This is a genomic window from Tenacibaculum sp. MAR_2010_89 (assembly GCF_900105985.1).
GTDB classification, from domain to species: Bacteria; Bacteroidota; Bacteroidia; order Flavobacteriales; family Flavobacteriaceae; genus Polaribacter; species Polaribacter halocynthiae.
The window spans coordinates 3,114,261-3,171,931 of sequence record NZ_FNUB01000005.1; the positions used below are offsets into that span (position 1 = coordinate 3,114,261).

General features: G+C 28.4%; 56 protein-coding genes and 3 tRNA genes (2 of these 59 cut by a window edge). 29 read left to right on the plus strand and 30 right to left on the minus strand.

The genetic code is table 11. The annotated features are described in order from the left end of the window. Both BLV71_RS17035 and BLV71_RS17040 read right to left on the minus strand, forming a co-directional pair. Nucleotides 1-508 carry the 5' portion of a hypothetical protein gene (locus BLV71_RS17035; RefSeq protein ID WP_093871707.1) on the minus strand. Its footprint begins 53 nt before the window's first position, so 508 of the gene's 561 nt are visible here — the first part of the coding sequence; the start codon lies at nt 506-508; the stop codon falls past the left edge of the window. 48 nt (nt 509-556) lie between these two features. Then, nucleotides 557-2,074 carry a helicase HerA-like domain-containing protein gene (locus BLV71_RS17040; protein ID WP_093871708.1) on the minus strand — a complete coding sequence of 506 codons (1,518 nt, stop codon included), beginning with the start codon at nt 2,072-2,074 and terminating at the stop codon, nt 557-559. 86 nt (nt 2,075-2,160) lie between these two features. On the opposite strand from BLV71_RS17040, the gene BLV71_RS17045 reads away from it, so the two are divergent. The 5 genes from BLV71_RS17045 to BLV71_RS18760 all read left to right on the plus strand — a co-directional run bounded on the left by BLV71_RS17045 (nt 2,161) and on the right by BLV71_RS18760 (nt 7,785). Further along, nucleotides 2,161-2,793, plus strand: a complete 633-nt coding sequence (locus BLV71_RS17045; protein ID WP_093871709.1) for a 7-carboxy-7-deazaguanine synthase QueE — start codon at nt 2,161-2,163, stop codon at nt 2,791-2,793. 185 nt (nt 2,794-2,978) lie between these two features. Continuing rightward, entirely contained in the window at nt 2,979-3,659 is a 681-nt protein-coding gene (locus BLV71_RS17050) for a carboxypeptidase-like regulatory domain-containing protein (RefSeq protein WP_093871710.1), read from the plus strand. A 12-nt stretch (nt 3,660-3,671) separates the two neighbouring features. Next, nucleotides 3,672-4,676 carry a transglutaminase domain-containing protein gene (locus BLV71_RS17055; RefSeq protein WP_093871711.1) on the plus strand — a complete coding sequence of 335 codons (1,005 nt, stop codon included), beginning with the start codon at nt 3,672-3,674 and terminating at the stop codon, nt 4,674-4,676. Between the two features lie 50 nt (nt 4,677-4,726). Then, entirely contained in the window at nt 4,727-6,526 is a 1,800-nt protein-coding gene (locus tag BLV71_RS17060) for a DUF885 domain-containing protein (RefSeq protein WP_093871712.1), read from the plus strand. An 86-nt stretch (nt 6,527-6,612) separates the two neighbouring features. Further along, nucleotides 6,613-7,785 carry a nuclear transport factor 2 family protein gene (locus BLV71_RS18760; protein ID WP_218131778.1) on the plus strand — a complete coding sequence of 391 codons (1,173 nt, stop codon included), beginning with the start codon at nt 6,613-6,615 and terminating at the stop codon, nt 7,783-7,785. Here BLV71_RS18760 and BLV71_RS17070 read toward each other — a convergent pair whose 3' ends face one another. Both BLV71_RS17070 and BLV71_RS17075 read right to left on the minus strand, forming a co-directional pair. Next, complete coding sequence (locus BLV71_RS17070; RefSeq protein ID WP_093871713.1) at nt 7,786-8,199, minus strand: hypothetical protein; 414 nt, start codon at nt 8,197-8,199, stop codon at nt 7,786-7,788. After that, entirely contained in the window at nt 8,186-8,770 is a 585-nt protein-coding gene (locus BLV71_RS17075) for an RNA polymerase sigma factor (protein WP_093871714.1), read from the minus strand. The genes BLV71_RS17070 and BLV71_RS17075 overlap by 14 nt, the downstream gene beginning before the upstream one ends. Before the next feature lie 143 nt (nt 8,771-8,913). Here BLV71_RS17075 and BLV71_RS17080 point away from each other — a divergent pair, with 143 nt between their 5' ends. From BLV71_RS17080 to BLV71_RS17100, 5 genes are all read left to right on the plus strand, one after another. Further along, complete coding sequence (locus BLV71_RS17080; protein WP_093871715.1) at nt 8,914-9,297, plus strand: DUF6249 domain-containing protein; 384 nt, start codon at nt 8,914-8,916, stop codon at nt 9,295-9,297. 94 nt (nt 9,298-9,391) lie between these two features. Next, the gene (locus tag BLV71_RS17085) at nt 9,392-10,717 is read left to right on the plus strand and encodes a hypothetical protein (RefSeq protein WP_093871716.1); all 1,326 of its coding nucleotides are present in this window, start codon (nt 9,392-9,394) and stop codon (nt 10,715-10,717) included. Nucleotides 10,718-10,720: 3 nt separating this feature from the next. Continuing rightward, complete coding sequence (locus BLV71_RS17090; RefSeq protein WP_093871717.1) at nt 10,721-12,055, plus strand: M28 family peptidase; 1,335 nt, start codon at nt 10,721-10,723, stop codon at nt 12,053-12,055. Then, nucleotides 12,049-12,615 carry a YdeI/OmpD-associated family protein gene (locus BLV71_RS17095; protein ID WP_093871718.1) on the plus strand — a complete coding sequence of 189 codons (567 nt, stop codon included), beginning with the start codon at nt 12,049-12,051 and terminating at the stop codon, nt 12,613-12,615. The genes BLV71_RS17090 and BLV71_RS17095 overlap by 7 nt, the downstream gene beginning before the upstream one ends. Next, nucleotides 12,615-13,496 carry a TIGR01777 family oxidoreductase gene (locus BLV71_RS17100; protein ID WP_093871719.1) on the plus strand — a complete coding sequence of 294 codons (882 nt, stop codon included), beginning with the start codon at nt 12,615-12,617 and terminating at the stop codon, nt 13,494-13,496. The genes BLV71_RS17095 and BLV71_RS17100 overlap by 1 nt, the downstream gene beginning before the upstream one ends. Nucleotides 13,497-13,508: 12 nt before the next feature. On the opposite strand, the gene BLV71_RS17105 is transcribed toward BLV71_RS17100, so the two are convergent. The 8 genes from BLV71_RS17105 to BLV71_RS17140 form a co-directional block, all read right to left on the minus strand. Beyond that, on the minus strand, nt 13,509-13,712 hold the full coding sequence (locus tag BLV71_RS17105) for a YwbE family protein (protein WP_093871720.1): 204 nt from the start codon (nt 13,710-13,712) through the stop codon (nt 13,509-13,511). 55 nt (nt 13,713-13,767) lie between these two features. Further along, nucleotides 13,768-14,217 (minus strand): YybH family protein, encoded by a 450-nt coding sequence (locus BLV71_RS17110; protein WP_093871721.1) that lies wholly within the window; start codon nt 14,215-14,217, stop codon nt 13,768-13,770. Between the two features lie 5 nt (nt 14,218-14,222). Continuing rightward, nucleotides 14,223-14,651 carry a nuclear transport factor 2 family protein gene (locus tag BLV71_RS17115; protein ID WP_093871722.1) on the minus strand — a complete coding sequence of 143 codons (429 nt, stop codon included), beginning with the start codon at nt 14,649-14,651 and terminating at the stop codon, nt 14,223-14,225. A gap of 32 nt (nt 14,652-14,683) precedes the next feature. Then, nucleotides 14,684-15,430 carry a type 1 glutamine amidotransferase domain-containing protein gene (locus BLV71_RS17120; RefSeq protein ID WP_093871723.1) on the minus strand — a complete coding sequence of 249 codons (747 nt, stop codon included), beginning with the start codon at nt 15,428-15,430 and terminating at the stop codon, nt 14,684-14,686. A 90-nt stretch (nt 15,431-15,520) separates the two neighbouring features. Next, on the minus strand, nt 15,521-16,561 hold the full coding sequence (locus BLV71_RS17125) for a helix-turn-helix domain-containing protein (RefSeq protein ID WP_093871724.1): 1,041 nt from the start codon (nt 16,559-16,561) through the stop codon (nt 15,521-15,523). Nucleotides 16,562-16,697: 136 nt separating this feature from the next. Continuing rightward, nucleotides 16,698-17,822, minus strand: a complete 1,125-nt coding sequence (locus tag BLV71_RS17130; RefSeq protein WP_093871725.1) for a nuclear transport factor 2 family protein — start codon at nt 17,820-17,822, stop codon at nt 16,698-16,700. 101 nt (nt 17,823-17,923) lie between these two features. Continuing rightward, nucleotides 17,924-18,964, minus strand: a complete 1,041-nt coding sequence (locus BLV71_RS17135; protein WP_093871726.1) for a helix-turn-helix domain-containing protein — start codon at nt 18,962-18,964, stop codon at nt 17,924-17,926. Between the two features lie 79 nt (nt 18,965-19,043). Then, nucleotides 19,044-21,203, minus strand: a complete 2,160-nt coding sequence (locus BLV71_RS17140) for a DUF5916 domain-containing protein (RefSeq protein WP_093871727.1) — start codon at nt 21,201-21,203, stop codon at nt 19,044-19,046. A 503-nt stretch (nt 21,204-21,706) separates the two neighbouring features. Here BLV71_RS17140 and BLV71_RS17145 point away from each other — a divergent pair. After that, nucleotides 21,707-22,483 (plus strand): sensor histidine kinase, encoded by a 777-nt coding sequence (locus tag BLV71_RS17145; RefSeq protein ID WP_176974432.1) that lies wholly within the window; start codon nt 21,707-21,709, stop codon nt 22,481-22,483. Continuing rightward, a complete protein-coding gene (locus tag BLV71_RS17150) occupies nt 22,483-23,184 on the plus strand; it encodes a LytR/AlgR family response regulator transcription factor (protein ID WP_093871729.1) in 702 nt (233 codons plus the stop codon). Before BLV71_RS17145 ends, BLV71_RS17150 begins: the two co-directional genes overlap by 1 nt. A gap of 51 nt (nt 23,185-23,235) precedes the next feature. Here the strand turns inward: BLV71_RS17150 and BLV71_RS17155 are convergent, their stop codons facing one another. Continuing rightward, a complete protein-coding gene (locus BLV71_RS17155; protein ID WP_093871730.1) occupies nt 23,236-23,970 on the minus strand; it encodes a DUF6263 family protein in 735 nt (244 codons plus the stop codon). Nucleotides 23,971-24,178: 208 nt separating this feature from the next. Here BLV71_RS17155 and BLV71_RS17160 point away from each other — a divergent pair, with 208 nt between their 5' ends. After that, nucleotides 24,179-26,179, plus strand: coding sequence for an alpha-ketoacid dehydrogenase subunit alpha/beta (locus tag BLV71_RS17160; protein ID WP_093871731.1), 2,001 nt, complete (start codon nt 24,179-24,181; stop codon nt 26,177-26,179). A 76-nt stretch (nt 26,180-26,255) separates the two neighbouring features. Here the strand turns inward: BLV71_RS17160 and BLV71_RS17165 are convergent, their stop codons facing one another. The 4 genes from BLV71_RS17165 to BLV71_RS17180 all read right to left on the minus strand — a co-directional run bounded on the left by BLV71_RS17165 (nt 26,256) and on the right by BLV71_RS17180 (nt 30,609). Next, nucleotides 26,256-27,557, minus strand: coding sequence for a dihydrolipoamide acetyltransferase family protein (locus BLV71_RS17165; RefSeq protein ID WP_093871732.1), 1,302 nt, complete (start codon nt 27,555-27,557; stop codon nt 26,256-26,258). Between the two features lie 295 nt (nt 27,558-27,852). Continuing rightward, nucleotides 27,853-28,410, minus strand: a complete 558-nt coding sequence (locus tag BLV71_RS17170; RefSeq protein ID WP_113787441.1) for a hypothetical protein — start codon at nt 28,408-28,410, stop codon at nt 27,853-27,855. A 106-nt stretch (nt 28,411-28,516) separates the two neighbouring features. After that, entirely contained in the window at nt 28,517-29,218 is a 702-nt protein-coding gene (locus BLV71_RS17175; RefSeq protein WP_093871734.1) for a response regulator transcription factor, read from the minus strand. A 2-nt stretch (nt 29,219-29,220) separates the two neighbouring features. Further along, a complete protein-coding gene (locus BLV71_RS17180; protein ID WP_093871735.1) occupies nt 29,221-30,609 on the minus strand; it encodes a sensor histidine kinase in 1,389 nt (462 codons plus the stop codon). Between the two features lie 293 nt (nt 30,610-30,902). Here BLV71_RS17180 and BLV71_RS17185 point away from each other — a divergent pair, with 293 nt between their 5' ends. Beyond that, entirely contained in the window at nt 30,903-33,302 is a 2,400-nt protein-coding gene (locus BLV71_RS17185) for a DUF5916 domain-containing protein (RefSeq protein ID WP_093871736.1), read from the plus strand. Nucleotides 33,303-33,339: 37 nt separating this feature from the next. Here BLV71_RS17185 and hemF read toward each other — a convergent pair whose 3' ends face one another. From hemF to hemA, 8 genes are all read right to left on the minus strand, one after another. After that, the gene (gene hemF, locus BLV71_RS17190; protein ID WP_093871737.1) at nt 33,340-34,245 is read right to left on the minus strand and encodes an oxygen-dependent coproporphyrinogen oxidase; all 906 of its coding nucleotides are present in this window, start codon (nt 34,243-34,245) and stop codon (nt 33,340-33,342) included. Nucleotides 34,246-34,272: 27 nt separating this feature from the next. Beyond that, nucleotides 34,273-35,019, minus strand: coding sequence for an EI24 domain-containing protein (locus BLV71_RS17195; RefSeq protein ID WP_093871738.1), 747 nt, complete (start codon nt 35,017-35,019; stop codon nt 34,273-34,275). A gap of 82 nt (nt 35,020-35,101) precedes the next feature. Further along, entirely contained in the window at nt 35,102-35,719 is a 618-nt protein-coding gene (locus tag BLV71_RS17200; RefSeq protein ID WP_093871739.1) for a TlpA family protein disulfide reductase, read from the minus strand. A 39-nt stretch (nt 35,720-35,758) separates the two neighbouring features. Further along, nucleotides 35,759-36,784, minus strand: a complete 1,026-nt coding sequence (gene hemE, locus BLV71_RS17205; protein ID WP_093871740.1) for a uroporphyrinogen decarboxylase — start codon at nt 36,782-36,784, stop codon at nt 35,759-35,761. Nucleotides 36,785-36,875: 91 nt separating this feature from the next. Then, nucleotides 36,876-38,165 (minus strand): glutamate-1-semialdehyde 2,1-aminomutase, encoded by a 1,290-nt coding sequence (gene hemL, locus BLV71_RS17210; protein ID WP_093871741.1) that lies wholly within the window; start codon nt 38,163-38,165, stop codon nt 36,876-36,878. An 81-nt stretch (nt 38,166-38,246) separates the two neighbouring features. Further along, nucleotides 38,247-39,212, minus strand: a complete 966-nt coding sequence (gene hemB, locus BLV71_RS17215) for a porphobilinogen synthase (protein ID WP_093871742.1) — start codon at nt 39,210-39,212, stop codon at nt 38,247-38,249. A 74-nt stretch (nt 39,213-39,286) separates the two neighbouring features. Further along, the gene (hemC, locus tag BLV71_RS17220) at nt 39,287-40,873 is read right to left on the minus strand and encodes a hydroxymethylbilane synthase (protein WP_093871743.1); all 1,587 of its coding nucleotides are present in this window, start codon (nt 40,871-40,873) and stop codon (nt 39,287-39,289) included. Further along, nucleotides 40,857-42,122, minus strand: coding sequence for a glutamyl-tRNA reductase (hemA, locus tag BLV71_RS17225; RefSeq protein WP_093871744.1), 1,266 nt, complete (start codon nt 42,120-42,122; stop codon nt 40,857-40,859). Before hemA ends, hemC begins: the two co-directional genes overlap by 17 nt. Before the next feature lie 210 nt (nt 42,123-42,332). Between hemA and BLV71_RS17230 the strand changes: the two genes are divergently transcribed. From BLV71_RS17230 to BLV71_RS17250, 5 genes are read left to right on the plus strand one after another with little or no spacing between them, the layout of a single operon-like run. Then, a complete protein-coding gene (locus tag BLV71_RS17230; RefSeq protein ID WP_093871745.1) occupies nt 42,333-43,223 on the plus strand; it encodes a helix-turn-helix domain-containing protein in 891 nt (296 codons plus the stop codon). Nucleotides 43,224-43,233: 10 nt separating this feature from the next. Further along, nucleotides 43,234-44,082, plus strand: a complete 849-nt coding sequence (locus BLV71_RS17235) for an alpha/beta hydrolase family protein (RefSeq protein WP_176974433.1) — start codon at nt 43,234-43,236, stop codon at nt 44,080-44,082. Next, entirely contained in the window at nt 44,083-44,598 is a 516-nt protein-coding gene (locus tag BLV71_RS17240; protein WP_093871747.1) for a TrmH family RNA methyltransferase, read from the plus strand. Between the two features lie 6 nt (nt 44,599-44,604). Continuing rightward, a complete protein-coding gene (gene hemH / locus BLV71_RS17245) occupies nt 44,605-45,627 on the plus strand; it encodes a ferrochelatase (protein WP_093871748.1) in 1,023 nt (340 codons plus the stop codon). 2 nt (nt 45,628-45,629) lie between these two features. Then, a complete protein-coding gene (locus tag BLV71_RS17250; RefSeq protein ID WP_093871749.1) occupies nt 45,630-46,226 on the plus strand; it encodes a CopD family protein in 597 nt (198 codons plus the stop codon). Nucleotides 46,227-46,229: 3 nt separating this feature from the next. Here BLV71_RS17250 and BLV71_RS17255 read toward each other — a convergent pair whose 3' ends face one another. Next, complete coding sequence (locus BLV71_RS17255) at nt 46,230-46,895, minus strand: class I SAM-dependent methyltransferase (RefSeq protein ID WP_093871750.1); 666 nt, start codon at nt 46,893-46,895, stop codon at nt 46,230-46,232. Between the two features lie 352 nt (nt 46,896-47,247). On the opposite strand from BLV71_RS17255, the gene BLV71_RS17260 reads away from it, so the two are divergent. From BLV71_RS17260 to BLV71_RS17305, 10 genes are all read left to right on the plus strand, one after another. After that, nucleotides 47,248-47,610, plus strand: a complete 363-nt coding sequence (locus tag BLV71_RS17260; protein ID WP_093871751.1) for a hypothetical protein — start codon at nt 47,248-47,250, stop codon at nt 47,608-47,610. A 195-nt stretch (nt 47,611-47,805) separates the two neighbouring features. After that, the gene (locus BLV71_RS17265; RefSeq protein ID WP_093871498.1) at nt 47,806-48,177 is read left to right on the plus strand and encodes a transposase; all 372 of its coding nucleotides are present in this window, start codon (nt 47,806-47,808) and stop codon (nt 48,175-48,177) included. Then, nucleotides 48,177-49,028, plus strand: a complete 852-nt coding sequence (locus tag BLV71_RS17270; RefSeq protein WP_143032775.1) for an IS3 family transposase — start codon at nt 48,177-48,179, stop codon at nt 49,026-49,028. Before BLV71_RS17265 ends, BLV71_RS17270 begins: the two co-directional genes overlap by 1 nt. A gap of 50 nt (nt 49,029-49,078) precedes the next feature. Further along, nucleotides 49,079-49,603 carry a hypothetical protein gene (locus tag BLV71_RS17275; protein ID WP_143032811.1) on the plus strand — a complete coding sequence of 175 codons (525 nt, stop codon included), beginning with the start codon at nt 49,079-49,081 and terminating at the stop codon, nt 49,601-49,603. A gap of 35 nt (nt 49,604-49,638) precedes the next feature. Then, entirely contained in the window at nt 49,639-50,310 is a 672-nt protein-coding gene (locus BLV71_RS17280; protein ID WP_093871753.1) for a hypothetical protein, read from the plus strand. Between the two features lie 51 nt (nt 50,311-50,361). Next, nucleotides 50,362-50,841, plus strand: a complete 480-nt coding sequence (locus BLV71_RS17285) for a hypothetical protein (RefSeq protein WP_093871754.1) — start codon at nt 50,362-50,364, stop codon at nt 50,839-50,841. A gap of 150 nt (nt 50,842-50,991) precedes the next feature. Further along, a complete protein-coding gene (locus tag BLV71_RS17290) occupies nt 50,992-52,668 on the plus strand; it encodes a S8 family serine peptidase (protein ID WP_093871755.1) in 1,677 nt (558 codons plus the stop codon). A gap of 309 nt (nt 52,669-52,977) precedes the next feature. Further along, a complete protein-coding gene (locus BLV71_RS17295) occupies nt 52,978-54,672 on the plus strand; it encodes a hypothetical protein (protein WP_093871756.1) in 1,695 nt (564 codons plus the stop codon). 112 nt (nt 54,673-54,784) lie between these two features. Further along, nucleotides 54,785-55,597: an SHOCT domain-containing protein gene (locus tag BLV71_RS17300; protein ID WP_093871757.1), complete on the plus strand. Its 813-nt coding sequence runs from the start codon at nt 54,785-54,787 to the stop codon at nt 55,595-55,597. A 518-nt stretch (nt 55,598-56,115) separates the two neighbouring features. Beyond that, nucleotides 56,116-57,033, plus strand: a complete 918-nt coding sequence (locus tag BLV71_RS17305) for a hypothetical protein (RefSeq protein ID WP_093871758.1) — start codon at nt 56,116-56,118, stop codon at nt 57,031-57,033. A 132-nt stretch (nt 57,034-57,165) separates the two neighbouring features. Here the strand turns inward: BLV71_RS17305 and BLV71_RS17310 are convergent. From BLV71_RS17310 to BLV71_RS17325, 4 genes are all read right to left on the minus strand, one after another. After that, nucleotides 57,166-57,239: transfer RNA gene (locus BLV71_RS17310), tRNA-Arg, on the minus strand. Between the two features lie 29 nt (nt 57,240-57,268). Further along, nucleotides 57,269-57,343 (minus strand) — tRNA-Pro (locus BLV71_RS17315). A gap of 17 nt (nt 57,344-57,360) precedes the next feature. Then, nucleotides 57,361-57,444 (minus strand) — tRNA-Ser (locus BLV71_RS17320). Between the two features lie 95 nt (nt 57,445-57,539). Continuing rightward, nucleotides 57,540-57,671 carry the end of an HD family phosphohydrolase gene (locus tag BLV71_RS17325; RefSeq protein ID WP_093871759.1) on the minus strand. 1,932 nt of this gene lie beyond the right edge of the window, so 132 of the gene's 2,064 nt are visible here — the last part of the coding sequence; its start codon lies off the right edge, out of view — the gene reads right to left on this strand; its stop codon occupies nt 57,540-57,542.

Consider the following 57,671-nt stretch of genomic DNA (forward strand, 5'->3'; position numbering starts at 1 on the left):
CAATACTTACTTTTTGTGTACTAAATTCTTTCAATCCTAAATCTTCTTTATCTATTGCAACAGTAGCGTTAAGTTCATCTATAAATAAGGTTGCTGATGAAAAAGACGATTCAACTTTACTAATTTTATTATTAGCATTTATTTCTTGAAAAGTTGAGTTAATATTTAAACCTGTTTTTGTTTTAAACCTGTCATCAAAAATTTCAATACTTTTTATTGTTGATGTTGAATCTAGTTGTTCTTTAGGAATAATAGTAAGTAAATGCTTCCCTCCTTTTTCATAAACTAAGTATTTATCATCATCTTGAAAGAAATTATTCCCTTTAGCTCCTTCACTCAATATCTTTACTACAGAGTCTTTAGCAAAAAGATTATCAACTTCTTGTATCGTAGTTTTAACTGTAAGCTTTCCTACTTTTCCTTTAGCAATATCATATTTATTGTTGCTACATTGTATAAAAACAATAGAAATTAATGCTATAGCTAATGGTTTATATAGTTTTATCATGTAATTTATTTTAATTATAACGTTTTTTCCTTTTAAGAAATTATATTTCTACATTACTTTTTTTAATATTCCAAATACACTCCTAATAAACGTTGCACTTGTTAGTACTTTAATAATAGGATTCATACGTGTACTTCTACTTCTAGAAGATGACTTTCTTCTTGTTTTCTCTCTTTCCTTATAATCGTCTTCTTCTGTTTTTTCTTTATTTATTCTTTTAATTTTTTCATTTAATAACTCATAAGCACTTTCTCTATCTACAGTTTTATTGTATTTAGAAATTAATTTAGAGCTATCTATAACTTCATCAATTTCTTTTTCAGTTAATATATCCATTCTGCTCATTGGTGCTCGTAACATAGTTCTAGCCAATGGTGTAGGAATCCCTTTTTCATTTAATACAGATACTAAGGCCTCACCAATTCCTAATTGAGTTAGCACTTCTTTCGTATCATAATATTCAGAATCTGGGTAATTCTCTGCTGCTAATTTAATAGCTTTTCTATCTTTAGCTGTAAAAGCACGCAAAGCATGCTGTATTTTCATACCTAACTGCGCTAAAACATCTTCAGGAACATCTTTTGGATTTTGTGTTACAAAATATAATCCAATTCCTTTTGATCGAATTAACTTTATAATACTTTCAATTTGACTTAATAAAGCCTTTGAAGCTTCATCAAATACTAGATGAGCTTCATCTATAAAAATAACTAACTCAGGCTGACCACTATCTCCTTGCTCTGGAAATGTTTCATAAACCTCAGCCAACAACTGTAACATAAATGTTGAAAATAGTTTTGGCTTATCTTGAATATCTGTTAAACGCAATACAGAAATTACACCTTTTCCATTTTCATCAATACGAGTTAAATCATCAACTTCAAATGATTTTTCTCCGAAAAACAAATCTCCACCCTGCTGCTCTATTTCAATAACTTTACGTAAAATTGCTCCAGTACTTGCTGTTGAAATTCTACCATACTCTTCTTTAATCTCTTCTTTTCCTTCATTTGTTACATATTGAAGAATTTTTTTAAAGTCTTTTAAATCTAATAACGGTAACTGGTTGTCATCACAATATTTAAAAATAATGGCAACAATACCAGACTGAGTTTCTGTTAAGTCTAAAATTCTAGAAAGTAAAACGGGGCCAAATTCAGAGATCGTAGCACGCAATTTAACTCCTTTTTGCTCTGAAATTGTTAAAATTTCAATTGGGAATTTTTGTGCATCAAATGGAATACCAATTTTTTCATGGCGTTCATCTATTTTTGGATGTCCAGGACTAGCTTGAGCCAATCCACTTAAATCTCCTTTTACATCCATCAATAATACAGGAATTCCTTTTTCTGACATATTTTCAGCCAAAACTTGCAATGTTTTGGTTTTTCCTGTACCTGTAGCACCAGCAATTAATCCATGGCGATTTAACATTTTCAAAGGAATGTTAACCAATGCATTCGTTACTGTTTCTTCTCCTAACATTCCAGCTCCCAAGGTGATAAAATCTCCTTTGCTCTTATAACCGTCATTTATATACTTATAAAATTCTTCTGTTTTACTCATATTTTTTTGAAGTTCATTCGTAAAAAACACGTAAAAATAACAAAAAACATTCATTAATTTTTAATGTTGCCTATCTTTGCACACTTATGTTGAAAAAAGAGATTCAAGAGTTGATCGATAAAGGTGAAATGCTTCCACTAATGGAAGAGTTTTACACCATTCAAGGAGAGGGGGCGCATACAGGTACTGCAGCTTATTTTATTCGTATTGGAGGTTGTGATGTTGGTTGTCATTGGTGTGACGTTAAAGAAAGTTGGGATGCTAATTTACACCCTCCTACTCATACAGATACAATAGTTGAAAATACTAGTAAGTATGCAAAAACTGTTGTTATTACAGGTGGTGAACCTTTAATGTGGAGTTTAGACTATATAACTAATCAGCTTCAAGAAAAAGGTATTAAAACACATATTGAAACTTCTGGTGCTTATGATTTTTCTGGAACTTGGGATTGGTTTTGCTTGTCTCCAAAGAAAAACAAACTACCTTTAAAACGTTCATATGAAGAAGCAAATGAATTAAAAATGATCATTCATAATAAAAATGATTTTCAATTTGCTGAAGAACAAGCTAAAAAAGTTGGAGAAAAATGTAATCTTTTTTTACAACCAGAGTGGAGTAAAAAAGAAAAAATGACTCCTTTAATTATCGATTATGTAATGAATAACCCTAAATGGCGTATTTCTTTACAAACTCATAAGTACTTGAACATACCGTAAATTATTTTTATAAATAAAACTAAAAAGCCTCTTTGATTTATTTTCAAAGAGGTTTTTTGGGTTAAAAAAGTTTACTCTTCAAAACTTACACTTCACTCATTAAGAAGTATCGTTTCCTAATTATTGGTTTTAAATATTTAGAATAAAATATAGGTTTGATCAAAAATCAATTAAAATTAAAAATTATGAAAAATCAATTTACATTAGGAATTAACAAGCCTTGCTCTGAAGACTTTAATCAATTTACACCTACTAATTCTGGAGGGTTTTGTGGTTCTTGTGAAAAAAACGTTATCGATTTTACCAAAATGAATTCCAAAGAAATCATTAGCTACTTTAAAAATAATGATTCTAAAAAAACTTGTGGAAGATTTAAAAAACATCAATTAAAAACATATTCTGAGACTACATATTTACATAAAAAACAAAGTTTAATTGGAGGGCTAGCTCTAACAATTATATCATTATTTATTCCAAATACGGCAAACGCTCAAAAATGTAAACAGCCAACAGAAATAATAATTCAAAAAAACAAAAAACTTAAACTTAAACCACAAAATAATGAAGTTACTATAAAAGGGTTTGTTAAAGATGAGTCAGGCCCATTACCTGGTGTTAGTGTTCTTTTAAAAGGTACAACAATAGGCACAGAAACAGATTTTGATGGTAATTTTGAGTTTCCTAAACAACTAAAAAAAGGAGATATTTTAATTTTTAGTTTCGTAGGAATGAAAACAGAAGAAGTTATTATTACTGATAAAAACTTTACTTCAAAGAAAAAAATTGATGTTACTATTAAAAGTGAAGCATGTATATTAATGGGAGAAGTTGCTATAAAGAAAACTTATTCATCAAAAAGGAAATAAAACTAAATTGCTATGAAGAAAATTTTGCTCTTTATTTTTCTAAACTTAACTTATTTTGCAAACTCCCAAGTTTCTGATTTTAAAAACATCAACTTTAAAAAGGTTGAAAATATTGTTAAAACATACAAATACGAAAGATTAAATAATTTACCTCAACTATCTTTTAAACTTACTTCTAAATTAAATGGTGATGTAGAAAAGTTTAGAGCTATTTACCTTTGGGTTACATCAAACATTAAAGGTGACTATACCCTTTCTCGTAAAATAATAAGGAAAAGAAAACGACTCAAAAACGATAGTATCGCTCTTTACAATTGGAATAAATCCATAACATCAAAAGTTTTTAAAACACTACGAGAAAAACAAAAAACAATATGTACTGGGTATGCTTATTTAATTAAAGAACTTGCTTCACTTTCCAATATAGAATGTAAAATTATTAATGGCTATAATAGAACATCAACATCTAATGTTAATTCTTTTGAGCTTATAAATCATTCATGGAACGCAGTAAAATTAAATAACAAATGGTATTTATGTGACCCTTCTTTATCTAGTGGTTATACAAATGAATTTTATACATTCATATTTGATTATAATGATGGATATTTTTTAACTGAGCCTTCTTTGTTTTCTAAAAATCATTATCCTCAAAATAAAAAATGGCTATTGGGCTCGAATATTTCAAAACAGGATTTTATTACTTCTCCTCTTATTTATGATGACGCTTTTAAGTATAAAATAACTCCTATTACTCCTTCAAAAATGAATATTGAAATAAAGAAAGGAGAAGAGATAACTTTTAAATTTAAAGCATTGAAAAAAATTACTACAAAAAATATAGCATTAGTATCATATATTGGAGTAAATGAAAAACATCATAAAATTTATAATCTTAGAAATGTAGATAACATTATTACTTTTAAGTTTAAAGTCAATAAAAAAAGGAATTATGATCTTCACTTAAAAATTGATAATGACGTAGTCATGACATACACAATGAAGCTAGTTCGCTAAAAATAAAATTTCTTTTTTGGTATATTTGTTGGCAATCAAAGAACATTATCATGAAAAATATATTTGTATCAGTAATTACTGCTACGCTACTTTTTTCTTCTTGTAAACAAGAAAAAAAAGAAACCACAAATTTAGTTACTAAAACTCAAAAAGTAAATACTGATTTTGACAACTTGTTAAAGGAGTACAATGAACGAAAACTACGTTTGTTTCCTATAAGTGCTACACAAGCTGGAGATGTAAGATATAATGATAAGTTCCCTAATAGTTTATTAACGGAATATACTTACAAAACTGAATCTTTTTATGACTATTTTAAAAGTAAACTTGAATCTTATAAAAATAGTGATTTATCAGAAAGTCAACAAATGAGTAAAGCTGTACTTGCATGGGATTGTGATATTGCTCTTGCTCAAAATAGCTTTAAAAACGATTTATTGATGCCTATTAATCAAATGTGGACTATTAATCTTACCATCGGACAATTTGCAAGTGGAAGTAGTTCACAGCCATTTAAAACAGTGGTAGATTATAAAAATTGGTTACTTAGGTTAGATAGCTATAATAATTGGTTAAAATCTGCTAAAGAAAGAATGCAAGAAGGAATTAAAGAAGGTTATATTTTACCAAAATCTTTAATAAAAAAAGTAATTCCTCAATTTAAAGTATTAGCAAATACTACCCTAAAAGATCATTTATTTTATACTCCTATTAAAAACTTTCCTTCTAAATTCTCAAATGAAGAGAAAGAAGAGTTATCAAAAAAGTATACTAACATCTTAAATGAAAAATTAATACCTTCTTTTAAAAGTTTATATAATTTCTTAAAAACAGATTATTTAAAAGCAGGAAGAAAGGATAGTGGTATTGATGGAGTTCCTCAAGGGAAGGAATATTATCAACATGCTATTAAAAAGTACACCACAACTACTATGACTGCTGATGAAATTCATAACCTTGGCTTAAATGAAGTCGGTCGTATTTTATCTGAAATGGAAAAAGTTAAAGAGCAAGTTGGTTTTAAAGGGAGTTTAAAAGACTTTTTTAACTATGTGCGTGAAAACAAAGAGTTAATGCCATATACTACTCCTAAACAAATCATTGACAATTTTAATGCGATTCATGAAAAAATGAAGCCGCAATTAGAGAAATTATTTGGAAACAAACCAAAAACTGGATTCATAGTTAAACAAACTGAAAAGTTTAGAGAAGCTTCTGCAAGCGCAGAATATAACTCTGGCTCTTTAGATGGAACTAGACCTGGTGTTTTCTATACTCCTATTCCGGATGCAACAAAGTATAATGTATTTTCTGATGAAGCGCTATTTTTACATGAAGCTATTCCAGGGCATCATTATCAAATATCTTTAACACAAGAAAATAAAAACTTACCTGATTTTAGAAAAACTTTATGGTACAGTGCTTATGGTGAAGGTTGGGCACTATATACTGAAAACTTAGGTAAAGAATTAGGTTTATACACTGACCCTTACCAATATTTTGGAATGTTAGGTATGGAAATGCATCGTGCGATTCGTTTAGTTGTTGATACTGGGATGCACGCTAAAGGATGGAGTAGAGAAAAAGCGATTGAGTATTCATTAAATAACGAAGCAGAATCTGAAGCTAGTATTATTTCAGAAATTGAACGCTATATGGCAAATCCTGGCCAAGCCTTATCTTATAAAATTGGGCAATTAAAAATTAGAGAGTTACGTGCTAAAGCTAAAAAAGTACTAGGTGATAAATTTGATATTCGTGAATTTCACAATCAAATTCTAGAAACTGGTTGTATTCCCCTAGCTTTACTTGAAAACAAAATAAATAAATGGATTACTTCTTTAAAGTAATTTTCTTATTCATAAATTTTAAAAAATCCACTTTTGTTAACTCAAAGTGGATTTTTTAGTACTTTGGTAGTTTAATAAACTACATCATGAAAAATTTATTTGCTTTTTTATTTATATCCTCTATTTCATTTGCACAAACAAACACGGAAATTCATTTATTTGATATAAAGGAAGTAAATGGAAATTGGATTGCTACAAATGCGAAAAACATTTCAAATAATGATGGTTATGATAGTCAACCTCACTTTTACAATAATAATACTATTTTATTTTCTTCTAATAGAAATGGAGAAATTGACATTGCTAAATACGATGTAATTTCTGGTAGTAAAACTTTTATCAGCAATACCCCAAACGGAGGTGAATATTCACCTCAACGAATTCCTTATTCAAAAAACATTTCAGCTGTTAGATTAGACAAAAATGGTAAGCAACGTTTTTATAAGTATGATATTAATACTGGAGAAAACTCAGAATTAATCAAAGATTTAGTAATCGCTTACCCTGTTTGGCTTGATAAAAACACGTTGATTTCATCAGTTATTGTAAATGATACCCTTGAACTTTTTATAAGTAATTTAAATACTAAAACAAATCATTCTATCACAAAACAAGTTGGACGCTCACTTCATAAAATACCAAACTCTAATTCGGTTAGTTTTATGAAAAAAAACAAAGATAAATGGGAAGCTTGGTCATTAGATCCAGAAACAAAAGAAACGAAAAAAATCACAAATACTGGAACTACTGAAGATGTATGCTGGTTACCTGATGGTACACTATTAATACCTTACCAAAAAACTATTTATAAATTCAATCCTAAAAAAGATAAAAGAGGTTCTTTGTTTTATAAATTCAAAGATGAAAATATTAATAACATTTCAAGAATTACAGTAAATAAAAATGGTACAAAACTAGCTATTGTTGCTGAAGTATCACCTAGAGCATTGGCACAAGAACAACTAGAAGGGTATAACAAAAGAGATATTGAAGCTTTTTTAAAACCCTATGCAAAAAACGTTAAGGTATACACATACCCTAATAAACTAAGCTATGAAGGAATAGATGAAATGCGAAAAAGGTATGCTCCAATGTTTGAAAAAACAAAAGACTTACATTGTAAAATAACAAGTAGAATTGTAAAAGGAAATGTAGTTATTGATGAAGAACTAGTTACTGCTAATGGAAATACTTTTAAAGCATTAGCAATTTATGAAATAAAAAATGGCAAGATTAGCATTGTTCGCTTTGTTAGATAACTACATATTTATTTTTCTGGTAAAATACCCTTTTAGAAAATAAATTTGAACAAAAATCATTAATGTAAATAAGAAACATGTATACAAAATTGTATTTGAAATTGTAATTCCTTCAAATAATTTAGGTAATTGAATTGCATCTGTAAAATTCAAATTTACTTTCGGCATTTTAACCCAACCTAATGATGTTCCCCTTGAAACATACAGTATAGAAGTTACCAAAACAGCACTTAAAAGAAACCACACTTTTTTAGATATTAAAGGCGTTGCTTTATAGATATCTGCCTTTTTAGTTTCTAAAATAGCATTCATTATATTTGCCGTAAAATCAGTTGAAGGAGATTCTTCCTTTATTTCTTTAATATATTTTTTCGCAAATATATCTAACTCTTCTATATGCTTATTTTCTCCCATAATGATTTATTAATTCTGGTTCAACTCTTTTTTCTACTATAGTTAATAACCTTTTTCTTGCTCTATGTAATTTAACCTTCACATTTGCTTCTGATAAGTCAGTAATATCTATAATCTCTTTCAAACTTAATTCTTCAAAATAAAACAACCAAATAACTGAACGTTCATCTTCAGGTAGCTCAATCAAACATTTATTAATAATTTCGGCACGTTCTTTTCTTTCAATTGAATCTAAAACTCCTTCTGTTGATTTTATTTTATTAATTGTTATTTCATCAATCGTTCCAGTTTGATACTTTTTACTATTCTTTTTAATACTATCCAAACATGTTCTATATGCTATCTTATACAACCATGTTGAAAATTTGGCATCTCCTTTAAACTTGTCTATATTTTTATATGCCTTTATAAAAGTATCTTGAGAAATTTCTTCTGCCTCTTCTCTACTCTTCAGCATTTTTAATGCCAAAGTAAATACCATTATTTTATACTTTTCTACTAAAAAAGCAAAAGCATTTGCATCTCCTTTGAGAATTTGATTAATATAGATTTGGTCGTTTTTAATAGTCATTATATCTTTTGACTGTACCTTTCAAAAAAAGGTTACAGTTTTTTTGAAAAAATATTTTTTTTATTTTTTTGTAACCTTTTTTAAAACATCACAGTCATACCTTTCAAACACATTAAAAATAATCATTTAAATATAATAATAGTATGGAAGCAGCAATAGTATTTATGTTCTTATTCGCAGTAATTTTTGGAATTTTTTATTTATTCTATTCAACAAGAAATAAAGAACGTTTAGCATTAATAGAAAAAGGTGTAGATGCCAAAATTTTTATGCAAGGAGAAAGAAAACGTTCAACCTTAACTGGTAGAGTTATTATTTTAAATTTAGCCTTATTAGCTATGGGAATTGGTGTTGGTGTGCTATTAGGAGCCATTTTAAGCTCTAGTTTTGGTTATAGTGGTTCATGGGCAGATCGCCCAAGTAATGCTATTGATTCAGAAGTATTCTTTATCTCATCAATTTTTCTTTGCGCTGGAGCAGCTTTATTTATTGGATTTAACTTAACTAAAAAAATAGAAAACGAATAAAATAATTTCATGTAGTAAAAACGCAACCACTTCCTTTTGAAGTGGTTTTTTTCTTTTAAAAAAGGCTGTATATTTATAACATAAATAACAAGCTATGAGTAGAGACTATAAGAGTTCTGTTTTTAAAGATTTACTAGATCGTTTACAACAAGATAGCTGGCAATTAGAGTTATTAATTTCTGGTTTTGCTATTTTTGGTTTGTTTACTGCTTTTCCTCATGTAAAAACTGCTTTAGAAATAGCAGAGAACGACAAGAACATTTATTCTTTTATTATTTTAATTGTTGCTTTAGTAGCTTGCTATATTCTTATATTTAACTTACTTGTTCATGTAATATTACGAGGTTTATGGATTGGAGCTTTAGGCTTACGGTATATTTCTGGAGATATTGATTTTGAAGAATTAAACTACCATAATCGTTTCACTAAATATTTAAAAAAGAAAATCATTTCTTTTGATAAATATGTCGCTTCATTAGAAAATTATTGTAGTGTATTATTTGCTGCTTCTTTTTTATTGATTTTTTATGTAATTTCAATTACAATAATTGTAGTAGCATTTATTATTATTGCAACCTATATAATTTCTAACGATAATTTACCTAAAGATCTTAGAACTTTTATTGGGGCTACCTTAATGATAATTCTAAGTATTGGATCAATTTTAATGTTTATTGATTTTATTACCCAAGGATATTTAAAAAAGAAAAAATGGTTATCTAAAATATATTTCCCTTTTTATTGGGTATTCAGTTTTCTAACTCTTTCTTTCCTATATAGGCCTTTAGTTTATAATTTTTTAGATAACAAATTCACTAAAAGACTTAGCATTTTTCTAATTCCAATATATATAGTAATATCTATATTTAATTCAGTAAAATATCAAAAATCAAATTATATAAACAGTACTAAATACAACTCCAATTTATATATTGATGATAGAGAATATGAAAATTTAAGAATTAAGGAAAATGATTTTGTAAGAGTTGCTAGTATTCAATCGAAAGTAATAACAGATCCATTCATTAAGTTTTTTAAAGTTTTTAATGATAATGTTGAAGATAGAATTTATGCTTTCAACCCTACTTTAAAACCTTTAGAAGATAATAGAGGTTTTAAAACTGGTATTCGTATTTATAATAACAAATCTATTTCAAGAAAAAAAAGAGATAGTTTGGCTATTAAATATATAGAAACAATTAATAAAATGTATATCATTAAAATAGATACTACAGAATATAAACCTGATTTTTTAATAAGTCGTAACAAACAAAATCAAGTTGGTTTTGAAACTTACTTACCTACTAAAGAACTTAATGAAGGTAAACATATTTTAAGACTGAAACGAAAGCTAATAAAAAAACAAGATACTTTAAAAATTTTAGAGTTAACTATACCCTTTTGGTATTTTAAACAATAAATCATGAAAAAAATAGTACTCATATTAATATTTCTATCAACAACTATTAACGCACAAACTGATTCTAAAATTTACGACATCATTAATAATGTTTCTGCAAATAGAATAAAAAAAGACATAAAAACTCTTACGGAATTTGGAACTAGAAATACTTTTAGTGATACTATTTCAAATACTCGCGGTATTGGAGCTGCTCGTCGTTGGATAAAAGCACAGTTTGAAACTATTTCAAAAAACTGTAATAATTGCTTAACCACTTTTTATCAAAAAGATTTCGTTACTAAAAAAGGGAACAGACGTGTACCGCATGATGCTTGGGTAGTAAATGTTGTAGCTATACAAAAAGGTACAAAGTATCCTAATAGGTATATTATTATGAGTGGAGATATCGATTCACGTGCAAGTAACACAATGGATTTCACTACTGATGCTCCAGGTGCTAATGATAATGCTTCAGGTATGGCTGGAACTATTGAAGTCGCGAGGGTATTATCTAACTATAAATTTGAAAGTAGTATTGTTTATGTAGGTTTATCGGGTGAAGAGCAAGGGCTATTTGGAGGTGCTGGATTAGCTAAATATGCTAAAGAGAAACAATGGGATATTGTAGGTGTTTTAAATAATGATATGATTGGTAATATTAAAGGTGTTGATGGTGTTATTGATAATCGAAGTTTTAGAATATTTTCAGAACCAGTACCTGCAAATGAAACAGAAAGACAACGTAGAGCTAGACGTTTTTATGGTGGCGAAGTAGATGGGATTTCAAGACAATTAGCAAGATATATTTATAAAACTACTAAAACATATATGCCAGAAATGAACCCTATGATGATTTATCGCCTAGATAGATTTGGTAGAGGAGGTCATCACAGACCTTTTAACGATTTAGGCTTTGCTGGAATTAGAATTATGGAGGCTCATGAAAACTATACGCAACAACATCAAGATATAAGAACTGAAAACGGAATTAAATATGGTGATACTTTTGAACATGTTAATTTTGAGTATGCTAAAAAACTAACAGCTGTAAATGCAATTACTATGGCTAGTTTGGCCTTGTCTCCTCCTAGTCCAAAAAATGTAGGAATTGGTGGTATTGTAGAAGCCTCAGTAAAATTACAATGGGATAAAGTAGAAGGAGCTAAAGGTTATAAAATTTATTGGAGAGACACTACTTCACCTACTTGGGATCATAGTAGGTATGTAGGTAATGTTAATCGGTTTTTATTAGAAGGGATTGTTATTGATAATTTTTTATTTGGAATTGTAGCAGTTGGTAAAAATGGACATGAAAGTATTGTTTCATTTCCTTCAAAGATTTTTAGAAAATGGTAGAAAAACCATTATTATATTTTAAAACTGACTCCGAATGGCGTAGTTGGTTATTTGAAAACCATACTAAAAGTACCGGTATATATCTCATTTTATATAAAATAGAAACTAAAATACCAAGTATGCGCTGGGAAGAAGCCGTAAAAGTTGCCCTATGTTTTGGTTGGATTGATTCTACCGTTAAAAGTTTAGGCAATGGTAAGAGACAGCAATACTTTTGCCCTAGGAAACCCAAAAGTGTTTGGAGTAAACTAAATAAATCTTACATAAAGGAACTGGTTAATAATAATCAAATGCACTCATCTGGGTTACAAAAAATCAAAATTGCAAAAAGTAACGGATCCTGGGAAGCACTAGATGATATTGATAATTTAATTATTCCTACTGATTTACAAATTGAGTTTGATAAAAATAATAAAGCCTTTAATAATTATCTAAACTTCGCTCCTTCTTATAAAAAAAACTATTTATATTGGTTACATCAAGCTAAAAGAGAAATAACACGTCAAAAAAGAATTACGGAGATAATACAATTTTGTGAAGCTAACAAAAAGCAACGATAATGACTAAAATATTGATAACTGGTGGTACTGGTTTAGTAGGTAAACATTTACAAGAAGTTTTAAAAAAGAATAATCATGAAGTTTCAATACTAACTAGAACTCCTAAAAAGAGTAATGAATTTCGTTGGAATATAAAAGAAGGGTATATTGATGAAAAAGCTTTTGAAAATATTACACATATTATTCATTTAGCCGGCGCAGGAATTGCTGATAAAAGATGGTCAAAAAAACGTAAAGAAGAATTAATTGATAGTAGAATTCAATCTGCTAATTTACTATTTGAATATAGTAAAAAGTTGAATATTCAATTAGAAGGATTTATTTCAGCTTCTGGTATCGGTTATTATGGAGCTATAACTTCTCAATCTATTTTTAAAGAAACTGATGCTCCTGAAAACGATTTCATTTCAAAAATTTGTATTCAATGGGAAAAAGCTGCCTTACAATTTAAAACTCTTGAAATACCTGTTACTATTTTACGTACCAGTATTGTCTTAACAAAAACTGGAGGCGCTTTAAATAAAATAAACACACCACTATTTTTAGCCGAATTAGGTAACGGAAAACAATATATGCCTTGGATTCATATTGAAGATTTATGTGCTCTATATGTAAAAGCAGTTAATAATAATACCTTTACTGGTATATTTAATGCGTCTGCTCCTGAGCATCATACTAATACTTCTTTTACAAAAACATTAGCAAAAGTAACTCGTAAACTATTATTACCTTTTAGTATTCCTTCTTTTATTTTGAACCTTATTTTGGGCGAACTTTCTGTCATTCTTTTAAAAGGAAGTAAAATTTCTACCGAAAAAACATCACAATTTTATTCGTTTAAATTTGAAAAATTGAACAATGCTTTAGATGATTTATTATAAAGAAGAAAGTTATTACTCTTCTTCTATAACATTTTTAACTCTTCCAACAATACCAGATTCTAACTGTACTTTTATTCCGTGTGGATGATTTGGTGATTTTGTTAATAATCTACTTACAATACCTTCCGTTAACTCTCCAGTTCTTTGATGATTTTTCTGTACTACTTCAACAATACTACCAATCTGAATATTTTTTCTATTTCTACCGTCTTTCATATGATTCTTTTACTTTACAAAAGTAAAAGAATCAGTGACAAACTATTAAATAAAGTTATAAACTATTCCAAATATCAAGATATATCTTCCAATTTCCCGCTACTTTTTTCCAAACGATTACATATTTTCCTTTCCAGCTAGTTTTCTTTCCATCTTTTTTAACTGTAGTTCCTTCATATATACCATAATCATATGCTGTATTTTTAACTATTCGTATTTCATGTTGCGTTATCTTATGTTGTATTGTTTTAATACCTTCTGGAAGTGTCCAATACTTTACTATTGCTTTTTTCCCTTCTAATATGTTACCCCTTTGAGGAAATATTTTTGCATCTGTAGTATAGCACTCTCCAATCATTTTGTAATTAGACGTATTTACATATTTAGAAAAGTTTTTAGTGTTTTCTAAAATTTGTTTAATCTGTTTTTCTTTTCCAATATATGTTTGGCTATTTGCTACGTTGATAGAAAGAAAAAGTAAGAATATATATATTAATAGTCGCATTGTATTTATTTATTTGATGTTTTTGGCTTTCTATTAAATATCTTATTTACTACTTTCCATTCCCCATCTATCTTTAATAAATTCATATAATCTATAAATGTAAATGATGGATATTCAATTTCTAATTTTGCATTTGCTGTATTTCCAGAAACATTTATATAGGAAATTTGTGTTTTTCTATTTTGCTTAGGCCCTTTTTTTATTACTCTTTTAAAAAAACTTAGTGCATTTACTTCTTTATATATTCCCTTTGAAACAAATTTCATAGTTGCATCTTCATGAAATGCTTTTTTTAAAGTTTCAAAATCGTTATTTGTTCCTCCTTCTAAATAATAAGAAACTGTCTTTTCTACAAGCTTGTAATCCGATTCTTGTGCAAAGCTATTCATTGAACAGATGGTACAAAGTACTATTATGATAATTCTTTTTTTCATATTTAAATTGTTTTAATTTTTATTAAAGTATATTATTTTTCTAATAATTCTATCACTTTTTGAGCTACCGATACTGTAGCCGAAGGATCTTGACCTGTAATTAATCTTCCATCAACTACATAATTATTATCCCATCCTTTTTTAGAATATGTAAATCTCCCTCCATTTGCAACTATACTTTCTTCTATAGAAAAAGGAAATGTTTTATAATAAGAAGCTGTTTTATTTTCAAAAATTTCAGGAAAACCGTTTACTTCTTTCCCTGCGTACAAAAACGTTCCATTAGATAATTTTAAATTTACAATTCCGGCAGTGCCATGACAAATTGCAGATACAATACCTTTCTTTTCATAAATAGTTCTTGAAAGGTTTTGAATTCCTTTATTTTCGGGTACTCCAAACATAGCTGAACCACCACCACTATAATAAACAGCCTTATAGTTGATTTCAACAACACCTTCTGGAACTAATGTGTTCTTAAGTAAATTCATGAAATCTGAATCATATAAATACTTTTTTTGAATAGAATCAGATGTCTTTATATAACCGATAGGAATCGCACCTCCTTTAGGGCTTACAAAATCTACTTTATAACCTTTCTTCTTAAAAACATTATATGCCAAAACAATTTCAGAGAAATGATTAGCAGCATTTAATTTTGTATTTCCATATGTATGTTGATTTGATACTATAAAAAGTATTTTCCCTTTTTCATTTATTGATGTTTTACACCCTAGTAAAATCAGAATAATTAATAACGAAAAGATTGTTTTTTGCATACTGCCTTAATTTATCGCAATATGCATTCTTTCCTATAAAAAAAGGTTTTCAATTATAAATCCGAACTACCACTATGCAAACAAGAACTTTTAATTTTTACTATTTTCTTTTTTATATTTAGCTGGTGTAGTTCCTGTTACCTTTTTAAAAGTTGTGAAAAAGGTAGATTTAGAGTTAAATCCGCAATCATATCCAATTGTTTCAATTGTATATATTTTCTCAGATACTAATAACTGTTTTGCTTCTTCTATTCTAAGTTCATTTATAAATAAAGAAAATGATTTTCCTAAATTATCATTTAGAAGTTGTGACAATTGATGAGTTGGGATTTTTAGTTTTTTAGCAATCTCTGATATTTTTAAATCAGGATTTTTAAACAATTTTTCTTCTTTAATAACTGCTAATTTTTTAATTATTGGTTTAACTTCTTCTTCATCAAACTTTTTATTTTCATATTTAATTTTTTCTTCAAAAAACAAAGTGCTTTTATTTCTTTTAAATACCCATAATAATAGTAAAAGATAAAAAACAAATGAAAATGACAATGCCCCTACAATGTATGATGTAAAAGATCCTATATTATAGGATAACCATATTACTAATACGCCTATAAAAATACTTAATAACCATATTTCAATTTCTTTAAGTTTAATCGACTTATTAAATACATTTTTTATAATATACTTTAATTCTATTCCTGTTAAAAGAATATAAATTAACCATTGTATATAAATAATTTTAACAATAAATCGTGACCATAATTTTCTATGCTCTAAATAAGGATACAGTACTCCTAAAACTATTAAAACAATAGTAAATGGAATAATATGCAACCTCCATTTTTTAGTTTTGCTTTCTTTTATTAAGGAAGTTATATACAAATACAAAGCAGGACCAATTAAAACACATGCTGAGAGCCCTATTTGTATAAAAACACTTGACAGATTTGGATTAAAATATAAAAAAACCGATTTGATAATTCGTATACTTAAAACAAATAATAATAATGATAAAAAGTAATTTGAAAACTTCTTGTGTTTTGTTGAATACGCAAAATAAACACTTAATAGAAATCCATTAAATGCTCCTAAAGCACTAAAAAAGAATAATAATTGACGTTCAAAATCCATTAATGCTAAAGTAAAAAACGTTTGGTATTTACCATAGTATTCCTACAATTAAAATTGAACTAGTATATTAATACACTCTATTTTATTTAAACTATAGCATAAATAAAATAGAGCATTGATTAAAGTAATACCAAGACTATTTCATAGTTGCATTTATTATTTCAATTGTTTTTAATGAAACTCCCTTTGACGATAAATAATTTTGCCCAGTTATTAACCTTCCATCTACTTCAACATGAGCTTTCCCTGGTTTAGAAAATTGAAATTTCCCACCTCTTTTCTCAATCGTTTGTTTAATTAAAAAAGGAAAAGTTTTAAAATAATCTTTAGTTTTATTTTCATAATCGTCTGGATATCCGCTAACATTTTTACCATCTACTAAATATTTCCCATCTTTAGTTTTTAAATTAATAATACCTGCTGTACCATGGCATACTGAAGAAACAATTCCTTTATGCTTCTCATAAATTTCCATTACAATACTTTGTATCTCTTTATTTTCTGGAACACCAAACATAGCACCACCTCCTCCGATGTATTGAACCGCTTTATATTTTGAAGCATTAATTTCTGAAGGTGATTTTGTGTTTTTTAAAGCATTCATAAAATTAGAATCGTATAAATATTTTTTACTCTCACTATCTGAAGTATTAATATATGCTAAAGGGACTGCTCCTCCTTTTGGACTTAAAAAATCAACAGTGTATCCAGCTTTTTTAAAAACATCATAGGCATTTACAATTTCTGAAAAGCTATTACCCGTTTTTAATTTTGTATCTCCATAAAAATGAGCGTTTGAAACAACAAATAAAACAGCCTTTTCTTCTGGATCATCAACCTTTGTTGCTGTTTTACTAATAATTTTCCAATTACCATTAGTTTTCTTTAGCAAGAATAAATCAATATAAACCCATTTCCTTCCTGGCCCAGCTATTTCAACTTTAGCTGTTGCTATATCTTTCACTACCTCTACAGATAATATTTTACCATCACGTCCATTAAATTTTCCTTTTATTGAATTTTTAAAAAAACCAGTATACTCCTTTGGAGTATAAACCTTAAAACCATCTCTTCCTGTAAGGTATAAAGTTGCATTTTCAGCAAAAGCACTTTCTAATAACTTTAATTTATTATAAGAACTTCCTTCAATATAGTTTTGTAATGTTTTCTTTACAAGTAAATTTTCTGTTTCTGTTTCTGTTTGCGCTTGTAGTATTTGAAATACTAAAAATAATACTACTAACAAGGTGTATTTTTTCATGACTCTAATTTTAGATTTTCAACAAACCTAAATAGAGAACCCTAAAAATTGGTTATAAGTTATAATTCAAGTGTCCAGAATTATAATTTTGGAATAAAAAATCACAAAAATTCCTTTTTATATTCTGATGGTGTTTTACCGGTAACCCTTTTAAACGTTGCGTAAAAAGTAGATTTAGAACTAAATCCAGCTTCAAAGCCTATGGCTTCTAAAGTTATTTTAGTTTCTTCTTTCAATAACTTTTTGGCTTCCTTAATTCGGTATTCATTTATGAATAATGCAAAGCTTTTTCCTAAATTATCATTCAACAATTGTGATAATTTATGTGAAGTAATATTCAATTCTTTTGCTATATCTTTTAATTTAATATTACTATTCTTATAAAATTGTTTTTTCTTTATTACCTCATGTAACTCTATAATCAGGCTTTCAGCTTCATTATTATCAATTTTCTTTGATACATATTTCTTAGGAATATCTTTGAAAATAGTCTCTCTATTTTTTTTTGACATAAAAAAGAAAAGCAGTCCATAAAAAACTAACGAGAAAACTAATGTTCCCAAAAAATACATCCAAAAATAACCAATTAAATAAGCTAAATAAATTAATACATTCCCTAGAAAAACAGCAACCAACCATAATTCAGAAGTGGAATATTTTAAACTTTTACTGAATATTTTTTTATAGATATTTTTTAAAACAAACCCAGAAAACAATATATATATTCCCCAAATCGTGTAAATAACTGTTACAAAATCTCTCCAAAACTCTATGTTTGTCCTATAAGGTTTAAGCAACCCAATAATAACGACAATAAAAAAGAGACTAAAAACATGTACTTTCCATGCAGTAGGTATTTTCTTTTTGTTTTCTACAGAGGATTTTAAATAATAAAATAACGAAACTCCAATTAAAAAACATGCTGAAAGACCTATTTGCATTATTAATAAATCTTTGGTTTCACTAAAAAGAGAGTATACTGATTTTCCTATCCTAATAGATAACATTAAAACTAGAAATCCAAATAATGTATTTTGTGTTCGCTTTGGTTTCCCCAAAAACAAAAAATATACACTTACAAGAAATCCATTAAAAACTCCTAGTGAGCATAAAAAAAACAAGATTGAATTATCAAAAGTCATTTAATGTTATTTATTATGCTTTCAAAAATAACAAAAACACTTGATGCTCTCAAGTGTTTTATTAACCTAAAATTTTTAATTAAAAATCAAATCTATAATTCATTTTAAAAGCTACTCCCCAATTGGTTCTAGTAATAGTTTTATTAAAATTATCGGTTACTACCAAATACACATACGATAATGGTTTATACTCCCATTGTAACCTGCTGCTCACATTAAAATTATCTCGCTGTGTGTTATACTGAACATACGTTGTCCAATTTAACCGATTATTAAAAAATACTTCACCTGTAAATCGAGTTAAATGAAAGGTTTCTTTTCCTAATAAATCTAAATCTATTTTATTAACATCGTAGTTGAATTGTAAATTTGCAAAAGGTAGTAGTTGATAGTTTAAATAGGCACCTGCAGCTACTCTACTTCCTGTATAGTAATTTCCTTTTTGTACATTAAAACGATATCTAAATCTTTGATTATTTGCTGAATTATACCCTATCTTTAGAATACCGTAATTATATGTACCTGGTATTAATGCATTTCCATTACCTAATGGATCAAAACCGTATTTTAAATCAACATAATCATGTTTAAAAACATAATATAAAGCTGATAAGTTTTTAAAAAATAGAGCCCCATTTAAAAAGTGTGATGACTGACTTACAGTTCCACTTTCATTAAAATAAGTATTGTTATTATAATTTAAATAACGAATGGAATTTAACGCTTTAGAGTTTTCATAAAATTTTTCAAACCTAACACTTCCTGTTGTCTGGGTATATCCTTCTCTAATTACTATATTATTTACCGCATCAAAATTATATAACCTTGGAGTAAATCCAACATCAGTAATATAATTTTTACCTACATTTTTCATTGCTGCACTCCAACTAAAACCTCTTTTATTAAACCATATCCCAGCATTATAAAAGTTATTATCTCCAGAAACATCATCATTAAAACTCTTCCCAAAATTTGCTATTCCAGTCCATTTATTATTATCTGATTTATAATTCACATTAACTCCTGCAACTCGATTATAATCGTCTATAAATTCAAAACCTGCTGTTTCTTGTCTATTAATAAAAAAACCTGTAGCTGTAAAATTTTTAGACAATTGTTGTTCAGCTACAATAGCCCCATAGTTTTGAGATTGAACACTATTTTCTTTTTCAGTTTGAACATTTAAAACTCCAATTCTTGTTTTAGATGAAACATTACCAGATAATTTTAATCCAAATTGAATTGGACTTTTTGAGCCTATACGCCTTGAATAAAAAGGATTAACCCCACTTACCCCCAAATTTGAAAACAAATCAGCATTCTCAAGGAAAAAGTTACGTCTTTCAGGGAAATTCACTGCAAAACGAGTAAAATTTGTTACCTGCTGATCTACATCGATTTGGGAAAAATCAGGATTTATAGTAGCATCAAATTTTAGTGATGAAGTTATATTATACTGTACATCTAAACTTGGCTTATATGTAGTATTACTAGTATTATTTTTAACATCATTTTGATTATTGATTGTTAAAGAAGGTGTAGCAGTAAAGCGTGATGGAGATATTTTCGGCAAGTGTTCAATGGTAAATTTTTCAGTAAATCGTAAATCAAATAAACGATAATTCCTTTTCACATTTTTTAAAATAGTCCATGAATTAATTTTAATATCTCTCACATAAAATTGAATTCCAAAAACAGTATTATTTTTATTAAAATTTAAAGACTTCAAGGGGATTGCTATCTCATATTGCTTTTGTTTTCCATTCATAAAAGCTTTTGCTTTCCATACAGTACTCCAACTTGTACTAAAATCATACCCTTCATTTACACGTTCAACAATTCCATCAATTTGTGTACTGTAGCTATTTACTGAAAAATAATATGCGTTTTGTTGTTGATTTTGTGTATCTAAAACCATAGCAAATCCATCACTCAAACCTATAGGAGTATCGCGTTTTAATGAACTTACTTGTGTTTTTGGTGTACTATCATTATAAATTAAACTCACAAATAAATATTCTCCATTATGAAACATTTTTACTGATGTTTGATTCTTTGCTAAACCAACATCAGTAGGCGCATAATTATAAAATCCTGTATATGCAGTCAATTTATTCCAAGTTTTCTCATTTAATTTACCATCAATTTTAATTTTAGTATCTATAAATTTAATAATTGGCTGTTGAGAAAAACTATTTACTATGAAGCTTAATAGTAATAAAGTTAGAAAATTTTTCATTTTTATATTTTAAGTTTCATCAAAAGTATTATTGTTACTAACATCTCATAAAATAAGTAGACAAACTCAGCTTTAACGCAACTAGAAAGTGCTTTTAGTTTCAAATTTTATTTTATCCTCATAAACTACCTATACAACATCTTCAAACCCTATTTCGGCAATTTTAATGGTGAAATAGAAGCTATAATTGTATTTTAGCTAACTGTATGATTATTTTTAAAAACAAATATCTTTTTTCTAGTACCGTATTTTTTAAACATATATTGTTTTGGTTATGTGTGCTCTTTTATTTTATGTTCTCCTCAAACATTACCAACTTTGGCGGAGGATATATCCAATTATTTCATTCTACATTAAAAATTTTAATTCCTCAAATAATTACTGCTTATACTTGTTTGTTTGTTTTAGTTCCTAGGTTTTTGAACACAAAAAAAACAACACTTTTTATAATTTTGGTGGTACTTTTATTAATATTTATGTATGGGTTTTATCTGTTTTTACATATGTTTTTATATGAACCTAAATACATACAGTTTTATAATGAAATTGCTAAAAAATATGCTGAAGAAACATACTTTGAACGGCTTTTAAGTTTTTCAGCTTTTTTAAGTAAGTCTATAAAATTCTTAACTCCTGCTACATTATTATTAATGGCTAGTTTTTATAAGAATCAACAAAAACTATTAATTTTAAATGAACAAAAAAAGACTGCTGAATTAACAGCCTTAAAACATCAATTAAACCCGCATTTTTTATTCAACACATTAAATAATCTATATACTTTAGCTTTAAAAAAATCAGATCAAACCCCTGAAGTTATTGAACGATTATCTGATATTTTAGACTATATGTTATATCGTTGTAATGATACTTTTGTCTCGCTTCAAAAAGAAATTGAACTTATTGAAAATTACCTATCTTTAGAAAAAGTTAGGTATGGAAAACGAGTGCAAATTTCTTTTGAAAGAAATATTCAGCAAGATGTTAAAATTGCTCCATTGTTATTACTTACTTTTATTGAAAACTCTTTTAAACATGGCGTAAGTCAAGAGCTAAATGAAGCTTTCATTACAATTAATATCAGTCTTAAAAACAATCAAATTATTTTTAACATTAAAAATTCTAAACCAACTGTTAGTTTAGAAAAAAACACTGAAAATTGTATTGGATTAAAAAATATAAAAAAGCAATTAGAATTGATTTATCCTGATAATTTCGATTTAGATATAGAAAATACTACAAAATTTTATACCGTAACATTAAAACTACTAGCTAAATAATGATTTATAAATGTTTAATTATTGATGATGAAGAATTAGCTAGAGAATTAATAGAAACTCACATATCTCAGTTAACAGATTTTGAATTAGTTACTTCTTGTGCAAGTGCTATTGAAGCAAGTAGTATTTTACAACAAGAAACTATCGATTTGCTTTTTTTAGATATAGAAATGCCAGTTTTAAAAGGAACTGATTTTTTTAAAAACCTAATACAAAAGCCTAAAGTAATTTTCACTACTGCATATCGAGATTATGCTCTAGATGGTTTTGAATTAAACGCCGTTGATTATTTATTAAAACCTATTACTTTTTCTCGTTTTTTTAAAGCTATTGAAAAGTTTAAATCAATACATTCTACTGGTAAACAAACATCTATAAATATTTCACCATCAACAACTAATGACTATATTTTTGTTACTAAAAACAGAAAAAAAATAAAAATTATTTTTACTGATATATTATACATAGAAAGTTTAAAAGATTATGTGAAAATTCATTTAGAAAATGAGTTTCATACTGTAAAATTTAGTATTTCAGCTTTTGAAAAAGAACTAGACAATAGATTTGTTCGTATTCATCGTTCTTATATTGTAAACCGTAATAAAATTACTGCTTATACAAAAAACGATGTTGAAATTAATGCTATTGAAATTCCTATTAGTGATAATTATAAAGAAAACATACTCGATATTTTAAAATAAAAAACTCAGGATATTCTCCTGAGTTTTTTTAATATTTTATAATTTGCCCTACTAGTTCTTAGTCATTGTTAAAACCATAGTAGTTTTAAGATCTTGCCCTTGTACTTTCATTGTCATATCAATTTTAGACTCTGTAGGTACTCCAGATTTTTTATCAACAGTCATTGTTCCTATAATATCTCCTAATGCCATTCCTTTAACTTTACCCGTTACATCTAATAATACAGTTTTACTTGTAATAGATTTCACTTTATAAACAAAGTTAAAATCCATTCCCTTACTATTTTTAGACATATTCCAAGTATCACCAACAGCAACTGCATTTTCAGGATATACAACATTACTTGATTGATTTGCTAAATCACTTGTTCCTGGAATATTAGGCTCTACTTTTGATTCTAATACTTTTCCTAAGTTATTACCTTTCATAGTTATAACTGCCTGCAACATAGGATCCATTTGAGACTTCATCATTTTACCAGTATCATCTAAGTCTTCTGCTTTTTTTGAAGAATCATAAGACATTGGCATACCTTGCTGTATCATATTCATTACCACTTTGGTAATTTTCATTTCACTAGTATATTCAGAATTAGAAACACTTTTTATGTCTTGCTTCATTTCAATATTCATGTTCATTGACATTACTGTTCCCATATTTTGAGACATTTTCATGTCCATAACATAGCTATCTCCTTTTTCATAATTTAAACGCAGTAATACTTTCTCTTGCGCTAATGTTATTGTGCTTACAAACAATAATAAAGCGATAATTTTTTTAGTCATTTTAATAGTTTTTTGTGGTGTACGAATATACGTAAATAATATTTTTTTCAAACGAGTATCAAATCGTAAATCACTATTTTTTAATCATTATTTTTAACAGTGTCATAAAAAAAACTATTTAAATTTAAAAAATTCTCAAATAAGCCTTTGATTCTATCTTTTTTTTAGTCACTTTTGACTATTCCTTAATCTATTTTAAATTTTTAAAATGAATACTAATACTAAAACCACAATGCTTTATAATAAAGGTTCACTTCAAAACGAGACATTGATTGACCTTTACAAAAGAATGTTATTACCAAGAATGATAGAAGAGAAAATGTTAATTCTTTTACGTCAAGGGAAAATATCAAAATGGTTTAGTGGTATTGGGCAAGAAGCCATTTCTGTTGGGGTAACTTATTCTTTAAATAAAGATGAATATATTTTACCAATGCATAGAAATTTAGGCGTTTTTACCACTCGGGATATACCTTTAAATAGATTATTTTCTCAATGGCAAGGTAAAGCAAATGGTTTTACAAAAGGAAGAGATCGAAGTTTTCATTTTGGTACTCAAGAATATAATATTATTGGAATGATTTCTCATTTAGGGCCTCAATTAGGAGTTGCTGATGGAATAGCTTTAGCCAATAAACTGAAAAATAACAATCATGCTTGTGCCGTTTTTTGTGGTGATGGTGGTACAAGTGAAGGTGATTTTCATGAAGCTTTAAACGTTGCTTCTGTATGGAGTTTACCCGTTTTATTTTGTATTGAAAATAATGGTTATGGACTTTCTACTCCTACTTCAGAGCAGTATAATTGTGAACATATAGCTGATAAAGGTATTGGTTATGGTATGGAATCACATATTATAGATGGTAATAATATTTTAGAGGTTTATACTAAAGTTTCTGAATTAGCAGAAAGTATTAGAAATAACCCAAGACCAATTTTATTAGAATTCAAAACTTTTAGAATGCGAGGTCATGAAGAAGCTAGTGGTACCAAATATGTTCCTACAGAATTAATGGACGCATGGGCTGTTAAAGACCCTTTAGATAACTATAGAGAATATTTAATTACTAATGGTATTTTAACTAATACTATAGATGAAGAATTTAGAAATGAAATAAAAAACAACATCAATGAAAATCTTAAGGCTACTTTTGAAGAAGATGTTATTTCATCAACAATAGAAAAAGAATTAAATGATGTTTACCAAAAAACTGAATACAAGCATGTTTCTGAAAACTCAGAAACTGAAAACATACGTTTAATAGATGCCATTTCAAAAGGGTTAAAACAGGCTATGGAACAAAACGATTCCATTGTTGTTATGGGGCAAGATGTTGCTGAATATGGTGGTGTTTTTAAAATTACAGAAGGTTTTATTGAGCTTTTTGGTAAAGAACGAGTTCGAAATACTCCTATTTGTGAATCTGCTATAGTCTCTGCTGCATATGGATTAGCTATTAATGGAATGAAAGCTGTAATGGAAATGCAATTTGCAGATTTTGTTTCTACTGGATTTAATCCAATAGTAAACTTATTAGCTAAATCTCACTATCGCTGGAATCAAAAAGCCGATGTTGTTATACGAATGCCTTGTGGAGCTGGTGTAGGTGCAGGCCCTTTTCATTCACAATCAAATGAAGCTTGGTTTACAAAAACACCTGGTTTAAAAGTTGTTTACCCAGCTTTTCCTTATGATGCAAAAGGTTTATTAACAACCGCTATTAACGATCCAAATCCTGTATTGTTTTTTGAACACAAAGGTTTATATAGAACTATTTACCAAGACGTTCCTACTGATTATTACACACTTCCTATTGGCAAAGCTTCTTTATTAAAAGAAGGTAAAGATGTTACTATTATTGCTTTTGGACTTGCATTACATTGGGCTTTAGAAACATTAAAAAAGGATCAAAATATTTCAGCAGATTTAATTGATTTAAGGTCTTTACAACCATTAGATACTGATACAATTTTTACTTCTGTTAAGAAAACTGGTAAAGTAATTATTCTTCAAGAAGATTCTTTATTTGGAAGTTTATCTGGAGAAATTTCTTCTCTAATTACAGAAAATTGTTTCAAATATTTAGATGCTCCGGTTAAACGTGTTGCTAGTTTAGACACTCCTATTCCTTTTGCTGGAAACCTAGAAAAAGAATACTTGCCAAAACATCGATTTGAAAATGAGCTTTCAGAATTATTAGCTTATTAGAATTCTTTTAAAAAATAATAATAAAAAAAGCTTAGTAATAATTACTAAGCTTTTTTTATTATTCCTGTATGAAGTATTATAAATCTTGATTCACATCCCAAGACTCTAATATTTCTTTTAATGTTTTTATAAACATACCACCTAAAGCTCCGTTAACTACTCTATGATCATAAGAATGTGATACAATCATTTTTTGACGAATACCAATGAAGTCTCCTTCAGGTGTTTCAACTACTGAAGGCATTTTTCTAATTGCTCCAAGTGCTAAAATAGCTACTTGAGGTTGATTAATAATTGGTGTTCCCATAATTGAACCAAAACCACCAACATTAGTTACAGTATAAGTTCCTCCTTGAATTTCATCTGGCTTTAACTTATTCGCTCTTGCTCTATTTGCTAAATCATTAACTTGTTTAGTCATTCCAACTAAATTTAATTGATCTGCATTTTTAATTACTGGTACAATTAAATTTCCATCAGGTAAAGCAGCAGCCATTCCTAAATTAACATTCCCTCTTTTTATAATTTTATCACCATCAACAGCGATATTAATCATAGGATGTTTTTTTATAGTTTGAGCTACAGCTTGCATAAAGATTGGAGTAAAGGTTAACTTTTCACCTTCTCTTTTTAAATAAGCATCTTTAACCTTATTTCTCCATTTTACAATATTAGTAACATCAATTTCAATAAAAGATTGAACATGAGCAGAAGTTTGAACTGAATCAACCATATGTTTAGCAATTAGCTTACCCATACGACTCATTTCAATAATTTGATCTTCTCCACTCATTGTTACTGGAGTAGAAGGAGTTTTCACTTCTTTAACTGCTACTGGTGCAGCTTCTTTCTTTTCAACTTTTTTAGGCTGATTTCCTCTATTTTCTAAATAAGACAGTATATCATTCTTTGTAACTCTCCCATCTTTTCCAGAACCGTTAATAGTATCAAGCTCATCGATAAGAATTCCTTCCTTTTGTGCTATATTTTTAACTAAAGGTGAGTAAAAACGGTCACTTGAAGTTGTATCTAAAGAAGTTGTAACAACTTCTTTTGCTACTTCTATACTCTTTTCAACTTCAACAACAGCTGCTTTTACATCTTCTTTAACTTCAGAATCAGATTCTCCACCATCACCTTCTGTTTCTATAATTGCAATTGTTTCTCCAACTTGAACAACTGTATCTTTGTCAAATAAAATTTCAATTAATTTACCTTCAACTTCACTTGGTACTTCACTGTCTACTTTATCGGTAGCTACTTCAACAACGGTATCATCTATTTCAATCGTTTCTCCTACTTCTTTTACCCAAGAGGTAATAGTTGCTTCGGCAACACTTTCGCCCATTTTAGGCAACTTCAATTCGTATTTAGCCATTGTTTGTCTATTTTGTGGATTGCGAAAGTACTAAAAATCGATGGTTTTTCATCATAAAAAATGCTAAAAAACAATTCTTAAGGATTAATTCATATTACATTATTACCAACAAAACAAACAAATTCAAACACATTCTATCTTCAAACACTTAAAAAAACTACTAATTTTACCATATTCTCAAAATAAAAACAACTATCGTTTTAATCCTTTATTCGTTTAATTTATGACGAATTTTATTTACAATAACATAAAAAACATCTTCATTCTGTTTATGATAAAACAACTTTTTATGCTATTATTGATTATTATTACGTTGAATCATACGTAATCTCTCTTCTGCTCTTTCTAATTCTCTTTTAGCTCGTCTTACATTTTCTCTTGCATGTTCCATACCATTAAATCCATTTCTTGATCTTGAATGCTTAGTTATTAACTTTTGTAAATCATTTCCTAAAGCTTTTATTTTCTTATACGAATATTGAGAAACCTCATTTTTGTATAAAAATATTTTCATTGTCTTTTTTCTAAGCGTACATTCAAAAACTAAAGAACCATTACTTTTTTTTGACCAAACATAATTACTTCCCTGTACTTTTAATTTATATCCTTTTAATTTTTCTTTTAAAAGATTTTGAATTTCATTTCTTTTAGATTTTTGAAATTTGGCTGTGAAATCGTAAGAATCATCAGAATTAGAAATACTTGTAGAGTTACTAATTGTTGTTGTAACATCTGTATGTCTATTTCCTGAATAACTACTATTTGATGGTGTAGGTGGCGTAGGAGGTGTTTGTGCAATTGTTGTAAATACGCTAGTAAACATGAACAAAAAAACTAAATGTGTAATCTTCATAATATGTTATTTTATAATTAATTAGATTACAAATGTAGATAGTGTTTTTAATCAAAAAGAATAAATAGTAACCATTAACCTATGATTAACCTTAAACACAGAAGCATTAACTTATCTTGAATTCTAACCCAATTCCTCTTGAACTTTCAATAGTAATGTTTGGATCCTTTTTAAAATATTTACGTAGTCTACTTATAAAAACGTCCATACTTCTACCAGAGAAAAAATCATCGTTTTTCCAAACAGCATTTAAAATTGCTTCTCTTTTTAAAAGTTGATTTTTGTGCTTAAATAAAAACAATATTAATTCAGTTTCTTTTTCTGTTAATTTTTGTATAGAATCATTAAAAGTCAATTCTAATCTTTGTGTATCAAAAGTATAAAAACCTATAAGCATTTTAGACTCGATATCTTTTTTTACTACTTTAGTATTTGTTCTTTTTAAGATATTATGTAATCGTAATACTAACTCATCTGCTTCAAAAGGTTTTACGATATAATCATCTGCCCCTAATTTTAATCCTTTTAGCTTATCTTCTTTCAACTTTCTTGCTGTTAAAAAAACAAAAGGTAACTCTGGAAACAACTTGGTAATATTTTCGGCTAAAGTAAAGCCATCCATTTTAGGCATCATTACATCTAATACACATATATTATAGATATTAGATTTGATATTGTTTAATGCCTCTTCTCCATCTTTAAACCAAGTAACGTTATATCCAGTAATTTCTAAATACTGTTTTAAAATATTTCCAAAATCGATATCATCTTCAACCAATAATACATGGTGCTTATTCTCTTCTTTCATTTTTAAACTGGAATTTTAATTGTAAATGTAGTTCCTTTACCCTTTTCACTTTCAACAAGAATAGTTCCTTTATGAGCTTTAATAATTTGATTACTATAATAAAGCCCTAACCCTAAACCTTTAACATCATGTATTTCATTATTATCAACTCGATAAAATTTATCAAACAACAATTCTTGATTTTTCTTTGATATTCCAATTCCATTATCAACTATTGAAATACATAAATTCTTATTATTTTCTATCCTGCAACTTACATTAATTTTTGTTCCACCATATTTAACAGCATTTTCTAAAATATTAAATAAGGCAGTAGTTACAAAAAACTTATCAAGAGCAATTTTGTTTTTTAAACTACAATCTCTTTCAAAGCTATTTTTTTTACTTTCAACAGATAATAAAAAATCGTTCAACACTGTATTTAAATACTGATCTATAACTATTGTTTGCTTACTTAAGCTTATTTCATGATAACCTAAACTATTATTTAACACTTGATCTATTAATTTCTGTAAACGAGTATTTTGCCTCTCAATTGTATTTATTACTGAGTCGATGACTACTGGCTTATTCTTCACTTCTTCTTTTTTCAGCATTTTTGTTGCTAACGATAATGTTGCTAGCGGTGTTTTTAATTCATGGGTTATATTATTAATGAAATCTGTTTTTATATCTGCATTTTTCTTCTGAGTGATTAATGATTTAATTGAATAATATAACAATGCTATAACCACTAAAAATATTAACAACGATAAAATCAATATTAATTTCATTTTACCCAAAACTATAACTTCCCACTTATCAATATTTATATAGTCTCTACTTTCAAAATGAAGTTCATAACTAACACTTAGCTCTTTTTTATTTATTTCTCTAGAAAAAGAACGCTCAGTATGCCAATAAGAATTACTTACTTGTAACTCTTTCAAGTTTTCGAATTCTGAACCTAACAACTTAAAATCTGGGTTGTTTTTTCCTTTAAAAATTGTATCTTTTTTTCTTTCTATAACTAAAGTGATATTTTTTAAAACTTTATGAAACTTTAGATTATATCCTAATTTTTTTTTCTTTAGTTCTTCATTATATGCTTCTATATACAAAGGGTTTATTGAATCTGTTATTCTTCTTAACTCATTAACAACTTCTTTTTTTGTTAAGTTATTTAGGCTGTATTCATCCAATTTATCCATAAAGAATGTCTTCCATTTTATATTTAATGAATCTAAACCTGGAGTATAATCATCAATTTTAGAGATAGCTTCTTTAGCTTTATTTATAAAATTCTCTTTCTTTAAATCATAAGTGTTCTTTATAAGTGTACCTTGAATTACTGATAAAGCAAGTAAACTTATAATTGAAACTATAATTAATCTGGTTATTTTATTTTTCATTTATTACTCTATACATCTGGAATTTTTCACTAATCTTTTACTCGATTACAATGTGTATCCCTTTTTATCTACATCAAAAATATCAATAAACAAGTAACTGCATAAATAAAACTTCTTTATTAACCGTTCATTAACCTTGAAACTATTACTAGATAAGGGTTTATGTAAAAAGAGAGTAAATATTAACAAAACTTCTATATATCAATAAAACATTAACCTTCTCTTTAACCCTGTATTAACCAGCTTACTTATAGATCCTTCACATCTTTGCTTCATAATTAAAAGCTACAATTATGAATTTTAAAATGCTCACGTTTGTTTTTCTATTATACTCTTTAGGAATATATGCTCAAAAATCAATTACTACAAATACCATTTCACAACATATAAAAATAGATGGCTTATTAAACGAGGATACTTGGAAAACTCATCTAAAAAAAGTTCAATTAAAACAACTAAGTCCTAATAACGGAAATTTACATTCAAATGCTTCAAAAATTGCCATTACAAATGATGATTCTTTTTTTTATATAGCTGCAGAATTATCATCTCCATCGATTACCAATATATTAACTTCTAGAGATGATGTTGGTACCTCTGATTACTTTGGGTTTATGATAGATTTATTTGGTGCCAACAGAGAAGCTTGGGCATTTTTAGTAACTCCAGCAAATGTACAAACAGATATTAAACTAACTCCTAATGGAAATTACGGAGAATGGAATGCAGTATGGGAAAGTGCTGTAAAAATATATGATGATAAATGGACTATAGAACTTAAAATTCCTTTTAATAGTTTACGTTTCCCTAAAAAAGACTTTTCAAACATTACAATTAATTTTGAACGTTTTGATGCAGTTAACAATGAAAATTCTTTTTGGAATTACATTAATCCAAACATTAATGGCCTTTTAAATCAGTTTGGTGACCTTAAAGGTTTAAAAAACGTAAGTCCTCCTATAAATTTATCATTTAACCCTTTTGTTTCAATGATTAATGAGAAAACCCCTAACAAACTAAATACCTACACTTTTACTGGAGGACTTGATTTAAAATATGTACATAATAATGCATATACTATTGATGTTTCTTTAATTCCTGATTTTAGTCAAGCCTTGTCCGATAATCAGGTTTTTAACCTTTCACCTTTCGAAATTAGATTTAATGAAAACAGACAGTTTTTTGTTGAAGGAGCTGAAATTTTTGATAAAGGAGGCTATTTATATACACGTAGAATTGGAGGAACTCCAGTCAATAAAAATAATTTTAATATTGAAAAAAATGAAGAAATAATAAACAATCCTATATCTTCAAATATCATAAACTTATTAAAATTTACTGGGAAAACTGAAAAAGGGTTATCTATTGGTATATTAAATGGTATTACAAGTAAAAGTGAGGCAACTGTTAAGAATACAGTAACCAATGAAACTATGAATATTGAAACCAATCCGTTAACTAACTATAATTCAATTGTAATTGATAAAACTTTAAAAAACAATTCGTTTTTAACTTTTATAAACAATTCAGTAATTAGAAATGGAAATACTTATGATTCAAATTTAAGTGCGTTACTATACAGATGGTATAATAAAAAAAGGACGTATTCTATGTACTTTAAAAAAGCCCTTTCTCAAAAATATTATGCTAATTTAGAGAATCAATTTGGTCATGAATATTATGCTTCATTATCAAAAATAAGTGGAAAATGGACAGGAAACGTTTCTTTTTATTTGTTAGATGATACTTTTGATAATAATGACTTTGGATATCTTCCTAGAAACAACCAATTAACATTAAAATCAAATATAACTTACAATAATAATAATCCTAAAAAAACATTTTCTCAATATCGAATTAATTTACAGCATTCTCGTAAATATTATTATACTTTATTAGAAAATGAACAAACATATTATAAATTAAATACGAGTGCTACTTTTAAAAAAAATAATCATAAAGCCTATGCTGTATTTACCTATGCTGAAAAAGGTAAAAACTTTTACGAACCACGTCTTAAAGATAGATATTTTAACAAACCCGGTTTTACTGAAACAGTGTTAGAATATCAAACTAATAGAAATAAAAATTTATATTTTGCTGCTTATTTTGTTGCTGTGAATTATTTGAATTCTGATATATACACCAATGAAATTGTAACAGGATATGGGGTAAGATGCCGTTTAGGACAACACTTATTTTTTAAATTAGAACAAGATTTAACAAAGAACCCAAGTAGTGCTGGATACATAACTCAACAAGGAAGTGATATTATTTTTGGTAAGCGTAGTATTAAAGAACTTACAAACTCATTACATGTAAATTATGCTATAAACGCTAAACTAAACATATCAACAAGGCTACGTCATTATTGGATTCAGGTAGATTATGATAAACAATTTACATTATTAAACGATGGAAATTTAACTACCAATAATTACACTATTAATCCAAATAACTATGATGAAAACTACAATAACTTTACTATTGATTTTATCGCTAAATGGCAATTTGCTCCTGCTAGTGAAATTAGTTTAGGGTACAAATTAGGTTCAAATTTTTATAATAATGATGTAAAGTCTTCTTATTTCAGTAATTTAAAATCAACCTTAAAAGAAGACAGTAGTAATACTATGTCATTAAAAATGACTTACTTTTTAGATTTCAATAAAATAAAAGAAAAACTTTTTTAACTAAAAAAGCTCATTAACTATAGTTAATGAGCTTTTTTTATTGTACCCATTGTTTAGGAGTTGCTAAAACTGACAAAAGTTTAGCTTCTTCTGAATTTTCTTCAGGATGATGATTATATTTCCATTGAACTACTGGAGGTAAACTCATTAAAATACTTTCTATACGACCATTCGTTTTTAAACCAAACAACGTTCCTCTATCATGTACTAAATTAAACTCTACATAACGTCCTCTCCTTACCTCTTGCCAATCTTTATGTTCCTTTTGATATTCTATAGCCTTTCTTTTCTCAACAATTGGCACATATGAATTCAAAAAACTATTTCCAACTTCAGTTACAAACTTATATCTGTCTTGGATAGAAAACTTTTCATTCTCCTTTAAATAGTCAAAAAATAACCCTCCTATACCTCTTGCTTCATTTCTATGAGCATTCCAAAAATAATTATCACAAGTTTCTTTAAACTTAGGATAAAAAGATTCATCATGCTTATCACAAGCCTCTTTACATACTGAATGAAAATGAACAGCATCTTCATCGAATAAATAATAAGGAGTTAAATCTTGTCCACCTCCAAACCATTGAGTTACTATTTCTCCTTTCGAATCATACATCTCAAAATAACGCCAATTAGCATGAACAGTAGGTACAAATGGGTTTATTGGATGTAGTACTAAACTTAAACCACATGCAAAAAAATTTCCTTCTTCTACTCCAAACTGTTTTCTTAAAACTTCTGGTAATTCACCATGTACAGCAGATATGTTTACACCTCCTTTTTCAAAAACGTTTCCGTTTTCAATTACACGAGTTCTACCTCCACCACCTTCTGCTCTTTTCCATAAATCTTCTTGAAACTTAGCTTTTCCATCTACTTCCTCTAATTTAGAAGTTATAGTATCTTGTAACCTTTCTATATATGCGTAAAAAGTATCTTTCATTTTTGTAATCTTAAAAGGCAAAAATAACTATTCTGTTAATTCCTTTACTCTAATTTCTTTAATAGTTTCAGTGGTTGCTGCTGTAACTGATAATGGTAACACTAATATAACACCTACTATTGGGATTAATAAAAAAAGTATAAATACAATTCCATTACCTATTGCTAGTCCTTTATGTTTTTTTACAAACTCAACACTCTCTTTGTATTTTAAATGACGTTCAAGTGTGTAATCCATATTTCCAAACCCAGCATAATAAGCCTGCATTAAAAACAGAATAACTGTAGAAAATATACCTATTATTGGTATTAAGCTTAATAATAAAATTGGTATTGTTAATAATAACTCCTTAGTTAAATTTCTTACATTAATTCTTATCCCCCTTACAAGTTGTTCTTGAAATGATGTTTTTCTATGCGAATGATTTTTTCCTTTATAATACTCTTCAATTTTTTCAGAAACTGGACTCATAAATGGTGCTGAAAGTGCCATAACAACATGTTTATACAAAACAAGGCCGACTACTAAAATCAATAATCCGCTAAAAAAAGTACTAATAACTTCAAATGCTCCCTTTCCAAATTCCCATTGCCAAATATTAGAAATATAATGACCAATATTATCTGATAAAGAATAGGCCAAGAAGCCAATTAAACTAGCAGTTAAAACACTAATAATTATAGGAATAGTAAAAAACCTCCATAGCTTTAGTTTTGATATTAATTGAAAAGCTCCAAAGTATGCTCTTACCCCTCTAAATATATTTTGAATCATAACCACAATTTATTTTGATATAAAAATACAAACCTCTTTCTATATATAGAAAGAGGTTTGTATTTTTTGTAAAAATTTACTATTACTGTAAAACAGGCTTAAGAAATTCTTCTAATTGCTTTTCATTTATTTTGTTTACTTCATCCCATCCCATTTTTTTAGACGGCGATGCAGCTCCCCTTTTAAAGTTAATTATTTGCTTATCTTTTGAAATTAAATATGCAGTAGGATAATCTAACTTATGGATAAATCCATTAATTGTTACTGTAGATTTATCTGAATTCTCTTCTGAAGAAGCTACTAACTGTATTCTTTTATCTAATTTTTTAGCCATTCTTTCAGCTCCTTTTTTCTGATCCCAGAAAAGCATAACGAACTCCATTTGTCCATTATATTTCTCAACCATTTTATTAAGAGCAGGTATTTCTCCCCAACAAGGAGCACACCAGGTTGCAGCAACTATTAATAAAATTGGTTTATCAACTTTATCAGTGCTTATAACTTTTCCATCAATTGTAGTAAAATCGTAATTAGATACATATTTACCTTTTACACAATTTTCAACAATGTCATTTAGCATAGCTGCATCTTTACTAGGGCTAACTATACAATCATTAACTGCATCTTTATAAAATTCTTTTGCTTGGGAAAAGCTAATTTGAACAGTTAAGGTTAATAATACAAGTAATAATTTCTTCATGATTAATTATTTAAGGGGCTGTAATATATTAAATAATATTTAAATTTTATATTCTTTTACCGCGTCAATAAATGCTTTTGCATTTTCTAACGGAATATTAGGTAAAATTCCATGCCCCAAGTTAACAATATATTTGTCTTTACCAAACTCATTTATCATTTGGTTTACCATTTTTTTTATTTCAGCCGGTGGAGACAGTAATCTAGAGGGGTCAAAATTACCTTGCAATGTAATATTTCCACCTGTTAAATAACGAGCATTTCTTGCAGAACATGTCCAATCTACTCCTAGGGCTGACGCGTTTGACTTGGCCATTTTATCTAACGCAAACCAACATCCTTTACCAAAAGCAATCACTGGAGCATCATCTTTTAATGCTTCTATTATTTGATTAATGTACTGCCATGAAAATTCTTGATAATCAGTTGGAGATAACATTCCTCCCCATGAATCAAAAACCTGTACAGCATTTACACCTGCCTTTACCTTTGCTTTTAAATAAGCTATTGTGGTCTCTGTTATCTTAGTAAGCAATTCATGTGCCAAAATTGGTTGCGTAAAACAAAACTCTTTTGCTTTATCGAAGTTTTTAGAACCCTGACCTTGTACCATATAACATAAAATTGTCCATGGAGAGCCCGCAAACCCTATCAAAGGTATTTCGTCGTTTAATTTTTCTTTAGTTGCCTTAATAGCCTCCATAACATACCCTAATTCTTCATTTACATCTGGTACAATTACCTGATCTAAACTTTTTCTGTCTCTAATTGGGTTTGGTAAATATGGTCCAAAATCTGGTTTCATTTGAACCTCTACATTCATTGCTTGAGGCACAACTAAAATATCTGAAAATAAGATAGCGGCATCCATTCCGTATCTTCTAATTGGCTGTACTGTTATTTCTGAAGCTAGCTCAGGAGTTCTACAACGCGTAAAGAAATCATACTTTTTTCTAATCTCAATAAACTCTGGTAAATATCTCCCCGCTTGACGCATCATCCATACCGGTGGACGATCAACTGTTTCACCTTTTAAGGCTCTTAAAAATAAATCGTTTTTTATCATTTTATATCTCTACGTCATTACGAATATAATAAAGTATTTTTATTTTTATAAATATACTTTTGTTTGCTTTATTAGTAACAACTATTTTTTATTACATTTTTGACACTGCTTCCATTGATTTATCAATGGCTTGAGTTATTTTTTGAATATCTTTTTCTGAAATTGCTGAAGATAAAAACCAAGCTTCAAATTGAGAAGGTGGTAAAAACACCCCATTTTTTATCATTTCCCAAAAGAATACTGCAAACTTTTTAGTATCTGAAGTTTGTGCTTCTTCAAAATTTGTTACTTTTTTAGAAGAAAAGAATGGATTTATCATAGATCCAAATCTATTTACGGTAATTTCAACACCATATTTCTTTGCTGATTCTAATAAGAAAACTTCAATAATCTGTGCTATTTCATTAAACTTCTCGTATGGGTTTTGCTTTTTTAACTCTGTTAAAGTTGAAATTCCTGCAGCCATAGCAATTGGGTTTCCACTCAAAGTTCCTGCTTGATACATTCCTCCTAGTGGTGCCACCATTTCCATGATTTCATTTCGAGCGCCATATGCTCCTACTGGGAAACCTCCTCCTATTACTTTTCCTAAACAAGTAATATCAGCTTCTACATCAAATAACTCTTGTGCTCCTCCGAATTTAGAACGGAAACCAGTCATAACTTCATCTACAATTAATAAAGCTCCTTTACTTTCTAAATATTCTTTTAATTCTTTTAAAAAGTTATTTTGAGGAGTTACTACTCCCATATTACCAGCAACAGGTTCTAAAATAACTCCTGCAATATCATCATGAGCTTCAAAATGTGCTTTCACACTTTCGATATCATTATAATTAGCTATTAAAGTATTTTTAACTGCTCCTTCTGGTACGCCTTTACTTCCTGGTAAACTTAATGTAGCTAAACCAGAACCAGCTGCTACTAATAAAGCATCTTGATGCCCATGATAACAACCTGCAAATTTGATTACTTTGTCTTTACCTGTAAAAGCTCTTGCTAAACGTATTCCACTTAATACCGCTTCGGTTCCTGAATTTACAAAACGAACTTTATCCATTCCTGGAAAAGCATCACAAACAATTTTAGCTAATTTAATTTCGTTACTTGTTGAAGCTCCAAACGAGTATCCGTTTTTTAATGCCTTTGTTATTGATTTTTGTACTTTTTTATGACGATGTCCTAAAATCATAGGTCCGTACGATAATACTAAATCAACATATGTATTGCCATCAACATCTATTATTTTACTTCCTTTTGCTTTTTTTATGAATAAAGGGTTTCCTCCTACTGAAGAAAATGCACGAACAGGAGAATTTACAGCTCCTACTAAATTTTCTAATCCTTTATTATATAGTTTTTGTGATTTTTTAAATTTCATCTTTAATATTTTTAGTCGCTACTTAATGGATTAAGTAATCTTTACATAAAGATTACTTTGTCATTCTTCCTTGTAATGACATTATTTTTTCAGTAATAATTTTGCAGCTTCCTTAGCAAAATAAGTAATAATAATATCAGCACCTGCTCTTTTCATTGACAGTAAACTTTCCATCATTACTCGTTCACCATCAATCCAGCCTTTTTCAGCAGCTGCTTTTACCATGGCATACTCACCACTTACATTATAACAAGCAATTGGTCTGTCAAAATTATTTTTTAAATCTCTAATTATATCTAAATACGATAATGCTGGTTTCACCATTAAAATATCAGCTCCTTCTTGATCATCAAAAGTAGCTTCTCGCATTCCTTCATCTCTGTTTGAAGGATCCATTTGGTAAGTTCTTCTGTCTCCAAATGAAGGTGATGAATCTACAGCTTCTCTAAACGGACCATAAAATGCTGAAGAATATTTTACCGAATATCCCATTATTGGTAAATTTGGAAAACCTGTATTATCTAGAGATTCGCGCATCATTGCAATAGTACCATCCATCATTCCTGATGGTGCTACCATATCTGCACCTGCCCTTGCATGAGAAACAGTTTGCTTTGCTAGATTTACTAATGTTGCATCATTATCTACATCATTATTATGAATCACACCACAATGACCATGTGATGTATACTCACAAAAACACACATCTGTAATTACATATAAACTTGGATAGTTTTTTTTGATAAACCGGATTGCTTGTTGCATAATTCCGTTATCATTCCAAGTTTCTGTTCCTACATCATCTTTCTTTGAAGGTATTCCAAATAATAATACTGCTGGAATATTCAAAGTAACTACTTCTTCTAATTCTTTTGAAATAGTATCTAGTGAATACCTTTTAATTCCTGGCATTGATGGAATTTCAGATTCTATACCAGTTCCTTCTTCAATAAATAGAGGATAAATAAAATCATCAACAGACAATTTAGTTTCTCTAACTAATCTTCGAATCCCCTCTGATTTCCTAAGTCTTCTAGTTCTAAACATTATAAATCTAGTTATAAAAACACAAAAAAGATAAAAGAAGCATGTACTCTTTTATCTTTTTAATGTTTGTTTTATTATTTTTTTGCGAAGTGTAAATTTACAAGTTCCAAAACACTTTCTACTGTTGGTAATTTAGCTACTTGTACTTCTTCAAAATATTTTTGTGCTTCCTTAGCTGTAGTTTCGCCTATACAAAATGCCACTTTATTTGGTTCATTTTTTTCCATATAGCTCTCTACGGTTGATGGACTATAGAACAATACTCCATTTACTTTACTATCTACCTTAACCGAACTATATGTTGTTTTATAAGCTTCTACTTCGTTTACTTTTATATCATTTGCATTTAGAATAGCTGTTAAGGTATCTAAACGTAAATTACTACAGAAATAAGTAACCTCCTCTATTTTTAAAAAACCTGCTAAATATTCAGCTAATTTTTTAGCATTTTTTTCAACATGTGTAACTTTACCTATTCGTTGTTCAATTAGTTTTTTAGTTCTTCTTCCAACACAGTAAATATTTTTAAACTGTAGTTCTTCTTTTGTAAAATTGTGTAAAATTGCTTCTACTCCATTTTTACTTGTTATAACTACATTTTCAATTTCTTTTTTAATTACTTTAGGAGCAATACGGTTAAATCTAATTTTTATAAAATCACTATCCTCAGTACTAACTGTAGTTGGTAATAGTTTTTTTTGTATTTCAGATAGTTTTTTAGTTGAATAAATTGAAAACTCCTTTTCAATTCCTTCATCTTCTAGCATTATTAACTTCCCTCCTTTTTCAATAATATGAGTAGCACAATCTTTTGCTAAAAATTTATGTCTTCCTAATGGAACTTTTTTGCTTATTTCTATTTTCTTACTACCATCTCTACTTAATAAAACTCCTTTGAAATTTATTTCTTTTTCTACTTCATTTATATAAGCTAAAGCACCAATAGGCGCAGTACAACCACCTTCTAAACGGTTTAAAAACTCACGTTCAATTGTTGTACAAGTTTCAGTATCTCTATCATTAATTTGTTCACACGCATCTTTTGAAAAAGTATCCTCATCTAAAACAGTTACCATAATAGCTCCTTGAGCTGGTGCGGGTACCATCCATGATAAAGAAATAGCTCCTTGCGGTCTTTTCCCTAAACGTTCAAGCCCAGCAGCAGCAAAAACTGCTCCATTCCATTCATTAGCATCTACCTTTTCTAAACGAGTATTTACGTTTCCTCTTAAATCAACAACATTATGAGTAGGATAACGATTTAACCATTGTGCTTTTCTTCGTAAACTTCCAGTAGCTATGGTACCTTCTTTTTGCCCCATAAATTCTTCAGTATCTTTTAATACTAAAACATCATTATGGTTTGCTCGTTTTAAAACAGCTACTTGCACTATTCCTTCTGGTAAAACAGTAGGTACATCTTTCATTGAATGTACAGCTATATCTATATCTCCATTCATCATAGCTATATCAAGGTTTTTTGTAAAAATACCTGTAATACCTAATTCATATAAAGGTTTATCAAGAATGATATCTCCTGTTGATTTTATAGGTACTATTTGGGTTTGGTATCCTAATTCCTCTAACTCTTTTCTTACTTTGTTAGCTTGCCATAAGGCTAGTTCACTTTCTCGTGTACCTATTCTAATTATCTTCTGCATCTACTTGTTGTAAAGTTGTTCCAAAAACCCTTGACATTACTTCTATACTTTGGTTAATTGAAGTTTTTTCGTCTTTTAAGTGTTTTACGAATTGTGTAGTTATTTTTTGTATAAATCTTGATGTTATTACTTCAGCTTGAGTTTCATCAAAATCTTGAATTTTTTTCTTGTGAAAATTAATTTCATCTTTTTGAATAGTTAACAATGATTGTTTTAATGCATTAATAGCTGGTGTAAACCTTCTATGATTTAACCATTCGTTAAACTCTTCTTTATAAATTTCTATGATATTCTCTGCTACAGGTACTTCTTGCTGGCGAACAGCTAATGTTTCATCTGTTATTTTAGAAAGTTCATCAACATTAACTAAAGTAACATTACTTAAACTTGCAACTTCATCAGATACATTAGCTGGCATTGATAAATCTAGAATCAATAACTTTTTATCAGAAACGTGGTTCTTTGTTATAGTAGGTATATCTGCCCCGGTAGAAACTACTAAAACATCTGTATTACTAACTTCTTCTGTTAAATTTTCATATTTTGCTTGCCTAATTAAAGGATGCTCTTTAACAAAGTCTTCTGTTTTTTGAGCTGTTCTATTAATTAAACTAACTGTTTTGTTTCGGGTATACTCTGCTAAGTTTTTACAGGTATGCTTACCCATTTTACCTAAACCAAATACTAAAATATTTTTAGTATTATAATCTGGTAGATTTTTTATTAAATATTGAACAGCAGCATAAGATACTGAAGTAGTACCTGAACTTAATTTAGTTTCATTTTTAACTCGCTTGCTTGCTTGCATTACACAATTTAACAAACGCTCTAAATAAGCATTTGTAGTTCCAGCTTCTTTAGCTTGTTTAAAAGCTTGACGTAATTGGCCAACTATTTCATAGTCACCCAAAATTTGACTATCCAAACCTGTCCCCATTCTAAACAAATGCTGAATTGCATCTTGGTTCTTGTTTACATAAGAAACTTTAGCAAAATCTTCAACTGATCCGTTTGAGTGCTTACATAACATACTTATTAATTGAAAAGGATGTTCTGCAAATCCTGTTATTTCAGTTCTGTTACATGTAGAAAGCACAAAAAGTTCACCTAAGCCTCTTTCTTTTGCGTCTTGCAAAAGAGCTAGTTGATTTTCTTTTGACAGTGAAAACTTTCCTCGTGTATTAGCGTCTGCTTTTACATAGCTAACGCCGATATTATAAAATTTAGTAGGTCTATTATCTGTATCCATTAAAATCTTCTTCCAAAAAACATTCAAAAATATAAAGTTTAACTCGTTAAAAGTATCGCTAAAAGAACTTTTAATGTCGTTTCAAGATTTTTAAGTATTTATTCACTAAAACTTCCTAAAAATGCTTAATTTTGCAGTAATTCCTACTATTCAGAGTGTTGTAATATAGAACCATTCTAAATAGATTTAATTTAACTAAACTTCTTGCATATGTCAAAAAACGTCGCAGAAAGTACTTTTAGAGAAATTACTCTTGAAAACGGTTTTTTTGTTTTAAAATTTCAAAATAACTCAGACAAAACTGAGTTTTACAAAAGAGATATAGACAACTCTTATATACAGTTACATTATTGTGTAAAAGGCAATTGCAAGTTTCATTTTAACAATAACAACTACACTTTTAATGTACTTGATAAGCATTCTATATTCTTATACAACCCACAACAAAAATTACCTATAAATTTAGAAATATTACCAAAAACTTCTTTAGTTTCAGTTTTAATATCTATTGAAAAATTTCATTCATTTTTTTCAAAAGAAGCTGGGTACATTCCTTTTTTAAGCGATGATAATAAGAATAAAAAATACTATGATAACACACAAATTAATAATAATGTACTACTAGTTTTACAGCAAATTTTCGCTGCAAAAAATCACAGTTCAATGAGAGATCTTTATATAAAAGGAAAAACTTATGAACTACTAAGTTTACATTTTGATAGTGGCAAAAATACCGACGATGAATATTGTCCTTTTTTGGTTGATGATCGTGAAGTATTGAAAATTAGAAAAGCTAAAGACATTATAATTTCTCGAATGAGTGAGCCGCCTAGTTTACAAGAACTATCAAATGAGGTTGGTTTAAATTTAAAAAAACTAAAAGAAGGTTTTAAACAAATATATGGAGATACCGTTTATAGTTTTTTATTCGATTATAAAATGGAGCATGCCCGTAAACTTTTAGAGAGCAACCAATACAATGTTAATGAAGTTGGATTACAAGTTGGTTACAGTACATCTAGCCATTTTATAGCTGCTTTTAAAAAGAAGTTTGGTACCACACCCAAACAATATGTAATGAACCTAAATCAACTAAACTAATTTTTTAATATTGAATACTTCTAAGCAGTTTAATTTAAATACACCTCTTGGACATCAGATTACTATTACTGAGTTTCCTACTATTAATAGTAACAACATTGTTATTATTTTATCTGCTACTGGAGTATTACAAACATATTACTATAAGTTTTCTAAATTTTTACAAACAAACAACCATACAGTTTACACCTTTGATTATAGTGGTATTGGTCAATCAAAAACCAAACCTCTTACTCAATTTAACACAACCGTTTCTAATTGGGCGACTAACGATATCGAAACCGTTTTTCAACATATTAAAAAACAACATCCTACAAAAAACATTAAATGCATAGGCCATAGTTTAGGAGGTCAATTATTAGGCTTAGTTCCTTCTAATAAAATTTTGGATACCGTTATATTAGTCGCATCACAAACAAATCATTATTCTTTTTGGAATAATTTTAATAAAGCAAGAGTCTTTTTTAACTGGTTTGTGATTTTTCCTTTTTTTACTACTTTTTTCAAGTATTTCCCCAGTAAATCTTTCATTAAAATGGAGAATTTACCAAGAAATGTAGCTCGTGAGTTTAGTAAATGGTCTCAACAGAAAAATTATTATTTTGATTTAAAAGTAAGTAATGAACTTTTTCATCACCAAATTTCATCTAAATTAATTGGCTACAGTTGTACAAATGATAAGTTTGCACCAAAGCAAGCTGTAGATTGGATGATGTTAAAATACAAAAATGCAAAACTTACACGTAAACACCTAGTTCCAAGTGATTATGATGTACAAAAAATAGGTCATTTTGGTTTTTTTAGATCACATTTTAAAAACTCTATTTGGCAAGAATTCTTAACAGATTTAAAAACATAAATGAAACAACTAACTCATTACGACATAACTAATACGGAAAAGAATTTTCCAATTACCATTGTATGTGACGCTATACGGACTCCTGAAAATATTGGTATGTGTTTTAGAATCGCTGAAAGTTTTGGTGTTTCTAAAATTTATTTACATGAAAGTTCTCCTACTTCAGAAAACAGAATTGTAAAAAAAACTGCCAGAAATACAATTGAACAAATTGATTATGAATCATACACTAATTTTTCTTCTTTAATTAGTGATTTAAAAAACCAAGGGAATACTATTATTGGTATTGAAATTACCGATGAAAGTATAAATATTAGCGATTATGATTTTAAATCTCATCAAAAAATTGTGTTACTTTTGGGTAGTGAAAGACATGGCATTAAAGATATTGACATTGCCGATGCAACAGTAGCTATACCGATGTATGGAAGAAATTCTTCTATGAATGTAATACATAGCTTGTCTATTACTTTATATGAAGTAACGAATCAATTAACAAAAACTACAAACTCATAAACTCAAATAATGAAAGGAGTATTATTAGTAAATTTAGGATCACCAGAAAGTACAGACCCAAAGGATGTAAAAAAATATTTAGGTGAATTTTTAATGGATGAACGTGTTATTGATGTTCCGTATTGGTTTCGTTCATTCTTAGTAAAAGGAATTATATTAAATACTAGACCAAAAAAATCAGCTGCAGCATATCAAAAAATATGGTGGAAAGAAGGATCTCCTTTAATTGTTTTATCTGAAAGATTACAACAAAAAGTTCAAGAAAAAACAACACTTCCTGTTGGTTTAGCAATGCGATATGGTAGCATGTCTATAAAAAAAGGCTTGCAAGAATTATATGATAAAGGTGTTAGAGATGTACAGCTAATTCCTCTATACCCACAATTTGCAATGGCAACTACCGAAACTATTGTTGTATTAGCCGAAGAATTACGTGCTGAATTTTTTCCTGACATGAAAATCACTGATGTTCCTGCTTTTTATCAAAAACCAGAATACATTAAAGCACTTTCTAATAGCATCAAAGAATATTTAGCTGATAAAGATTATGATCATTTATTATTTTCTTACCATGGTGTACCTGAACGTCATATTAGAAAATCTGACATTACAAAATCTCATTGTAAAATTGATGGTAGCTGTTGTAATAAACCTTCTCCTGCTCATGAATTTTGTTACAGACATCAATGTTTCCAAACTACAAAAAATGTAATTTCAGAACTAGGATTAGATGAAAATACGGTTTCTACATCTTTTCAATCTCGCTTAGGTGTTGATCCTTGGTTACAACCATATACTGACAGAACTATAGTTAAGAAAGCTGAAAAAGATGGTATCAAAAAATTAGCTATTGTTACTCCTGCATTTGTTTCTGATTGCTTAGAAACCCTAGAAGAAATAGCTATGGAGGGTAAACATGAGTTTTTAGAAGCCGGAGGAGAAGAATTTTATACAGTTCCCTGTATTAACGATAACGATGAATGGGTAGATGTACTTAGTGGCTGGATTAATGATTTTAATAATAATTAATTATGGACTTCTATTACGTAAAAGCATTACATATTATCTTTGTAGTAACTTGGTTTTCAGGACTTTTTTATATTGTTCGTTTATTCATTTACCACACTGAGGCAGAAAAAAAAGAAGAACCTGCAAAAGAAATACTTCAAACCCAATACCAATTAATGGAAAAACGTTTGTGGTACATCATAACATGGCCTTCAGCTATATTGGCCAGTTTTTTTGCTTTTTGGATGCTATACAAAAACCCTAGTTACCTTGAAATGCCTTGGATGCATGTAAAACTTTCGTTTGTATTGGCTTTATATGCTTACCACTGGGGCTGCCAAAGAATATACAAACAATTACAAAAAAATGTAATTAAGCACTCTTCTTTAAAACTTAGAATTTGGAATGAAGTAGCAACTATTATTCTATTTGCTGTTGTTTTTTTAGTTGTATTGCAAAATGCTATCAACTGGATTTGGGGAGTTATTGGTATTGTTTTAGTATCAGTTTTATTAATGTTAGCTGTTCGTTTATATAAAAAAATTAGAGCTAAAAAAAGCTGGGATAAACACGAGAAAAAACTTATTGAAGAAGATACAGACTTGAATAATGAATCTTAAAAACTAACTTATAACATATAAACTTGTAACTATTTTTCCTTTACAATTATCTAAGGTAATAGATAGCATCTCTTTTTTTTCTTTTATTTTAAAGCTGAAAGGGAATGCCAGTAAATCAACCCCGCTTTTCTTTTTTAAACGAATACCTTGACCTGAAATAATATCTTTATTAGGTTCAAAATCTCCTTTCGGTAAGTGTTCTGTTAAAATAACATACTTATACTTAGTTAATTGTTTAACTACTTTCTGTATTTCACTATTTGATAAATGCTGTAATACTTGTCTAACTATAGCACAATCTGCATCTGGTAATTCTTCTACAGCAATATCTTTACAGTGAAACTCTAAATTCTCCTGTTTGAATTTTTCTTTATTGTATTTTATAAGACCACCTACTATATCTATAGCAATATACTTATTAGAGTATTGCACCAATTCTTTACCAACATTAAAATCTCCACACCCTAAATCACATACTATTAAAGGTTTTTCAAAAGATGCTAAAAAAAACGCAACCGCTTTTATATAAGGTTGTACTATTTCATCTTTATGAGAACCTTCTCCGGAATAAAAATCAGAATCATTACTACCCCATAAATTCATTTCATATACCTGTTCCATTGCCTCTTTTGTAGGCCATGGCATTTTTATTTTTTTACCTTTCTGCATAAAACCAACTTTGAAAACATCAAATTATCACTTTTCTTAATGGTTACTAAAATACTATTTTTACATCTTGCAAAAAGCAATTATATTTCTTAGGTTAGCTATTGTAAAAAATTGTACGGATACAAAATTGCTATATCTACACTTTTTTAGGCTATATTTTTACTAAAAATAAAGAACTACGAATACCCATAAAGTAACTTTAGTACTTCTCTATATATTTACCTAAAGTTCCTTTTATCCGGAACTATAAACCAATAAACGAGAACTTTGTTCTCTATATAACGAGTTGTAAGTAATTTGAGAAAAACCGTAACAAAAAGAAGAAATAAGATACTAATAGAAAAAATAAACAATGAAAAAAATAATTTTAATCCTAGTCGGAATTTTAATAATAAGCTGTTCAAAGGAATCTGAAACAAAATATTCAACCGACTCTGAAAAAGTATTCTTAATAATTACGGAAAATACTACCGAAACCGAATTAACGAAAATCGCATCTGAATTTAAAACTGAAAAGAACATAACTGTTGACTTCTCAAAAACCGAATTTAGCGAAAATGGAAAAATCAAAAACTTGAATCTAGAAGTAGATTGTAACGATGGTTTTAAAGGAATCGCAAAAAGTTCGGGAGTGATTTTAAAAGCTAAAAATTCTGGTTTTTCAAGAGATTATTCTGAAAACTCCAAAGTTCCGTTTGTGATTGGAGCAATGTAATCTGAATAAAAAACTACTTACAACACCGTATATAATTTATTGCTAGTTCTAGCCTACTTACGAAAATCCTCGCGGATTTTCTATTCGGTTTTTATTTGCTAAATTAGGTGTTTAAACCACGCAACAAACCATATACAACAACGTTGGCAGTAATTGTGACCCGTCCTAAAATAAGGCTACATAATTTTAAACATTATGTACAAAAATGACAAAGTAATTAGACGTTACAGCGAACCTTTTAAATTAAAAATTTTAGCCGAACTTACCATCGGAAAACACACAAAGAGCGAACTTTGTAAACTCTATTCCATTGCTCCTACAACAGTAAATGAGTGGATTAAAAAATACAACCGTAAAGACTTAATGAACACCAGAGTAAAAGTGGAAACTAAAGACGAAATATCTAGAATTAAAGCGCTTCAAAAAGAAATAGAACAGCTTAAAAAATTACTACTTAAAAAAGATCTGGATGCTATGATCGAAGAATCCTATCTTGAAGTAGCGGCGGAAGATCTCGGTTACAAATCTATTGCTGATCTAAAAAAAAAGTTAAGTATAAAGCCTTAATTAAAGCTAAAGAAAAAGCTAAGGGATTTGCTTCTTTAAAGACTATAACCCATTGTTTTGGACATAAACGTGACGCGTATTATAAATACAAATCTAGAGCTGATAAACGTTTAAAAATAGAACAACAGATTATTAACATCGTTAAAAAAAGACGCAAATCCCTTCCTAGAGAAGGTGTAAGAAAACTTGTGAAATCGTTAAATGTAGATTTTAATAAAGCTAATATTAAAGTTGGTAGAGATACTTTATTTAATGTGCTTAGAAAACATCAAATGTTAACCCTTAGAAGGAGAACAAGTGCTAGAACCACAAACTCTTATCATCGTTTTTATAAATATAACAACATCATAAAAGGCCTGGAAGTTACTAGAAATAACCAAGTTTGGGTATCTGATATCACATACATTAGAACCGTAAAAGGGTTTTGCTATTTGGCTTTAATAACTGATATGCATTCTAGAAAAATAGTAGGTTACGACCTAAGTGATAGTTTAGAATTAAAAGGATGTGTAAGAGCTCTTAATAAGGCTATTTATCAAGCTAAAGACATTAAACAACTCATTCATCACTCGGATAGAGGAATACAGTATTGTAGTAATCTGTACACACAAATACTTAAAAGAAAAAAGATAGAGATTAGTATGACCCAAGAAAATCATTGTTACGAAAACGCAATGGCAGAGCGCGTAAATGGAATTTTAAAAGATGAATTTTATCTCGACCAAACCTTTGATAACGTGAGTCACGCAAAGAGAGCGGCAAAAAATGCAATTAATTTATACAACGAAATAAGATTACACTTATCTTTAGACTATAAAACACCTAATATGGTATATAAATTATCAGCTTAAAAATCAATTTTAACCTGTAGCCATATTTCAGGACTAGACATTGAATGAAAATGAAAATTTGTATACTATTTTATTTTTTAACATCGTTTATTTGTAATGCTCAAGTTGACAGTCTTTTTAAAGATTTTAAAAATTGTAATAGCAATTTGATAAAGGACTCTATTTCTATATATGATAATCTAAGAAATTTTACTTTAAAACTACCTAAAAAATGGAAAGGAAAATTAGAAGGTGATAATAATAGTTTATGTGTTTATAAAACACCCTATTCTTCTATTTTTAGATTAAAGGGAAGCTCAGCCTATGATGTTCAAGGTAACAGGATTGAAACTGAAAAGAAAGATCCAAAATTCGTTGGAATAGATTATATAGAAACTCAAGAAATAGTAATTTTAAAACACCCGAAAGGAATGTATAAAAAAAAATTACTTCATAAATATACATTTCACTTTGAAACTAAAAATAATCCATGGGTTTGGATGTTTTACTTAGCTGCTGATAGAAAACCAACCAAAAATGACATTTGTGAAATTAAATATATTATAAAACAATACATTCTAGGGCTTAAAAACTAACTATGTATTAAAACAAATCTTAGTCAAAACTAAATATGACATTAGAAAATTTCAAAGAAATATTAATAAATGGATCAGATGAAGCTAAACATAAGGCAATATCTTACGCTAACCCAAAATTACTCAATGCCGAAATTTTCTATCTATTATTTGATCTTTTGAAAGATAATAGTTCTCATAATCGTTTTTTTGCCATATTTCATTTGATTGATAAGTTCTCTATATCTCTTTCAGGTGCAGAAGGTGTTTTGATTGACGACATTTATAACTCATTGTTTGATAAGTATGCACCTATTGCTGACAGAGCTACTTGGGCTTTAAGTATTATTGGTGATAAAGCACTTGATAAGTTGATTGAGAAATATTACTCTGGGGCAATCAATACTAAAATTCGAATTACTTATGCCATTGGCAGAGGTAATTTTAGTAAAAGAACTAAAGATAGAGTTAAAATTTTATTGACTGGGCTTCAATCAGAAAATAAAAGATTAAGATTTACAGCAATGTGTGAGATGATGTCCAATACACCGATTAGCCACCAGAATGAAAATGAATGGAATTCAACTCAAGATAAGAGTATTAATTTTGAGGAAATTTATGACAAAGTTTTGCCTATTGCTAAGGAGTTTTTAAAACTAGAAAATAAAAAATATAAGAGTTTTTCGAATAGATACATTAATTGGATAGAAAAAAGAAAAAAACTATAAAACGGTATTAAGACTAACTTTAACACAAAATATTATTACCAATTACAGAAAATGAAATTTGAACTTAAACATAGAGACGATTTTAATCCAAAAGATTTTATAAATCATAATATTTGGGTTCAATATTATTCTGCTGGAGAGCTTGACTTTATAGAAGAAGAAGGTTATAATAGAAAAGAAATTGAATCTGAATTAGAAAAGGTAGATTGGTCTGATGAATATTGGTTTAAATCATTCCATACCAAAAAAGTAACCCCGTATATGTTTACTAGATATTATGCTCAATTTGAACTTCCAAATAAAAGGGTAATTGACGGTTATATTGAATTTACTGAGTATAGTGGTGTTCAAAATTATTCGCTATATGTTAATGGAGAATTTATTGGGCTGAATATACATCACTCTGATATGAATGAAGAAGATGAAATAAAACTAAAGCATACATTGAATTTAAATGAGCTTTATCCAATGATTGTTAAATGTTCGAGTAACATTAAAGTAGACGAAATATTTAATCCGAATAAAAAATAAATAATATGGTAAACCAAAATCAACTGAATGAAAAATATCAAACACATTTTATTATTTTTTACAAGTTGTGCAAGTTATATTCGTAAGGAATTTAAAAATTAACTAGTCAAAAATAAATAAAGGAAAAAGTTGAATACAAATAAATTTAATATGAATACAAACGGAGCATTTTTAACTGTTTTTTTTATGTTGTCAATAAACTACACTTATTGTCAGAAAAATAAAAAAACATCTATAAATAAAAGCGTAATTTCAAAAACAAAACACTTATCCAATCAAGAACTACAAGATTGGTATCATAAAGATTATGAAAAAGATACAATTCCTGGGATTAGTTTAGATAAATTATATGAATCTAATTTATTGCATGGACGTAAAGGAAAAGAGATTGTCGTTGCAGTTATTGATACCAAGATAGATATTCATCATTTTGATTTAAAAGGACAACTTTGGGTAAATAAAGATGAAATTCCTAATAATGGAATAGATGATGATGGCAATGGATATATTGATGATATAAATGGGTGGAACTTTTTAGGAAACCCAAATGGAGAGTATCTGAAATATCAAAGTTCTGAAATCGTACGAATTATTAAAAAATACCAAAAAAAATTTGAATTAAAAGATTCTACTGAAATTAACAAGAACGAGTTACCGAACTATAGGCTATACCTAAAAGCCAAGACTGCTTACAAAAATGAAGTTAAAGGATTGGAATCCTCTATCCTTTATTTTAAAAAATCTATAAATAAATTTCCCGTAGCTACAAAAACTATCCAAGAAATAACAAAAAAAGAAGATATTAATATTAGCGATCTTGAGAAGATACTTAAATCATCGAAAGATTCTACAGTTATTTCACATGCAAGCTTTTTAAAGTCTGCAAAGTTAAAAGATCATACAATAGAATTGTATACACATTATGTAAAGTGGTTTGAAGAAATGCTCAATACTACTTTTGATTTAAACTATAACGAACGAGCTATTATGGGTGATAACCCAGATGACATCAAAAATTCTATCTACGGAAATAATATAGTTTATGGAGAAGTTCCTTTCAATCATTCTATTGTTGTATCAGGAGTTATTGGAGCTAATAGAACGAATAATATTGGAGCAAAGGGATTCTCTAAAAATATTAAAATTATGCCAATTGTTATGGTTGCTTCTGGTGACGAACATGATAAGGATATTGCATTAGCAATTAGATACGCAGTTGATAATGGTGCTAAAATAGTTAATATGAGTTGGGGGAAAAAACTTTCGTTAAATCAAAAATGGATTTTAGAAGCTATGAAATATGCTGAAAGCAAGGATGTACTTTTGGTTCATGGAGCAGGAAATAATGGTTTTAATACAGATCATAACACATACTACCCAAATGATTATTTAAATGATTTAGAGCTAGTTGATAATTTTATTGTTGTTGGAGCAAGCAGTTATGAATTGACCAAAAATCTGAGAGCAAGCTTTTCTAATTATGGAAAAAAGACAGTAGATGTTTTTGCTCCTGGAGTAAAAATTTACACCACAAAAGAAGGCAACGAATTTAAATTTTCAAGAGGAACATCATTAGCGGCTCCAATGGTGTCAGGATTAGCAGGTTTATTATGGTCTTATTTCCCTAATCTTACGGCAAACCAATTGAAAAATATACTTATGGAATCAGGTAGTACTTTTCACCTTCCTGTTACCATAATCGATGAAAATGATATAAAAAAAGAAATCCCCTTTACTGAACTAAGTAAATCAGGTAAAATTATTAATGCGTATAATGCTTTTTTAATGGCGTCTGAGTTTCAAAAACAATCAACAACAAAAAATTAACTGAGATTATTCATACCGTTAAAAAAAACTAATAGCTGAAAAATAATACTTTTTTATTAGTATAAATTATTTCAATCAGTTTTAGAACAATTGGAGTTTTTATAACAATAAAATTTTATGTAAAAACACTTCAGATATATCAATAATATTTGAAGTTACTATTTGTAAATATTCATCTACACGGATTTTATTTCAGTGATTTAATTGTTTAGTGTATGTTATATTCAAAAAAACTTATACATACATATTGGCATGCATGTTGGTATACGTGCAAAGAAGGTAACTGACATTAGAAATAAAAAATAGATAATGCAAAAATTGACAACATTTTTAGTAACATTAACGTTCTTCACAACTTCGTACGGTCAAAAACTAGAAACATTAGGAACAGGTGTAATTGATTTCCTATTGACCAAACCAAAAACAGCGAATCCTAATAAAGTAATACAGTTGACTGCTCTTAATGTTATTGGTAACGTATGTAGAATTTCATCTAAAAATAAAATAGACTTAGATAATACAAGTCAAAGTGAAATAGTAATAAGTACAAATTCTGGTAACGAAGCAGTAGTTTACTCAACTAAACAAGGGAATGTACATCTTCTTTATAAAGATGTAATCTACCCTATGACAGCAAGCCTAATCAATCTAGCAAAAAACGAATATGAAAATCAAAAAAGTAGCTATGTAAATACTTCTATTAAAAACATACCTCTATATGAATCTAATTTTTCAGATTTAATAAACAAATGGCGATTTTATAAAACAAAAACATACACGTTTAAAAAAACATGGCAGAGATATTATTTAAAAAATCACAATGAATCAATTAAATTCATAGCTAAAAAACACGATATTTCAAGAGATGACATCTATTTTAAACCCTACAAATTGGAATACGGACACCCAAACTATGGATCAAAATTTACTTTGAATGAACTTTTAAATACTGACAATATTATTTCAAAAGGTAAAAGAAAGAAAATTCTTAAGATATACAATTCACAAAAAAAACTAACAAAAGCGAAATTCGGCTGTTCTGATTTTGCTTATGATGGCTTAAGAGGAGGTACTGCTTTTAGATTTGTTGGCTACAAAAAGCCAAAGTCTGCAGATGGATTTGCTATTTACATTCAAGTAAATAAAAAAATTCCTGAATACTCATATAAGAATGCAACCCTCTCTGAATACAATCTCTCTGATTTAAGAAGTAAATGGAAATTCTCTAAAACAAAAGCATACACCCTTAAAAAAACATTTCAGAGATACAATTTAAAAGATCACAATGAATCAGTTAAGTATATAGCTAAAAAAAATGGTGTTTCAAGAGATGACATCTATTTTAAACCTTACAAATTGAAATTCGGACATGTAAATTTTGGATCAGCATTTACCATTGATAAACTTTTAAGTAATGAATATTTTACTTCAGAAGATAAAAGAAAGAAACTTATAAAGTTATATAATTCGCAAGCTCCTCTCTCAAAAACTAAATATGGCTGTTCTAATTTTGCATATGATGACAAAAAAGGAGGAGTTGTTTTTAATTTTGTTAATTATAAAAAACCAAAGTCTGCAGATGGATTTGCTATTTATATTCAAAAAGACAGGATGGCTACCGAATATTTATATAAGACCAAAATCGTGACAACATTTACTTGTAACAGTGAAAAAAACTTAGACCAACAAAGAATAAATTCAAAAGTTTTCCAAGAAATAAAACGTTCATTCTTCAAAGATGAAAATTTTCTATTAATGATGGGATACACTACCGAGAGAATATTTAGTTATAAGTTAAAAATTAATGAAGCTTCTACTGGAAAGACTGTGTTTTCTAAAATAGGCATTACTGAAAAAGATAAACAATTTATAAGTGTAAAAATTAACAATAAGAAACTGCCAATTGGAAAATACATTTATAGATTTACGCTAATAAACCCTAATAAAGATAATGTTTCAAAATCAGAAAAGTTTGAAATTTTAAAAAGTCCTTATTATGAATGATAAAAACATTTAACATGTTAACAAAAGATAAAAAAACTCAAAACAAAACTGAATTCTAGTATATTTTTTATGCTATATTTCGTCCCTAAACAAATACAAAAAAATTAGAAAAATGAAAAGAGGACATTTATTTATATTTGCAGCACTTATCGGTGGTGGTTATTTTATATCAAAATCAAATAACAACCCTTTAGTTATATTAGTAACAATTATTTTTTCATCTATTTTGTTAATTATTGGTTCTGTTATTCTTATTAGAGATAATCGAAAGAAAAGAGAAGGTAAAATAAAACAATCAAAAATGTTATTAAACCAACTCGAAAATTTCTCAGCTACAAAAAAAATAGTTCAACCCTGGGGTGTAATTGCTATAGATGAAGAAAACAAAAAAATAGCTATCAAAGAGGAGATAGGTTCATTAGCTACCTACTCTTACGATGACATAATGAGAACAGAGATATTACAAGATGGAGAAATTACATATCGAAAGTCAAGTAAAGTTGGACAAATAATTGACGGACTTATATTAGCGGATATTTCTGGCGCTATATTTGGAGGTGTTTTACCAAGAGAAGGAAGCGAAGTTAATGAGGTTAAAGCAGTAGATCTTAAAATTGTAATTAAGGATGTGCACAAACCTAGTTTTAATCTTCGTTTTTTTGACGCTCACAGAGAAAAAGAAAAAAGAGGAGAAAACTTTTTGGCCGATAGTCATGAGATAGCTTATGAAAAAGCTTTATCAAACTTAAAAAACTGGAAAGATATTCTTGAAATTATTATTGATAAATCAAATTCGGAAAAAAAGCATACTTCTAACAATATCTCTTCGGTTAGTGACGAATTGATAAAATTAAATGATTTAAAAGAAAAAGGAATATTAAGCGAAGAAGAATTTGTTATAGAGAAAAAGAAAGTTTTAAAGTAAACCAAGAGATTTAGTAGGACTTTGAAATTTTGAGATTGACTTTCATAAATCATATATAAGTTCATTCAAATCTATTTTTGTTAAAAATCGTGCATAAACAGCAAAATTAATATTGAGAAAAAAATATTCTCTATAAAAGAAATACACCTATTAAATTATTAAAAAAAATGCTAAATGGTAAAAATTGTATGCATTTCACCGTTTATAAGGACAGTAAAAAGTTCTGTTCTAAATTGAAAAAAACATACCTTTATCTCCCCTATTTAAACTAGCCTTTAAAACTACAACTCCAATCATTAAAAACCTGCTCCTAAACTTCATATTTTAGAGCAATTTTTTGTTTATTATAACTCCGCTTTCCCATATTATTCTTCGTTAAAATTAAAAAATACCTATCGGTAGGTATTGAACTAATTGATTAACTTTTATAATTTAGTCCAAGATAAATTATATATATACCGGTACATATATTCTATTGTTGAAAATGATCTTACTATAAATTCAAAAATCAAGAAAGAATGAGTGAAATTGACAAAAGAATCCAAGAAAAAATAAAGAAAAAAGAAGCTTTACTAAAAGAGAAGATTGAAGCTTTACAAAAATCAGCAAAGAGCAGAATAGATGATTTAGAAAAACCAGATCCAAGTGACTTTGAAGCTGCAATTGACTTACAATTTGACATTAAATGGAAAATTACTTCCATCAAGTTTGATATTCCTAAATTCTCAATGGAGCTTGAAAAAATTAGCTTTGATATTCCAGAAGTAAAAATGGAAACCGAAAAAATTAGTTTTGATGTGCCAGCAATAAGAATGAAAAGGGCTTGCCTTTTCAAAAAACCCGAATTTCATGGTTTTCCACCTAAAGTTTACATGAAATGTGTTTATGGTAATAAGCCTGAGGTATACACTAAAAGAGTTGAATTTAAAACGGATATTCCTAAATTTAGTTCAAAGAGAATTGAAATAAAATTTGACAAACCAGTCGTAAAGATGGAAACGATTGAAATAAAAATGCATTTACCTCAATTTTATTTAACATCTGTTGAAGGAGAAATTAAAAACTATTCTGAAGATGTACAAGAAATAGGGAATGATATGAATTCTGAAGCTAAAAAACTATCAGATAATTTCAGTAATGAAATAAATACAGAATTAAAGCAAGATATTAAAGACCTTTTTGATGAAATTCAAAGTAGCTTAATAAAATCTAGAGAAGAAATATCAGTCAACTATAATACTGGTATTACTAATATTAAAACATCTATTAAAAGATTAAAAGAAGCAAACGCAACAGACAAAGTTAAAGAGCTTGAGTCGCAACTTGCTTTATTGATTACTGATTTTGAAAATGCCCTCAAAACTATTGACGAAAACCTAGAAGACCTAGCAAAGGAAGAGTCAGAAGTATTTATGAATTTTAGTGTAAATATATAAGCAATTTACAACATTACTTATAAAATAGTAGTTCAGTATAACCTCTAACGAATTGTACTGTTCTACTATTTTTTTAGTATTTAAAAACCTACAAAAACAAAAAAGCCTCACTATTTCTAGTGAAGCTTTATGTGAGCCCTGAAGGATTCGAACCTTCGACCGCCTCCTTAGAAGGGAGGTGCTCTATCCAGCTGAGCTAAGAGCCCGTAGTTTTTATGTTTCTACGAAAACAGTGTCGGGGTGGCAGGATTCGAACCTGCGACCTCCTCGTCCCAAACGAGGCGCGATGACCGGGCTACGCTACACCCCGAAAAGCCATCTTAATTGCGGAGAGACAGGGACTCGAACCCTGGCGACAGTTACCCGTCGACAGATTAGCAATCTGCTCCATTACCACTCTGGCACCTCTCCTTGCGATTAGAAACTCAATGTATGAATTTCAAATTGCGAGTGCAAATCTAGTACTTATTAAACGTTCTCACAAACTTTTTTGATAAAAAAAATCACTAATCTGGATACTCAACACGTAAGTGATAGATATTCATTAACTTATTCTTAATAATTTTTTTTATTTTTTCTATTTCTCTAAACGTAATATCAGAATTTCTAAACTGATTATCGTTTTTTTGCTTCTCTAT

Coding starts and splice junctions, on each gene's coding strand:
- BLV71_RS17040 (WP_093871708.1), bottom strand. CDS start 2,074: ATGAGTAAAACAGAAGAATTTTATAAGTATATAAATGACGGTTATAAG.
- BLV71_RS17240 (WP_093871747.1), top strand. CDS start 44,083: ATGAAACAACTAACTCATTACGACATAACTAATACGGAAAAGAATTTT.
- BLV71_RS17150 (WP_093871729.1), top strand. CDS start 22,483: ATGATTTATAAATGTTTAATTATTGATGATGAAGAATTAGCTAGAGAA.
- hemF (WP_093871737.1), bottom strand. CDS start 34,245: ATGAAAGATACTTTTTACGCATATATAGAAAGGTTACAAGATACTATA.
- BLV71_RS17185 (WP_093871736.1), top strand. CDS start 30,903: ATGAATTTTAAAATGCTCACGTTTGTTTTTCTATTATACTCTTTAGGA.
- BLV71_RS17175 (WP_093871734.1), bottom strand. CDS start 29,218: ATGAAAGAAGAGAATAAGCACCATGTATTATTGGTTGAAGATGATATC.
- BLV71_RS17050 (WP_093871710.1), top strand. CDS start 2,979: ATGAAAAATCAATTTACATTAGGAATTAACAAGCCTTGCTCTGAAGAC.
- BLV71_RS17195 (WP_093871738.1), bottom strand. CDS start 35,019: ATGATTCAAAATATATTTAGAGGGGTAAGAGCATACTTTGGAGCTTTT.
- BLV71_RS17115 (WP_093871722.1), bottom strand. CDS start 14,651: ATGAAAAAAAGAATTATCATAATAGTACTTTGTACCATCTGTTCAATG.
- BLV71_RS17070 (WP_093871713.1), bottom strand. CDS start 8,199: ATGGGAGAAAATAAGCATATAGAAGAGTTAGATATATTTGCGAAAAAA.
- BLV71_RS17260 (WP_093871751.1), top strand. CDS start 47,248: ATGAAAAAAATAATTTTAATCCTAGTCGGAATTTTAATAATAAGCTGT.
- BLV71_RS17075 (WP_093871714.1), bottom strand. CDS start 8,770: ATGACTATTAAAAACGACCAAATCTATATTAATCAAATTCTCAAAGGA.
- hemC (WP_093871743.1), bottom strand. CDS start 40,873: ATGCAGAAGATAATTAGAATAGGTACACGAGAAAGTGAACTAGCCTTA.
- hemL (WP_093871741.1), bottom strand. CDS start 38,165: ATGAAATTTAAAAAATCACAAAAACTATATAATAAAGGATTAGAAAAT.
- BLV71_RS17120 (WP_093871723.1), bottom strand. CDS start 15,430: ATGCAAAAAACAATCTTTTCGTTATTAATTATTCTGATTTTACTAGGG.
- BLV71_RS17265 (WP_093871498.1), top strand. CDS start 47,806: ATGTACAAAAATGACAAAGTAATTAGACGTTACAGCGAACCTTTTAAA.
- BLV71_RS17160 (WP_093871731.1), top strand. CDS start 24,179: ATGAATACTAATACTAAAACCACAATGCTTTATAATAAAGGTTCACTT.
- BLV71_RS17090 (WP_093871717.1), top strand. CDS start 10,721: ATGAAAAAAATAGTACTCATATTAATATTTCTATCAACAACTATTAAC.
- BLV71_RS17275 (WP_143032811.1), top strand. CDS start 49,079: ATGAAAATTTGTATACTATTTTATTTTTTAACATCGTTTATTTGTAAT.
- BLV71_RS17280 (WP_093871753.1), top strand. CDS start 49,639: ATGACATTAGAAAATTTCAAAGAAATATTAATAAATGGATCAGATGAA.
- BLV71_RS17200 (WP_093871739.1), bottom strand. CDS start 35,719: ATGAAGAAATTATTACTTGTATTATTAACCTTAACTGTTCAAATTAGC.
- BLV71_RS17250 (WP_093871749.1), top strand. CDS start 45,630: ATGGACTTCTATTACGTAAAAGCATTACATATTATCTTTGTAGTAACT.
- BLV71_RS17165 (WP_093871732.1), bottom strand. CDS start 27,557: ATGGCTAAATACGAATTGAAGTTGCCTAAAATGGGCGAAAGTGTTGCC.
- BLV71_RS17110 (WP_093871721.1), bottom strand. CDS start 14,217: ATGCGACTATTAATATATATATTCTTACTTTTTCTTTCTATCAACGTA.
- BLV71_RS17180 (WP_093871735.1), bottom strand. CDS start 30,609: ATGAAAAATAAAATAACCAGATTAATTATAGTTTCAATTATAAGTTTA.
- BLV71_RS17230 (WP_093871745.1), top strand. CDS start 42,333: ATGTCAAAAAACGTCGCAGAAAGTACTTTTAGAGAAATTACTCTTGAA.
- BLV71_RS17305 (WP_093871758.1), top strand. CDS start 56,116: ATGAGTGAAATTGACAAAAGAATCCAAGAAAAAATAAAGAAAAAAGAA.
- BLV71_RS17105 (WP_093871720.1), bottom strand. CDS start 13,712: ATGAAAGACGGTAGAAATAGAAAAAATATTCAGATTGGTAGTATTGTT.
- BLV71_RS17080 (WP_093871715.1), top strand. CDS start 8,914: ATGGAAGCAGCAATAGTATTTATGTTCTTATTCGCAGTAATTTTTGGA.
- BLV71_RS17170 (WP_113787441.1), bottom strand. CDS start 28,410: ATGAAGATTACACATTTAGTTTTTTTGTTCATGTTTACTAGCGTATTT.
- BLV71_RS17130 (WP_093871725.1), bottom strand. CDS start 17,822: ATGAAAAAATACACCTTGTTAGTAGTATTATTTTTAGTATTTCAAATA.
- hemB (WP_093871742.1), bottom strand. CDS start 39,212: ATGTTTAGAACTAGAAGACTTAGGAAATCAGAGGGGATTCGAAGATTA.
- BLV71_RS17055 (WP_093871711.1), top strand. CDS start 3,672: ATGAAGAAAATTTTGCTCTTTATTTTTCTAAACTTAACTTATTTTGCA.
- BLV71_RS17060 (WP_093871712.1), top strand. CDS start 4,727: ATGAAAAATATATTTGTATCAGTAATTACTGCTACGCTACTTTTTTCT.
- BLV71_RS17155 (WP_093871730.1), bottom strand. CDS start 23,970: ATGACTAAAAAAATTATCGCTTTATTATTGTTTGTAAGCACAATAACA.
- BLV71_RS17295 (WP_093871756.1), top strand. CDS start 52,978: ATGCAAAAATTGACAACATTTTTAGTAACATTAACGTTCTTCACAACT.
- BLV71_RS17290 (WP_093871755.1), top strand. CDS start 50,992: ATGAATACAAACGGAGCATTTTTAACTGTTTTTTTTATGTTGTCAATA.
- BLV71_RS17140 (WP_093871727.1), bottom strand. CDS start 21,203: ATGAAAAATTTTCTAACTTTATTACTATTAAGCTTCATAGTAAATAGT.
- BLV71_RS17100 (WP_093871719.1), top strand. CDS start 12,615: ATGACTAAAATATTGATAACTGGTGGTACTGGTTTAGTAGGTAAACAT.
- BLV71_RS17300 (WP_093871757.1), top strand. CDS start 54,785: ATGAAAAGAGGACATTTATTTATATTTGCAGCACTTATCGGTGGTGGT.
- BLV71_RS17145 (WP_176974432.1), top strand. CDS start 21,707: ATGTTTTTATATGAACCTAAATACATACAGTTTTATAATGAAATTGCT.
- BLV71_RS17085 (WP_093871716.1), top strand. CDS start 9,392: ATGAGTAGAGACTATAAGAGTTCTGTTTTTAAAGATTTACTAGATCGT.
- BLV71_RS17045 (WP_093871709.1), top strand. CDS start 2,161: ATGTTGAAAAAAGAGATTCAAGAGTTGATCGATAAAGGTGAAATGCTT.
- BLV71_RS17255 (WP_093871750.1), bottom strand. CDS start 46,895: ATGCAGAAAGGTAAAAAAATAAAAATGCCATGGCCTACAAAAGAGGCA.
- BLV71_RS17135 (WP_093871726.1), bottom strand. CDS start 18,964: ATGACTTTTGATAATTCAATCTTGTTTTTTTTATGCTCACTAGGAGTT.
- BLV71_RS17285 (WP_093871754.1), top strand. CDS start 50,362: ATGAAATTTGAACTTAAACATAGAGACGATTTTAATCCAAAAGATTTT.
- BLV71_RS18760 (WP_218131778.1), top strand. CDS start 6,613: ATGAAAAATTTATTTGCTTTTTTATTTATATCCTCTATTTCATTTGCA.
- BLV71_RS17095 (WP_093871718.1), top strand. CDS start 12,049: ATGGTAGAAAAACCATTATTATATTTTAAAACTGACTCCGAATGGCGT.
- BLV71_RS17125 (WP_093871724.1), bottom strand. CDS start 16,561: ATGGATTTTGAACGTCAATTATTATTCTTTTTTAGTGCTTTAGGAGCA.
- hemE (WP_093871740.1), bottom strand. CDS start 36,784: ATGATAAAAAACGATTTATTTTTAAGAGCCTTAAAAGGTGAAACAGTT.
- hemA (WP_093871744.1), bottom strand. CDS start 42,122: ATGGATACAGATAATAGACCTACTAAATTTTATAATATCGGCGTTAGC.